This window comes from Clostridium estertheticum, assembly GCF_018861295.1.
GTDB lineage: Bacteria > Bacillota > Clostridia > Clostridiales > Clostridiaceae > Clostridium_AD > Clostridium_AD estertheticum_D.
The window spans coordinates 1-57671 of the sequence record NZ_JAHLDM010000021.1; the positions used below are offsets into that span (position 1 = coordinate 1).

The window sequence follows — 57671 nt, forward strand, 5'->3', positions numbered from 1 at the left end:
ATTGTTTCTTACGGTTCTTAGTTCAATGAGAACTGGACCGCTTTTGCGGTTTACAATCGCCCACTTCTATAAGTGGTGCGTATGTTGAATAGAGCACATAAAGGTACAATATTATAGTTTAAAACAGCTAAAGATTAAATTATAATAAAGAGTTATTAAAAAAAGATAACGATTTCACTATTGCATTATGAAAAAAATTAGATTATAATAAAGTCAGAAGGTTCGTTATTGTTAACGTGAACAAAAAATAAAAATTTAATTAAGGAAAAGGTGAAGTATATGAAAAAATTTATGGATGAAAACTTTTTATTGTCTAATGACACAGCGATAAGTTTGTATAATGATTATGCAAAAGATATGCCTATTATTGATTACCATTGTCATCTAAGTCCAAAAGAAATATATGATAACAAAAGATTTAAAAATATAACAGAAGCTTGGCTATACGGAGATCATTATAAATGGAGAGCTATGAGAAGTAATGGTATAGATGAAAAATACATTACTGGAAATGGTAGCGATCTTGAAAAATTTACGGCATGGGCTCAAACATTACCAATGGCTATAGGTAATCCCCTTTACCACTGGACACACTTAGAACTTCAAAGATATTTTGGAATACATGAGGTCCTAAACGAAAAGACAGCTCCAGCTATTTGGGAAAAGGTAAATATATTACTTAATGGAGAAGGATTTGGCGCAAGAGATTTGATCGAAAAGTCAAATGTTAAAGCTTTATGTACAACCGATGACCCAATAGATTCACTAGAGTATCATATAAAACTTAAAGAGGATACTGAATTTACTGTAAAGGTTTTACCAGCATTTAGGCCTGATAAGGGACTTCAAATAAATAAAGATGCCTTCCTTCCATGGGTTAAAAAACTTGAAGAAGTATCTAAAATAAATATTAAAAACTATGGTGAGTTCTTAAAAGCTCTAGAATCAAGAGTGAGATTTTTTAATGAAGTTGGATGTAGAATATCAGATCATGCAATGGATAGCATAACATATATGGAAGCTTCAAAAGAAGAAGTATCTAATATATTTGCGAAAATATTAAAGGGTGAGACTGCAAGTCCTGATGAAGAAAGTAAATACAGAACATTTACTCTACAATTTTTAGGTAAATTATATTCGCAGCTTAAATGGACAATGCAGCTTCATCTTGCAGCGCAAAGAAATAATAATACAAAAATGCTTAAACAGCTAGGACCAGATACTGGATTTGATTCTATAAATGATGAGCAAGTTGCTTATCCTTTATCAAGATTATTAGATTCATTAGAAAGCAGTAACTCGCTTCCTAAAACAATACTATACACTTTAAATCCGAAAGATAATTATGTTTTAAGTACAATGCTTGGAAATTTTCAAGGAACTGAAGTTCCCGGAAAAATACAATTTGGTGCGGCTTGGTGGTTCTTAGATAATAAAGAGGGCATGATAGAACAAATGAAAGTGCTTGCTAATACTGGATTATTAAGCCGTTTTGTAGGAATGTTAACTGATTCAAGAAGTTTCTTATCTTATACAAGACATGAATACTTTAGAAGAATATTATGTAATTTAATTGGTGGATGGGTTGAAAATGGAGAATTTCCAGATGATATAGAAGTTTTAGGAAATATTGTTCAAGGAATATGTTATAACAATGCAAAACAATATTTTGGAATAGATTGTTAATTCAAATATAACATTGTTCTTTGTTAGCTATTATTTAAACAAAAAAGACTACAGGGGTATTTGACATAAGGTTAGTGCAACTTATATACTTTGAATATGGGAAGCGTTATAAACAATTAAGTAAATAATAAATGTTGAGTTAAATCGTTTCCTATATTCTTTTTAATAAGTATATATAGGTGCATAGGGGTGTTAATAATGGAAGTTACAATAAAAGACATAGCTAAAATTGCCAATGTTTCACATACTACGGTTTCAAGAGCGTTAAATAACAGTCCTTTTATAAGTGACCTGACTAAGGCTAAAATAATGACAATAGCAAAAGAACTTAATTATGTACCAAATTATAGTGCTAAAAGTTTGGTTTTAAATAGATCCTATAACATAGGACTTATTTTTACAACTATTAGTGAAGCAACCTCATCAAGGTTCTTTTATGAAACTATAAGTGGTGTTAATAGTGCTATAAAAGAAAGTTATAATATAGTCGTTAGAGGAATTGATGATTATAAAGATTTTACTTCTGTTAACCGCAAAAGATTTGACGGTATAATACTTATGAGTCAAAGTAATAGCGATAATTCTTTTATATACTATTTAATGGAGAAAAAAATACCTTTGGTAGTGCTTAATAGGTATATAGATGAAAGCTCAATAGTGAATATATTATCATCAGACAAAAAGGGTGTATATGAAGCTGTAAATTATCTAATACAAAATGGGCATAAAGATATAGCTATAATTGAAGGTAAAAAGGGATTTAATTCTACTACAGAAAGAAAAAATGGATTTTTAGATGCATTAATTGAAAATAAAATACAAATAAATAGCAAATATATAGTTGAAGGAAATTATACTATTGGAAGTGGATATACGGCCATGAAAAAGTTACTCTGTTTAAGTAAAATTCCAACAGCGGTATTTTGCTCAAATGATGAAATGGCAATTGGGGCAATGAAGGCAACGGTCGAAGCAGGACTTAATGTACCAAATGATATTTCAATTATGGGGTTTGATGGAATGCAGCTAGGTGATTATTTAACACCAGCGTTAACTACTGTTAGAAGACCTATTATTGAAATAAGTAAGATAGGCGCAGAAAAACTTTTATCTATTATAGAAAATAATACTGACGATGGTGAAAAAATATACATTAGTACAGAGTTAATTAAAAGGGAGTCTGTTGCTAAAGTAACATAACAGTCCTTTAAGATACAATTGAATTTAATATATGTTGTTAGCTATCATAAACAAATATTACTTTAAAATGACTTATTAGATATGAGGAGGTAACAAATTGAAACTTGATCAAAATGGATTAAAGAATACAAAATTTTGGGAAGAGCATGCTTTTGAATTACCTAAGTACGACATAGGTAAGATGATAAAACATACTAAAGAAAAGCCTGAATGGTTACATTTTGGAGCAGGAAATATATTTCGTGCTTTCCCGGCTGTGATTTGTCAAGAATTATTGAATAAAGGTATATTAAATACCGGCATAATAGTTGCTGAAGGATATGATTATGAAATAATTGAGAAAAGTTATAAAAAATTCGAGAATCTAAGTATTTTAGTAACTTTAAAAGCTGATGGAACACTAGAAAAAAAAGTAATTGGAAGTATTGCAGAATCGTTATGTGTAGATAGAAACAATTTAAATGACTTTAATAGATTAAAAGAAATATTTAGAGCTAAAACTTTAAAAATGGTTTCATTTACAATTACAGAAAAAGGATATAGCTTAAAAAATGGTAATGGAGAATTTTTAAAAGATGTTGATAACGATTTTAAAAATGAACCTACAAAAGCTACGAGTTATATTGGAAAGCTTACAGCATTATGTTACGAAAGATTTAAAAATGGAAGGTTGCCATTGACATTAGCAAGCATGGATAATTGTTCGCATAATGGTACAAAACTTGAAAATGCTATAACTACATTTGCAAAATATTGGACAGAAAATGAGATGGTAGAAACTGAATTTTTAACTTATGTAACACAGAATTTATCTTATCCTTGGAGCATGATAGATAAAATAACCCCAAGACCTGCAGAGTCAGTTATAAAAATGTTAAGTGAGATTGGGATTGAGGATACAGAAGTAATTATGACTTCGAAAAATACATATATTGCGCCATTTGTTAATGCAGAGCAACCACAGTATTTAGTTATCGAAGATAATTTTAAAAATGGTCGTCTTCCACTTGATAAAGCCGGTGTTATCTATGCAGATAAAGAAACTGTTGATAAAGTAGAAAAAATGAAAGTTTGTACTTGTTTAAATCCTCTTCATACGGCGCTTGCTATTTATGGATGTTTATTATCTTATAATAAAATATCAGATGAGATGAAAGATAATGAACTTGTAACATTAATAGAGAATATAGGATACGTAGAAGGGTTGCCAGTTGTTGTGGACCCAGGTATTATGTCTCCTAAAGACTTTATAGATGAGGTGATGAAGGTACGGCTTCCAAATCCATTTATGCCAGATACGCCACAAAGAATTGTTTGTGATACTTCACAAAAATTAGGTATACGGTTTGGTGAGACAATTAAGGCTTATATTAATAATACTGATTTAGATGTTAAAAATCTAACATTTATACCACTTGCTATAGCAGGATGGTGTCGTTATCTAATGGCTATAGATGACGCAGGCAATAGTTTTGAATTAAGTCCTGATCCTATGCTAAAATCATTAACAAATATAATGAAAAATATTAAAATGAGTGAAACTAAAAATGTTCATGAGTACCTAACTCTGATTTTATCTAATGAATCAATTTTTGGTGTTAATTTATATGAAATAGGACTAGGAGCAAAAATTGAAGATTACTTTAAAGAATTGAGTAGTGGTAAAGGTGCTGTTCGCCTTACATTAAAAAAATATTGTAACTCCAAAACATAGAATATTAAGTATGAGTTATAGTTGGTTTAAAAATGGGAAGCTCGAAACTAAGCTGAAATAAATCCAAATAAGATAGATTTATTTAAAGAATATTGGAATTTTTAAGAAAAATTGCTCTAGGTGTGTTATAATATGGTGAGATAGTATATTCAAAATATAAAATAAGAGGTGTAAATTATGGAAAGAATAAAAATAGTACAAAAATTAACAGAATATGGAATAGTAGCAGTTATTAGAGCAAACTCTAAAGAAGAAGGCGTAAAAATTGTAGATGCTGTTACAAAAGGCGGAATTAATGCAATTGAAGTTACAATGACAGTGCCAGGTGCAATAGACGTAATAAAAGAATTAACTGAAATATATAAAGATAATGCAGAGGTACTTATTGGAGCAGGAACAGTATTAGATCCTGAAACTGCAAGAGCATGTATTTTAGCTGGAGCAAAATATATAGTAAGCCCAAGCTTAAATCCAGAAACTATAAAATTGTGTAATAGATATAGAATTGCTGTTATGCCAGGAATTATGACAGTAAAAGAAGCTATCGAAGCACTAGAACTTGGAGTTGAAATAGTAAAAGTATTCCCAGGAAATGTTTTTGGACCACAAATAATAAGTTCTTTAAAGGGACCATTACCACAAGCTAACTTTATGCCAACAGGTGGAGTATCACTTGATAATGTTAAGGATTGGATAAAAGCAGGAGCTGTAGCAGTAGGAACTGGTGGAGATTTAACTCGTGGAGCTAAAACAGGAGATTACAAATTAGTAACTGAAACTGCTGTTAAATTTGTTGAAGCAGTTAAAAAAGCAAGAGCGTAGAAATAATTAGGTTACATATTAATAAACAAAATATAGATAGAAAATATAGATAGAAAATAAATAAGATATTAACTACATGGCATACCTAGGGTATGCTATGAATTTATAGGAGGCAATAATATGGGAAAATTTATAACATTCGGTGAAATAATGCTTAGACTTGCACCAGCTGGTTTTGAAAGATTTGCACAAGCAAAAGAATTTGGAGCAGTTTATGGTGGTGGAGAAGCAAACGTTGCTGTTTCACTTGCAAACTATGGTAAGGACACATACTTTGTAACAAAACTACCAAAACATGAAATAGGTCAAGCAGCAGTAAATGAACTTAGAAAATACGGCGTAAGTTCTAGTATGATTGTACGAGGTGGAGATAGAGTAGGTATTTATTATTGTGAAAAAGGAGCATCTCAAAGACCTTCTAAAGTAATTTACGATAGAGCTTATTCAGCTATTGCAGAAGCAAAAAGAGAAGATTTTAATTGGAAAGAAATATTTAATGATGCAGAATGGTTCCATTTTACAGGAATAACACCTGCACTATCTGATGAATGTGCAGCTATAACACTAGATGCAGTAAAAGCAGCAAAAGAAGCTGGAGTTATGGTAAGTTGTGATTTGAATTTTAGAAAAAAACTTTGGAGCAGTGAAAAAGCTGGTAAAGTAATGGGAGAAATAGTTAAGTATTGTGATGTAGTTATAGCAAATGAAGAAGATGCAGAAAAAGTATTTGGAATTAGTGCAGCAGGAACAGATATTACTGGTGGAACAATAAACGGTGAAGGTTATAAAGAAGTTGCAAGAAAACTTACAGATAGATTTAACTTAAAGTATGTTGCAATTACTCTTCGTGAAAGTTTTTCTGCTTCAGATAACGGTTGGTCTGCAATGTTATATAACGGAAAAGATTTTTATAGTTCAAAGAAATATAGAATGCATATAGTGGACAGAGTTGGCGGTGGAGATTCATTTGGTGCTGGTCTTATATATGGTTTAACATCAGGTTTAACAAATCAAGATGCTCTTGAATATGCAGTTGCGGCTTCTTGCCTTAAGCATACTGTAGAAGGAGATTTCAATCTTGTATCAAAAGATGAAGTAGAGACACTTATGAACGGTGATGCTTCTGGAAGGGTGCAAAGATAAATATGGATGTAGTTACTTTTGGAGAGTCTATGGTCTTATTTGGTCCAGATTCTTCGGGGCCATTAAGATATGTTCAGAATTTCAATAAATCTATAGCAGGTGCTGAGTCAAATGTTGCAATAGCGCTTGCAAAACTTGGACATCAGGTTGGTTGGTTTTCAAAACTTGGAGACGACGAATTCGGAAGGTACATTCAAACTACAATAAGAGGAGAAGGCGTAGATGTATCTAGAGTAATTTTTGAGCCTGGTAAAAGTACAGGCATATTATTTAAAGAAAGATTTATGCATTCTAATCCTAATGTATATTATTATAGAAAAGGGTCGGCAGCAAGTACATTGATGCCTGAGGAATTAGATGCAGCGTATATTAAAAACACAAAAATACTTCACATTACGGGTATAACACCTGCACTTTCCGAGAGTTGCAAAAAAACTTTATTTAAGGCTATAGAAATCGCAAAAAGTAATAATGTTTTGGTGTCTTTTGACCCTAATATTAGACTTAAATTATGGAACAAGGAAGAGGCAGTCCCAGTTTTACTCGAAATTGCAAAACAGTCAGATATAATCTTCCCGGGTATTGATGAAGGGGAAATGCTCCTTGGGCTTACAAAACCTGAAGATATTGCACAAGGTTTTATGAATATGGGATGTAATATTGTAGCTGTAAAACTTGGAAAAGAAGGCTGCTATGTAACCGATTCAGTAAATCAACTATATGTAAATTCATATATATGTGAAAATCCACAGGATACTGTTGGTGCTGGAGATGGGTTTGCAGCAGGTTTTCTTTCAGGGATGTTAAATAAATTAGATTTAAGAGGATGCGCAGAATATGCAAATGGAGTTGGAGCCATGGCTGTCCTCGTAAAGGGAGACATGGAAGGTTATCCAAATAATGAACAGCTAATGGCATTTATTGGAAAAACTAAAACAATCGAAAGATAGGGAGGAATAAAAATGAACTTAAATAAAGAGACATATAAGGAATATAAACAGTATCCTGAAAGAGTGCTTCAATTTGGAGAAGGAAATTTTTTAAGAGCTTTTGTTGATTGGCAAATTGATAAAATGAATAAAGAAGCAGGATTTAATGGTAGTGTAGTAGTAGTTCAACCTATTGAAAATGGTTTAGTAGATAAATTAAACGATCAAGATGGTCTATATACTTTATACTTACAAGGAATGAACGACGGTAAAGCAATTGCAGAGCATTCAGTGATTAATAGCATAAGCCGTGGTGTAAATCCTTATACACAGAATGCAGAATATATGAAGATTGCTGAAAATAAAGATTTAAGATTTGTATTCTCAAATACAACAGAAGCAGGAATTGCATATGATGAAAACGATAAGCTTGAAGGTATTCCTCAAAAAAGTTTTCCAGGAAAATTAACAGCACTTTTATATAATAGATTTAAATTTTTTAACGGACAAAAGGATAAGGGATTAATAATGATTCCTTGTGAACTAATTGACAGAAATGGTGATAAACTTAAAGAAATAATTCTTAAGTATGCTAAACTTTGGAATTTAGAAGGAGAGTTTGCTCTTTGGATAAATGAAGCTAACACTTTTTGTTCAACACTTGTTGATAGAATAGTTCCGGGTTACCCAAGAGATACTATAAAAGAGATAACAGAGGAACTTGGATACGTGGATAATTTAGTTGTTGTTGGAGAGCATTTTCACCTTTTCATTATAGAAGGACCAAAATGGATTGAAAATGAATTTCCAGCAAGTAAAGCAGGCCTTAATGTTATGTTCGTTGAAGCAATGGCTCCATATAGAACAAGAAAAGTAAGAATACTCAATGGATCACATACATCACTTGTACCAGTATCATATCTTTATGGTTTAAATACAGTAGCAGAATCTGTTGACCATGAAGTAATTGGTAAATTTATTCGCGATACAATTTATGAAGAAATAATTCCTACATTAGATCTTCCTAAAGAAGAGTTATCATATTATGCAAAAGTTGTTCTTGAAAGATTTATGAATCCTTTTGTTAAACATTATTTAATGAGCATCTCTTTAAATTCAATGTCTAAATATGAAACAAGAGATTTACCTTCATTATTACAATTTGTAAAAGTAAAGAATGAATTACCAAAAAGATTAGTATTTTCTTTAGCTGCACTTATGGAATTTTATAAAGGCAAAAGAGGAGAAGAAATAATCAAACTATCTGATGATGTTGATGTTTTAGAACTTTATAAAACTCAGTGGGATAAATGTGATGGAAGTGAAGTAGCGTTAAGAAAGCTTGTAACTACAATACTTGAATACAAGAAAGTTTGGAAAATGGATTTAAATGAAGTTAAAGGCTTAACAGAAGCAGTAACACATGATTTATTAAACATTGAAAAAATTGGAATTAAAGAAGCTATTAAAGAAGTTCTTTAATAACATTTAGAAAATAAAATCCCCTACTTTAATTAGTGGGGGATAAATACTATCTTCATTTAAAGTCATTAATATTACAGCTGTGAAGATGATATCTTATGAAAGTGAGGAAATGCTTATGAAAAATGTAATACAGATAAATGAAAATGATAATATAGTAGTTGTGCTAAAAGATTTATCAAAGGGTGAAGTTATATCCATAGGTAATAAAGAAGTAACATTAAAAGAAGATGTTAAAAGAGGACATAAGATAGCTACTCAAGATATTAGTTTGGGTGGAAATATTATAAAATATGGTTTTCCTATAGGGCATTCAATTGTTGATGTGGTTAAGGGAGAATGGGTTCATACGCATAATATAAAAACAAACCTAGATGGAATAAAGGAATATACATTTAACCAAAAGCTTATAGAAAATAGTTATAAAAATAGAAATTTAACTTTTAATGGCTATAAAAGAGAAAATGGGAATGTAGGCATTAGAAATGAGCTTTGGATAGTTCCAACTGTTGGTTGTGTAAATGGTATAGCTGATAGAATTATCGATAGGTTTAAAGAAATGGTAGGTAATTTATCTATAGATAACGTTTTAGTATTAAAACATAATTATGGTTGCTCACAACTTGGTGAGGATCATATAAGTACAAGAACAATACTTGGTGATGCAGTTAAACATCCCAATAATGGTGGAGTTTTAGTATTAGGACTTGGATGCGAAAATAATACTATGGTAGATTTTAAAAAATCCTTGGGCGAGTTTAATGAAAAAAGAGTAAAGTTTTTAATTTCTCAAGAAGTTTCTGATGAAATACAAGAAGGAGCTAATCTGCTTGTAGAACTTTATGAAAATATGAAGACAGATAAGCGCGAAGTATGTAGTTTATCAGAACTTAAAATAGGTTTAAAATGTGGAGGTTCTGATGGATTTTCAGGTATAACTGGTAACCCTCTTGTAGGGAAATTTTCGGATTTTCTAGTAGCTCAAGGTGGAACTACAGTTCTTACAGAAGTGCCTGAAATGTTTGGAGCGGAAACTCTTCTAATGGCTAGAGCAAAAAATGAAGAGGTATTTAATAAAACTGTTCATTTAATTAATGATTTTAAAGAATATTTTATGAAGTATGATCAACCGGTATATGAAAATCCTTCACCAGGAAATAAAGCGGGGGGAATAACTACCCTTGAAGATAAGTCTTTAGGTTGTACACAAAAAGCAGGTACTGCTACTGTGGTAGATGTGCTTAAATATGGAGAGACATTAAAAGAAAAAGGACTTAACTTATTAAGTGCTCCAGGTAATGATTTAGTGGCTGCTTCTGCCCTAGCATCAGCTGGTTGTCAAATGGTTCTTTTCACAACAGGTAGAGGAACTCCATTTGGAAGTTTTGTACCTACAATGAAGATTTCAACAAATACTCAAATATTTGAATTAAAACCTCACTGGATTGATTTTAATGCTGGAAGTTTAACTCAAGATATGACTTTAGATGCTTTGAATGAAGAATTTATAGTATATATAATTAAAGTAGCTAGTGGAGAACTTGTAAATAATGAAAAGAATAATTTTAGAGAATTGGCTATTTTTAAGAGTGGAGTTACATTATAAGTCTCCATAATCACCGTTATTGTCGCCTGATATTATGACGACAATAACGGGATTGGTTTTTTGTTATTAATGTTAATGGATATAAGTAATTCTAAAAAATAAATTTGGAGGAGTAATAAATGATAATTAATAAATTAAGTAATGCAGAGCAATATTATGGTATATCACAAAGAATTGAAAAGGGACTAAAATATCTTAAAAATACAGATTTAGAAAAGCTTGAGATAGGTAAATATGAAATTGATGGGAAAAATATTATTGCAGTAGTTTCTGAATATGAAACAAAAGACATTGAAAAGGGCAAATGGGAAGCACACAAAAAACATATTGATATACAATTTGTAGTTTCAGGAAAAGAAAAAATAGGATATGCTTATATTAATGAAATGGAAGTAAGTAGCGAATATAATGAAGAAAAAGATGTTGTTTTCCTTAAAGGTGAAGGAGACATGTTATTGGTTAATGAAGGTACATTTGCTATTTTTTCACCAGAAGATGTCCATATGCCAACTATTAATGCTGGAAATAGAAATCATGTTAAAAAAGTAGTTGTAAAGATTTTAGTGTAGATTTTAGTTGAATATTGCAAATATCAAGATAAGGTACTATGATATTTGCAATATTTATTAAATGGAATCTAGAATATTAAGTTTGATTGTTAAAAAAACTACAATTTAAAAATAATTATGTTAACGATAACAATTTATATTGATTTTTAGAAAAAATAAGGTTATAATTAAAAATAAGTAATTGTTAACGTTAACACAAAGCGCGCTTAATCTTGGGAATGGAGGTAAAATATAGAACTTATTGTAAATTAGTCAAGCTTATACATAACTTCAACTAATATTGTAATAAATATAAAAATGGTTTGTGTATGGACTTATGCAAAAAAGATGTTAACGTGTGCAAGAGTAAATTAAAAATAATATTTATTGTTTTATTTTGTGAATATGAATCATAACTAAAGAAATAATAATTGAAATGAACTTTTCAAAGAATATAATTTTAATTAACAGAAGGAGCATGAAATGAAAAAATTAACTTTAAGAGAAAGAGTAACCTATGGTTTTGGTGATATGGGAAATGGATTTATGTTTGACATGGGTCAGCTTTACTTACTAAAATTCTTTACAGATGTTGCGGGTATTCCGGCAGCTGTTGGCGGAATTATATTTTTGATAACAAAAGTATTTGATGCAATAGTTGATCCAATAGTTGGAGCATTTATAGAATCAAGAAAGATAAAACCTGGATCGAGTAAGTATAAGCCGGTTATGATGATTTCTAGTATAGTACTTGCTATTTTATCTGTATTCGTGTTTTTAACACCGAATTTTTCAATTGTGGGTAAAATAATATATGCATATATTTCGTATATGGCATGGGGTGTAGCATATTCATTTACAAATATTCCTTATGGTACATTAGCTGCTACTATGACTCAAGATCCTCAAGAGAGAACATCTCTTGCAGCGTTTAGACAATTAGGCAGTACTATAGCATTGTTAATATCAACTATAGTAGTTATACCAATGGTTGAAAAATTACCAAATGAAAGATGGGGCTACCCAGTTGCTATTGGCATTATGGCATTAATTGGAATAGCTTCGTTCTATGTAACTTTTAAGAATTGTCATGAGCAAGTTGTAACAACAAGCAAAGTTGCTGCCACACCAGAAAAAATAACATTTAAAGATATAATAAAAACGGTGTTTACCAACAGACCATTGTTAGTTATAATTTTCATGACAATATTTTCGATTTCAGCTTTCAATCTTAGATCAGCAATGTTAATATATTTTTGTCAATATAACCTTGGTAATATGATGTTATTGCCATATGTAGGTTTTGTAAGTATAGCTTGTTCATTACTCGGAGTTGTAGCTATGCCTATATTATCAAAGAGATTTGGAAAGAAAAATACAGTTATAATCGGATTTGCAATTAGTATTATTGCAGATGTAATAAACTTTATAATTCCATTACATTTAGTTACATTTGTAATACTTCAAAGTATAGGGTACTTTGGTTTAAGTATCCCTAATGGAATGACTTGGGCATTAGTTTCTGATGCTATTGATTATGGCGAATGGAAAACGGGAGAAAAAAGAGGAGCTATAACTTATTCAGTATTTAACTTCTCAAGAAAAATAGCTCAATCAATAGCTGGGTTTGCTTCTGGAATAGGTCTAGCGTTAATAGGATATGTTCCAAAAGTGGCACAAACAGCAGGTTCTTTACTTGGAATAAAAGGATTGTTGCTTTTATATCCTGCTATTTCATTATTAGTAGCAATAGTCATTATTGCTGGATTGTACAATTTATCAGATAAAAAATATCTTGAAATAGCAAGTGACCTTAGAAAAAGAAACTCATAGAAATAAATGGATGAAAACTATTACAAAATATGAATTTAATGTTACAATTATATTAAGATACTTAAAAAAGGGGAGATTTAATATGAACTTTGATAATGATTGTTTTTATTGTGTTAAGGATGCGCGACTTACAAATTTAATGATTGAGGTATGTAAGCTTGAGGCTTCAACATTATATTTATTTAAAGAACAGACTTATAAGGGGAGATGTGTTGTAGCATATAATGGTCATAAAAGTGAAATCTTCAATTTAACTGACGAGGAACGCTCAAAATTCATGGGTGATGTGTCAAGAGTAGCCGGAGCTTTAAACAAAGCATTTTCACCTGATAAAATTAACTATGGCGCTTATGCTGATACCATGACGCACCTTCATTTCCATATAGTTCCTAAATATAAAGGTGGACCTTCTTTTGGCGGAACATTTGAAATGTCTCCGAGTGACAAAGTGTTTCTTAAAGATGAAGAGTATAATTTATTAATAAACAAAATCAAAGAAAATTTATAAATTACAGTATACAAATAGAAAACTTTTAGTTAGGAAGGACAGGCCTTTTCGGGTCTGTTTTTTTTGAGCTTAAATGTTGTAATACATATTAAGGAATGGTATAGTGTAGATAAGCCGTTAACGTTAACGGGAAATGATGATTTAATGGTTAGGAGGAAAATATGGTAGGCATAAAGGATATAGCAATAGAATGTAATGTTTCTGCAACTACCGTATCCAGGGCATTAAATAATAGCAAAGAGATATCTAAAAAAACAAGGGAGCTTATACTAAAGACGTGTGAAGAAAAGGGATACATACCTAATTCAGCGGCTAGAAGTCTTATTCTAAATAAGACTAATATGATTGGACTTTTAATACCAGATATAACTAACCAATATTATGCATATGTGAGTAAAGGGGTTAGTTCGTATTTAGAAAAAATAGGTTATGGACTTGTGCTCTGTAATAGTGATAGGAATAAAGATAATGAAAATAGGTATATTGATTTTTTAGCACAGAAAAGAGTTGATGGAATAATACTTATTCCTGTAAAGCCCAAAGCAAGTGATTATAAAAAAATTATAGCAAATGTTCCTCTAGTAATGGCGGATAATTATGTAAAGGATTTAGAAGTAAGTTATGTAGGTAATGATAATTATGTTGGTGCTAGAAAAATAGTTTCTCATATGTTAAGGCAAGGGTATAGAAAGATTGGAGTAATACTTGGTGATGAATCATCTACTGCAAGTAACGAGAGACTAAAAGGCTATAAAGATATATTAACTGAGAACAATATAGAAATTAGTAATGATATTTTATTAAACAGTAGTGCAAATTTTGAAGATGGGTTTAAATTAGCTGAAGTCCTTATAAATAAAAAGGTGGATGCTATTTTTACTATAAATGATTCTGTAGCAATGGGAGTTATGAAGTATGCTCACATGAATAATATTTTAATACCAAAAGACATTGGTATCGCAGGGTATGACGATATTGAGCAAGCGTCAATGTTAACGGTTCCGCTAACAACAGTTCATCAGAAAAAGTTTGAACTTGGGAAAATCGCAGCAAAAATTTTAATCGAAGAAATTAATAATCATAATACTCTAAAACAAACAATTATATTACAACCTGAGCTTGTTATAAGAAAATCGTGTAATGAATAAATTAGAAATGATCAAATTGGTAGTCTAAGTAATAAAAATATAAAATTAATATTAGGAGGAATTGTAATGGAAATTAGATATGCAAGTCATGATGAAGATGCAAAAAGTTATGATACTACGCAATTAAGGAAACATTTTTTAATCGAGGATTTGTTTGTGCCGGGTGAAATAAAGATGGTTTATAGCCATATTGATAGAATAATAGTAGCTGGTATAGTGCCAACAAATAAGGCTCTTGTTTTAGAAGGAAGTAAAGCTTTAGGTTGTGATTATTTTCTTCAAAGACGTGAACTTGGAGTAATTAATATCGGTGGAGCTGGAACAGTTACTTTAGATGGTGAAAAACATGAACTAGGAGCTAGAGATGGACTTTATGTTGGTCTAGGAATTAAAGAAATTAGTTTTACAAGTGTCGATGCTAAAAATCCAGCTAAATTTTATATGAATAGTGCCACAGCACATAAAAACTATCCTACAGTAGAAATTAGTTTAGAAAAGGCTAATAAAGTCCAAGCTGGCAGTGATGAAGAATGTAATAAAAGAGTAATAAACCAATATGTTCATCCAGCAGTTTGCAAAAGCTGTCAATTAGTTATGGGAATGACAATACTTAATCCAGGTAGTGTATGGAATACAATGCCTTGTCATACTCATGATAGACGTATGGAAGTATATTTATATTTCGATATGGATGCAGATAATGTTGTGTTCCATCTCATGGGAACTCCACAAGAGACTAGACATATTGTTATGAAAAATGAACAAGCAGTTATATCTCCAAGCTGGTCTATACACTCAGGTGTTGGAACAAAAAATTATACTTTCATTTGGGGTATGGTTGGAGAAAATCAGGAATTTACAGATATGGATGCAGTTTTAACTAAAGATATAAAATAATTTAACAATAAATATCAAAAGTGATACATTGAATTTAAATTCATATGTATCGCTTTTTTTATTATAAGAATTATTAGACTGTATAAGAATTAGATAGTATAATAAAAGTATTATTATGTAACATTTTATACCTTATACATAAAAATTATTAGTTGTTTTAAAGGAGCTTAAAATGAAATTAAATGGGGTAACTAGTGAAAGGTCAATAGGAGGAAAAGTTTTTAATAATTTTATACTTATTATATTACTAATGAGCATTGGTTTCATTTTTTCTTTGTATGAAAAAAAAATAACTTCTAAGAATTACGATGATTATACAAATATAAATATTAAATTAAGCACACTTTCACTAGAATTTAGTAATAGTTGGGGTTATTTTGATATGTTTATAAAAACAAAGGATGATAGCAATATTCGAAAATATACTGACTCGAATAATAAAATAAAAAATTTATTGATTGAAATTCAACCCTACATTGAAAAAGATGAAAGCAGCAGCATTTATTTAAGAAATCTAAATAATATGTATGATATTTATAAGACTGAGTCTTATCATTTAATGAGTAAGGTTATAAATTTAGAAAGGTTGGATCCAAGAAGTTATGATAAATTAACTGAAATAAAGACTTTGTTTACTTATATAACTAAACATTCTGAGTCATTACTAGTGTCATATATGCATTATAGTAATAATGAGTATTCTACTTCCGTGCAAAAGTACAATAATACAGAGCGGGGAATTTATACTGCACTAATATTTATTATATTAGTTAGTTTTGCTTTCACTATGATGGTAAGCCGAGATTTGAACAATACGATAGGTAAACTTAGGTCTTATGCGGAACTTTTAACGGAGGCAAAATGGGGGATACCAGATCTTAAAGATCAAAAATATGAAGAGCTAAATAGTCTCGCTAGGGCTTTTGATAAGATGAAATACAGTATTCGCGAATTTATTAAGGAGTTAAATGAAAAAGCTGAAATTGAAAATAATTACCATGCTGAGAAACTTAAAAATACGCAGAAGGACAAATTAATTAAAGAAACACAATTGTCAGCATTGCAATCACAGATGGATCCACATTTTTTATTCAACACTTTAAATACTATTGGTAGAGTAGCAATGTTTGAGGGTGCAGATCAAACAAAGAAACTAATAGAAGCTACTTCAAAAATATTGAGATACAATTTGGACTGTAAGGATAAGATGGTAGAATTAAAGGAAGAAATTCATATGGTTAAAGCCTATGTTATTATACAAGAAACTAGGTTTCAAGATCAAATGAGTTTTATATTTAATATCGACGAGACTTTGGATACTGTTAAAGTACCACCAATGCTTGTACAACCTATTGTTGAGAATGCAATAATCCATGGATTAAGAGAAAAAGATAAGGGTGGAATAATACATATTACGGTAGTAAAGGATAAAAATAATTTTATTTCTATAAGTATTAAGGATAATGGTGTTGGGATGGATAATGAAAAAATTGATATAATACTAAGTGAAGTAAAAAATAAATCAACTGGACTGGGAGTTTTTAATGTAAAAAAAAGGTTAGAACTCTATTTTAATAGGAGTGATTTATTTAAGATAAAAAGTGAAAGAGGAGAAGGCACACAGGTAATGATTTCTATTCCTATTGATGGGGGTGAAGATATTGATAAAAATTTTAATTGCTGAGGATGAGGCTTTAGAAAGAAAGGCTCTTCGATTTCTGCTAGAAAAATACTTTTCACAAAGTATTGAGGTTGTTGGTGAGGTGAATAACGGGAGAGATGCGGTAGATATTTCACTTTTACTAAAACCTCAAATTATATTAATGGATATTCATATGCCAATAATGGAGGGGCTCGAAGCCTGTAGCATTATTAAAGAAAATTATTCGCAAACTGAATTCATAATACTTACCGCTTTTAATTATTTTGATTATGCGAAGAAGGCAATACATATTGGAGTAAGCGATTACTTATTAAAGCCTTTTTCAAATGATGAATTTGTAAATTCGATAAACAAGGTAATTAATAAAATTAACACTAAAAATTTAATAGAAAATAAAAACAATCAATTAAAGGAAACTTATAAGAAAATTTCTCCTTATGTTGAAAAGCAAATGGTTGAAAACATAGCTTATGGGGTTACATTAACTGAGGATCAATTTAATGAATATAGAAATATTTTTGAAATTGATAGTTCAAAGTTTTGTTGTTTAGTATTTAATTTAAATGAAAAAAGATTGTTTGAGGAGAATAGCATTGTTTTAATAAAAAATAGATTAAACATATTATTTCCCAGTATTGTAGGGGGGGTATGTTTAAATGATATTATATTATTTGTTTTTGATGAATCTGTTGGGAGTAAAATCTTAAGTAGAGAATTTAAAAATTTGTTAAATGATATGCACTTGGAGTTTAAAACAAACTATGACATAACGGTATCTATAGGCACTTCTGCTGTTAATGATGGCCTTAATCAATTATATCTCGCTTATAAAGAAGCCAAGAGATGTTCTGAAAACACAGGTTTAGATACAAGGCTCGGTAGTAAATTGCAAACCAATATTAGCACAGTAGACAATGTAAATGAAGTTAATAATATTCTAAGTGGAAAAGTAATAAAGGAAGATTTAAATGGAGCAATAATTGAATTGGATACCATTTTAAGCGATTTATTGAGCATAGATGGTAGCTCTAATCTTGTGGTTTTAAAAAAAAAGATTTTATATATTATGGATAGTGTCATTGAGGATATAAATAAATTCACGGGAAAAGACTTCAAAGATTTTAGTAAGGATAAAATCCTTAAAGAACTTATTAACTTGAAAAAAATTTCAGAATTAAAGAATTGCGTAAGTCTAGTACTAAAAGATCTTATAACTTACATATCGAGCTACAAAAGAAGTAAAAATATTGACGTGGTGGAAAAAGTTAAAGAATATATAGAAAACAATTATATGAATGATGTCAGTTTAGATAATTTAGCTCACTATATATCTATGAGTAGTTTTTATTTGAGTAGAATCTTTTCTAAAGTGGAAGGCACAAATATTAAGGAATATATAATTAAAATTAGAATGGAAAAGGCAAAGAGTATGCTAATAGAAGGAAAGAAATCAGTAAAACAAATTTCCATTGAGGTTGGATACTTAGATCAAAATTATTTTAGTAAAGCATTTAAGAAGTATACTAATATATCACCTAAGGAGTACTGCAATTTATAAGATTAAATTTAAAAATCTCAAATATTAAATTGCATAACTTAAATAAATAAGTTAAGATAATCACAAGTAATTACAATAATTTAAATAGGGAATGGTAAACGATTAATAATTATTATATTCCAAAAATAATAATAAGGAGGAATTGAATATGATAGTAAGAAATGATGATGTTAAACTTGAGGATTTAGGTAAGGGTGTGTCTCGCAAGATACTAGCACAAGTAAGCAATATAATGATGGTTGAGGTGAATTTTACAAAAGGTTCAATTGGAGAAATTCATTCACACGTACATGAGCAAATTAGTTATATTTTAAAAGGAAGCTTTGAGTTAAACATCGATGGTAAAAAGGAAATAGTAAAAACTGGTGATACTTATTATATCAAGCCAAATGCTTTACATGGTGTTTTAGCATTAGAGGATGCAACTATATTAGATGTTTTTACACCTCGTAGAGAAGATTTTCTAAAATAAGTCGAATATAATATATTCCCTCATCATCATGTATTTTTAACATGATGATGAGGGAATTTTTAATATGACAATCGATTACATACAATCGCAAGTTATTCTTCTAGTAAAGGTTTTCATAAAATAGTATTATAGAAATATAAACAAGAAAGATTCTTAGGGGGGCAAAAATAATGAATAAAAAGAAATTTATCGCAATATTTTCATGTCTTGTACTAACTGTAGGTGTACTAGCTGGTTGTGGAAGTAAAACATCAACGGCTACAAAGGATGCTGGCAAAACAGCAACTAAATCAGTTACTTTAAGATTATCAGATAATCAACCAGCAGGATATCCAACAATAATAGGAGATCAAGCATTTGCTAAAGAAGTAGAAGCTAAAACAAATGGCAGAATAAAAATAAAAGTATTTTTAGGTTCACAACTTGGGGATGAAAAAAGTACTATAGAACAACTTCAATTCGGTGGTATTGATGCAATACGTATAGGAGCTGCACCACTAGCTGAGTTTAATAAACAAATAGGCGCTTTAATTCTTCCTTATCTTTATAAGGATAAAGATCAAATGTTTAGAGTTTTAGAAGGACCAGTAGGAGAAAAAATGTTTGCTAGTTTATCAGCAGATAGCAAAATTGTAGGACTTAGTTGGGTAGATTCTGGAGCAAGAAATTTCTATAACACAAAGAAAGATATAAAAACACCAGCTGACTTAAAAGGTTTAAAGATTAGAGTACAAGAAAGTAAACCTATGATGGATATGGTTAAGGCATTAGGTGCATCTTCTACTCCAATGGCTTATGGTGATGTATATAGTGCATTACAAACTGGCGTAGTTGATGGAGCAGAAAACAATTGGCCAAGTTATTTATCATCTAATCATTATCAAGTAGCAAAACATATCACTATTGATGAACATACAAGAGTTCCAGAAATGATAGCATTTAGTAAAATATCATGGGACAAAATATCAGCAGATGATCAAAAAATAGTAAAAGCAGCAGCTATAGTTGGTGCAAATGTAGAACGAGTTGAATGGCTTAAACAGTCTGATGCAGCTCAAGCTGCAATAGTTAAAAAGGGTGGAGTTACAATTACTAAACTAACTTCTGATGAACAATCATTATTCCAAAAAGCAGTTAAACCTATGTATGCTGCACATCCAGAATGGAAAGAAACAATTGATGCAATACTTGCAACAAAATAATTAAGGTTTAATAATAGGAATCTGTTTTATGGAATATTTTATATAGATAAAGCAGGTTCCTTCACTTTATAAAAATAAAGGAGTGAAATAGAATTGAATATATTTAAGAAGGTATTAAATAAAATAGACAAGGCTATAGAATATATATGTATGGCAACATTAGTAATTTTAGTTTGTATAGTTTTCTATCAAGTATTTACCAGATATATACTTGGATTTACCCCTCGTTGGTCCGAGGAAACAGCTGTAATATTAATGATATGGTTAGGATTTATTACGACTGCAATTGGAGTTAAAGAAGGTACACATTTGAGCATTAGTGCTTTAGTTAACTTATTTCCTAAAATAGCACAAAAGGTAATATTTTATTTTGATGAATTAGCTGTAATGCTTTTCGGAATAATTCTATTTATTTATGGTAAGGACTTAACTATGAGTACGATGGGTTCTACACTTCCAGCAACACAACTTCCTTCAGGTGTTTTATATGCAGTGTTACCTGTTGCAGGAATTATGATTGTCTTTTATACAATAATAAGGATTTTAAATTTAATAACAGATAAACAAAATTAGATTTGGAGGTAGATTATGGATACTAATACAATAGCGATTATTATTTTACTTGGAGTATTCTTTGGATTACTTCTAGTAAAGGTACCAATCACTTTCTCATTAGGATTGTCAGCGGTTACAACGGCTATATTTTTGCAAATCCCATTAATGTCGATTGTGCAGCAAATAGCAAAAGGAATTAGCTCTTTCTCATTAATTACTATTCCTTTCTTTATACTTGCAGGAGAGATTATGGGGCAAGGAGGTATATCAACTCGGCTTGTTAATTTTTCAAGAGTAATAGTAGGAAGGATAAGAGGTGGACTAGCAATGGTTGATGTTCTTGCTTGTTTATTCTTTGGAGGACTTTCTGGTTCATCAGTAGCAGATACAACATCGATTGGATCTATTATGATTCCTATGATGGAAAAAGAAGGTTATGATAAAGATTTTGCTGTTTGTGTAACGGTAGCATCAGCAACTCAAGGAGTACTTGTACCTCCAAGCCATAATCTAATTCTTTTTTCATTAGCAGCTGGAGGAGTATCAATAAGCAGTTTATTCTTAGCTGGTATTGTACCAGGAATTTTCCTTGGATTATCAGTAATGATATTTAGTTATTTTATGGCTGTAAAAAGAAAATACCCAGTAAGTGCAAAAATACCTTTTAAGAAAAAACTTTATATGTTAAAGGATGGTATTCTTGGATTGTTCACAGCAGTAATTATTATGGGTGGTATTATGACAGGAATTTGTACTGCTACAGAATCAGCAGCTCTCGCAACAGTTTATGCCTTTATCATTACATTCTTTGTATATAAAGATGTACCATTATCTAAAATGGGAGATATACTTAGAAAATCATTAAAAACCATATCAATGGTTATGGGACTTATAGCAGCATCAGCAGCTTTTGGTTGGATGATTGCAATGGTTCAATTGCCAGAGCTTGTAACAAATGCATTAATAGCTGTATCAGACAATAGGGTAGTAATATTTTTACTTATAAATCTTATATTACTTGGACTAGGTATGATAATGGATATGGCTCCATTAATTCTTATTGCTACACCAATATTATTACCAGTAGTAGTGAAGTTTGGTATGGATCCAATCCAGTTTGGAATTATTTTAATGTTAAATCTTGGTATAGGTTTACTTACACCACCAGTTGGTTCAACATTATTCGTAGGTTGTTCTATTGGAAATATATCAATAGAAAAAGTTACAAAAGCATTATTTCCATTCTATGGTGTAATGATTGCTGTACTATTAGTATTAACTTTTGTTCCAGGATTGTCATTAATGCTTCCTCATATGTTTAGTTAAGTTGGTTTTATAGATAAAATATAAATTAAAACTAAATCCCTATAGTTACTTAAGTTTAAGTAACTATAGGGATTATATGTTTTGGAGTATGACCATAATAATTTATAAATATGTGAATGAATTAGTAACTTTATAAGCGTACATAGAATTTAAGAGTGATAAGGATTATACTATAATAAAATAGTATTGATTAATGAAAAATAATAAACTATACGGAGGTTATTCAATGTCATATTTGCTTAAGTCTTTAGAAAATTGTAAGTTAACATTAAACAATAGATTGGTTATGCCACCAATGGCTACGTCGAAATCAGATCAGAATGGAAAGGTAAGTAAAGATATATTAGATTATTATGATGAAAAATCTAGAGGTGGATATATCTCTCTTATTATTATTGAACATAGTTTTATAACACTTGCAGGAAAGGCTAGCGAAAGACAACTTTCTATTGCAGAGGATAGCACAATTGAAAGTCTAAAAGAATTATCTAACATTATTCATAAAAATGGATCTAAAACAGTAATGCAAATTAATCATGCTGGAAGTTCAACAAATAAAGAAATTACAGGGTTTAATCCAGTAGGTCCATCAGCTATTATAAATCCAAATTCAAGTATTGTACCAGATGAACTTTCAATAAAGGAGATTAAAAATATAATCTTAGAATTTAAAGATGCTGCAAGGCGTGTTAAGGAATCTGGATTTGATGGTGTAGAGATTCATTCTGCACATGGATATCTTCTAAACCAATTCTTCTCTCCTTTAACTAACAAGAGAAATGACGAATATGGTGGAGATTTACTAGGTCGAATTAAAATTCATTTAGATATTATTAAAGCAGTACGTGATGTTGTTGGGGATGATTTCCCAATTCTTCTAAGACTCGGTGCTAGCGATAATATGGAGGGCGGTATTACAATCGAAGACAGCAAAATTGCTGCGGTAGCTTTTGAGAAGGCAGGTGTAGATATTCTTGATATTTCCGGAGGCTTTTGTAGATTTATTATTCCAGGTAATACTAGTCAAGGGTATTTTTCACCGTTATCGCAATCTATAAAGGAAGTTGTATCTATTCCAGTTCTACTTACGGGTGGAATTACAAAGGTAGAAGCTGCAGAAAGTCTTTTGCATTCTGGAAAAGCTGATCTTATTGGTGTAGCTAGGGCTATATATAAAGATTCTAATTGGGCCCAAAAGGCTATAAAAAGCTTTGAATAGAAATTTTAAAACAAACAAATTAGTCTCTCGTATATAAATAACGGTTATTTAAGCTAAATTATGGTATAATGTAAGGTGAATAGAAATCGTGCATGTATGGATAAAATAAACGAGAAACTTTTATTTGTATGTTTCCTGGATGCTTAAGAAGGAAGGAAAATAAAGATGATAATGCTTCAGAAAATATATAAACTTTGTGAATGTTTTGAAAAACAAGATAGAAAAACAGGTATTATGAAATTAATAAATAAGGGCTATAGTGAGAGTACCTCAATTAAATATTATAATATATGGAGAAGGCATTATATGGATTCGAATAGTAAAGATCTTATGGTTTCAGGTATTTACATAGAAACTCGCAGAGAAAGAAAACTTCTAGAAGAGTGCACGTTTTTGGAACGTCAAAGATATCTTGAAGCACTAAGTAAAGAGCAACTTATTAAGATAACACAAGCAGTTCTTAAATAATATAAAAGAATATCTATGAAACATTAAAACTATAACAGATAATTCTTAAAATAGACAAAGATATGGTCACTATAGTAACTTAAAGCATCGACCCAGGAGATGATAACATCGACCCAGGAGATGATTAAGTTACTATGGTGATTAATTTATACCTTAAAATATAACGAAAAAATTCTAAAATATGGTAATAGTTTAATAGAAAAGGGAGGATTATATACATGGATGTAGAGAAATTAACAGTAAAGGTTCAACAATCATTAAATGGGGCTCAATCATTAGCGGTAAAAAACAACCATCAACAGGTAGATACGATTCATTTATTTGCAGCACTCATAGCTCAAGAGGATGGACTCATTCCTAATATATTTAGTAAAATGGGAGTGGATATAACTAGTTTAAATAATGAGATTAAAAATGAACTTGGTAAGATGCCAAAAGTTACTGGGAGCGGTGCTGATAGTGGCTCTGTATACGCTACACGAAGACTTGATGAGGTCTTTGTACGCGCTGAAGATGAAGCTAAAAAATTTAAAGATACATTTATAAGTGTTGAGCATGTGATGCTTGGACTTATGGATGTAAAAACTAAAGAGATAGTTGATATATTAAAAAAATTCAATATAACTAAAGATGCTTTTTTAAGTGTGCTCTCTAGCGTTCGTGGAAATCAAAGAGTAGATAATGTTGATCCAGAAGGTACTTATGAGGCATTAGTGAAATATGGATCAAATCTTGTGGAGCAAGCTAAAAAGCATAAATTGGATCCAGTAATTGGACGTGACGAGGAAATTAGGAGGGTTATAAGAATTCTTTCTAGAAGAACTAAAAATAATCCAGTGCTTATAGGAGAACCCGGAGTTGGTAAAACTGCTATAGTTGAGGGACTTGCTCAAAGAATTGTAAAGGGAGATGTACCAGAAGGTCTTAAGAATAAGATAATATTTTCTTTAGACATGGGAGCTCTTATTGCTGGTGCTAAATTTAAAGGTGAGTTTGAAGAAAGACTTAAAGCAGTTCTTAAAGAAGTAGAAACTAGTGAAGGAAAAATAATTTTATTTATAGATGAAATTCATAACATTGTTGGAGCAGGTAAATCAGAGGGTTCTATGGATGCTGGGAACATGATAAAACCATTACTTGCAAGAGGAAGTCTTCATTGTATTGGAGCAACTACTTTTGATGAATACAGAAAGTATCTAGAAAAAGATAAGGCTCTAGAGAGAAGATTTCAACCAGTAACAATAGAGGAACCTACGGTTGAAGATTCTGTATCGATACTTAGAGGTCTTAAAGAAAAATTTGAAATATACCACGGCATAAGGATTCATGATTCTGCGATTGTTGCAGCAGCAAAATTATCAGATAGATATATAACAGCAAGATTTCTACCAGATAAGGCAATTGATCTTATAGATGAAGCTTGTGCAATGATAAGAACTGATATCGATAGTATGCCAACTGAAATGGATATGATTAAACGTAAGGTATTTCAATTAGAAATTGAGAAAAAGGCATTATCTAAAGAAAAGGATGATGCATCAAAGAAAAGACTTATAACACTTGAGAAAGAGTTAAGTAATTTAAAAGATAAAGACAATGAAATGACAGCAAAATATGAAAAAGAAAAATCTAAGATAGTTGAAATTAGAAATTTAAAAGCAGAGTTAGATGTTTCCAGAGGCGATATAGAAAAATCTGAAAGAGAGTATGATTTAAATAAGGTAGCAGAACTTAAATATGGAGTAATTCCAAAGTTAGAAGCCCAGATAAAAGAGAAAGAAGCAGACATTCATCAAAATAATGAAACTGCTATGCTTAAAGAAGAGGTAACAGAAAAGGAAATATCACAGATAGTATCAAAGTGGACGGGTATACCTGTAACAAATCTCGAGGAAGGTGAAAGAGAAAAACTCTTAAGACTCGAAGATGATTTAACAAAAAGAGTAATTGGCCAAAAGGAAGCTGTAACTGCTGTTTCAAATGCAGTAATAAGGGCAAGAGCTGGTATGAAAGATCCTAAAAGACCTATTGGTTCATTCATATTTCTTGGACCTACTGGTGTCGGAAAAACTCAGCTTGCTAAAACACTAGCCGAAATTCTATTTGAGTCGAGTGAGAATATAATAAGAATAGATATGTCAGAGTATATGGAGAAATATTCTGTGTCAAGACTTATAGGAGCTCCACCAGGTTATGTAGGTTACGAGGAGGGTGGTCAGCTTACTGAGGCTGTTAGGCGTAAACCTTATAGCGTAGTATTGTTTGATGAAATAGAAAAAGCTCACGAAGATGTGTTTAATATATTTTTACAGATATTAGACGATGGTAGGCTTACAGATAATCAGGGTAAGATAATTAATTTTAAAAACTGTATAATAATCATGACTTCAAATATTGGAAGCAACTATCTCTTAGAAAATAATGAGAGTGGCGGAATTGAGAAAGGTATTCGTGATAGGGTCATGAACGAGCTCAAGTCTAAATTTAAACCAGAATTTCTAAATAGGTTGGATGATATCATATTATTTAAACCTCTAGAAACAAAGGAAATAGAAGGAATAGTTGATATATTCCTTGCAGATATTCAAAATAGGCTTAAGGATAAGAATATAACTATGAAAGTAACTACAGCTGCTAAAAAGCTTATGGCAGATGAAGGGTATGATCCAGTCTATGGAGCACGTCCACTAAAGAGATATATTGAAAATGTTTTGGAAACTTCTATTTCGAAAAAGATTATTAAGGGAGACATAAATGATGGTTCTGTCATTGGGGTAGATGCTAAAGATGATCAAATTGTTATAGAAAAAATAAGTAATTCAATAAAATAATATCTTAATTACTGTGTAAGTATAAATCAGATAGTATTTTAATTAATATAAGTTAGAAAAAGGGTGTCTTAAATGGCATCCTTTTTGTATAAGTAAAATAAATTGTATATAGGAGGAAGATGATCATATGAATGAGTTGAACATAGATATGAAAGGGATATTTGCGGCATCAGTGACTCCATTTGATAAGGAAAATAAAATAAATGATAAGGTTTTACTTAAACTTATGGAAAGAAATATGAAGGAGGGTGTTACAGGTTTTTTTATTGGTGGGAGTTCTGCAGAGTGTTTCCTTTTATCAAGAGATGAAAGGATGCGATTATTTGAAATTGCAGCCGAGAATAAAAATAAAACAAAGCTAATTGCACATGTAGGAGCAGTAAGTACAGATGAGGCAATAAAGTATGGTTTAAGGGCAAAAGAACTAGGATATAATGCAATTGCAGCGACTGCTCCTTATTATTACAAATTTTCTCCAAAGGAAATTGCACAGTATTATTATGACATTTATGAGAGGGTAGGAATGCCTATTATAGTTTATAACTTCCCAGGAAATACTGGTGTGGAGTTTGATCTTAAAAATAAGGATTTTAAGGAATTATTTAAAAGTCCTGCAATCGCAGGAGTAAAACATACGTCTCTTAATTTGTATCAACTTGAGAGAATAAAAAATCTGAAAAATTCTCTTTATATGTATAATGGGTTTGATGAAATTTTGCTGGCGGGTATTGCTATGGGTGCGGATGGAGCAATAGGAAGTACATTTAATTTTATGTATACACATTATAAAAAAATAAAAGAAGCCTTTGAATCATTAAATTATGAGGAGGCAAGAGCCCTTCAAGTTAAAGCAAATAATATAATGGAAGCACTGTGTAGTGTGGGATTAATACCAGCAATAAAGTATATTCTTACTCTACGTGGAATTGATGCTGGAGTTTCAAGAAAACCATTTTCTGAGCTTGACAGCGCACAAAAGAAATACATCGAAGAAATACTTGAATTGAACCTTGTTTGCTAATTAAAAGTAAAGTGGTGCATTATATATGATAAAGGTAATTGCAATAAACTAATAGGATTGGACAGTGAATATTGGAAATATAAAGGTTGGAATTTTCATGCATATTATTTTAAATGTAGAATAAATATTTTTAAGGGTTTAACAGCAACGGTTTTTTTAAAATTTCTAAATAAGGTTTCTAAACAAATTTTAAATAGCTCTCAATTGTAAACTAAAACAATAAAATTAGTTTACAATTGAGAGCTATTGCTTTATTATATAGTATATACCAATTGTATTGAGGAGGAATATACATGAAAAACACTAGAAATATAATTTTAGTAGCTATGTTTGCAGCATTAACAGCAATTGGAGCTTTCATTAAGGTGCCAATACCGTATGTACCTTTTACACTTCAATATCTGTTTTGTGCTTTGGCTGGACTAATTTTAGGCTCAAAATTAGGTGCATTGTCACAAATAGTTTATGTGGCTGTTGGACTTTCTGGTGTGCCTGTATTTACTGAAGGTGGCGGTATAGGTTACATATTTAAACCTACATTTGGATACCTTATCGGGTTCATAGTGGCAGCTTATGTTATAGGTAAAATAAGAGAGAAAGTATTGGAATTAAATTTTGTTAAGACAATATTTACTCTACTTTCAGGTCTGTTTTTTGTATATTTATTTGGAGTAATATATTTATACATTAGTTATAATTTATATCTCGGAAAGAATATTTCTTTTTATTTTGCATTTTTTTATGGCTTTGTGATTTGCATAGCTGGAGATTTGGTACTAACAGTATTTGCAGCATATATTTCAATAAAACTATTACCTGTATTAAGAAAAAGTGGATACATCGAATAAAATAATTACAAGAGAGGGGTATTGTATGAGAGTATTTATTAAGAATATGGAGAAAAAGGTAAACGAGTTAAATTTGGAGGTTAGAAAAAATGTCTAAGGGAGTATTTATAGTTGGAACAGATACTGATGTGGGAAAAACTATTGTAACTGCTGGAATTATGCATGTTCTGCGAAGTAATGGATATAATGCTACTTATTTTAAGGCAGCACTTAGTGGGGCTATTGAAGAAGGGGATGAACTTATTCCAGGTGATACTAAGCTTGCTTGTGATGTGAGTAATTTGGAAGAAGTTTATGAAAATATAACGCCTTATGTTTATAAGAATGCAGTATCCCCTCATCTTGCAGCTAAAATCGAGAATAAGCCTATCCAAATAGACTTAATAAGACAAAAATACAATTATTTAAAGGATAAATATGATTATGTTATCGCAGAAGGTAGTGGAGGAATAGTATGTCCATTGATAGATGATGAAAGAGGAATATATACTCTTGAAAATCTTATAAAGGATTTAAATATGAGTGTTGTTATTGTGGCAAGAGCTGGTGTGGGAACAATTAACCATACAGTACTTACCGTAGAATATATAAAATCATTAGGGATTAATATCAAAGGAATTATAATAAATAATTATATAGATAATATTCTCTGTAATGATAATATTCAAATGATAGAAAAGCTTACTAAAGTGCCTGTTATAGGTAAGCTTAAATATATTGTAAATCTAAATGAGAACATGATGCGAGCTATAAGAATTAATGCAGAAAAGGCTTTTAGTATTAAGACTTTAGAAGGATGCATGGATCAATTATAAAGTGAAGGGTGAGGTAAATAAATGAATAGTTATGTAGAAAAGGATTTGAAATATATATGGCATCCATGTTCACAAATGAAGGATTATGAGGAACTTAATCCAATAGTTATTGAAAAAGGTGAAGGGGTTTGGCTTTATGATATTGATGGAAAAAGATATTTAGATTGTATATCATCTTGGTGGACAAACACTCTAGGACATAGCAATAAGAGAATTAACGAGGCTATAAAAAAGCAGATAGATAATATTGAACATGTTATATTTGCAAATTTCTCAAACAAGCCTGCTATAGAACTTGCGGAAAAGCTTGTTGAGATAACACCAGACAAGCTTAAAAAAGTGTTCTTTTCTGATAATGGATCCTCAGCGGTAGAAATAGCTTTAAAGATGAGTTTTCACTATAACATGCAAAAAGGAAATACTAAAAAGAAAAGGTTTGTAGCACTAAGCGATGCATATCATGGAGAGACATTAGGTGCGTTGTCTGTTTGTGATATTGATGAGTTTAATGAAGTATACAAGCCTCTACTTTTAGATACATTTAGAGTACAAGGACCAGATTGTTATAGGTGTAAATACGGTTTTAATAGGGAGAGTTGTAATGCAGAGTGTTTTGAGGAGATGGAAAAGTGCTTAACTCAAAATCATATTGATATAAGTGCAGTAATAGTTGAACCTATGGTTCAAGGTGCTGCAGGTATGAAGATTTATTCACCAATTTATTTAAAGAAGCTCCGATACTTTTGTGATATATATGATATACACCTTATTGCAGACGAAATTGCAATGGGCTTTGGTAGAACTGGAAAAATGTTTGCTTGTAACCATGCTGATATAAGTCCAGACTTTATGTGTCTCTCAAAAGGGATTTCGGCTGGATATATGCCTATGTCAGTAGTTATGACTACAGATGATATTTATGATTGCTTTTATGGAGATTATAAAGAGCGAAAAACATTTATACATAGTCATACTTATTCAGGAAATGCTATGGGGTGTGCAATAGCGCTCGAGAACTTAAAGATATTTGAGGAAGACAATATTATAAAAAATAACGTAGAAAAAGGTGAGCTTATAAAAAAACTTACGCTAGAAAAGGCAGAAACTTTAAAACATGTAGGTGAGGTAAGAAGTATAGGGATGATAACAGCTATTGAAATAGTGAAAAATAGGGAGACAAAAGAAAGTTATCCCTTTGAAATGAGAGTAGGATATGAGATTTACAAGATTGCTCTTAAAAAGGGACTAGTACTAAGGCCAATAGGAAATGTACTTTATTTTATTCCACCGTATATTATAAATAATAATGAGATAGAATTTATGGTGAATACTTGTTTTGAAAGTATAGCCGAATATTATCAGAGAGAGTGTGAGAAGGAACAGGAGATGTGGTGAGTGAATATATAGATATTTAGATTTCTTTAAAATATTACAAAGAAATCTGTGGAATTTATGAATATTAAAAAGTTAATGTTGAAATTAAACCTATAAAGGTAGATAATTAGATATAATATGATTTTTATATCATTTAAATATTAGCAAGTACTAAAGGAGAAAGTATATATGATTAAATACAAATGGTGTGTATGCGATATGGATGGAACATTATTAAATTCAGATAATGTTATTTCAAAGGATAATGAAGTAGCACTAAAAAAACTCCAAAATATGGGGGTAGAAGTAATTATTGCATCTGGAAGACTAGATCTTATGGTAAAGACTTATATAAAGCAGTTAAATTTAAAAGGACCTGTTATATCTTGTAATGGTGGACTAGTTAGGAATATTGAAACAGGCGAAGTTCTCTATTCGAAGGTAATGGATAAAATTGCTGTAAAAGACGTTACAACTTACTGTAATAATAATGAAATAGAGTTTATTATATACACTGCTGATTTAGTATATTCTACTAAAAATAATTCAGTAGGTAAAAGGTATGCGGATCGTAATAGGGTTTTATTGCAAGATGAACAAATACCTATAAAATATATAGATGATAAGGTAATGGCAAAAATTAATGATATAGATGCTTTTAAAGTTTTGTTAGTTTGTGAAAAACATGAGGACATTATATTACTACAAAAGCATTTTTCAAAATATGATAATCTTACAGTAGTAAGTTCTGCAACAGGGCTTTTAGATATTATGGCATCAGATATTTCTAAGGGAAATGCTTTGGAAATATTGTCAAAAAAATTAAATGTAAGCTTAGATGAAATTATTGTTTTTGGAGATAATTACAATGATATTGAAATGTTTAAATGTGCGGGTATGTCTATAGCTATGGAAAATGCAGTAGAGGATGTAAAACTTCAGGCAAAATACATAACTAAGTCTAATAATGAGTCTGGAATAGCTTATGCTATAAACAATTACATATTAAAAGAATAAATTAAGATAATAATAGTAACAAAAATAAACGCATTGTACTTAAAGGGTACAATAGCGTTTTTATTTATGTAGTTTATTATTATATGGTATATTATATTATAATAGAAGTTGAATAACATATGGCATATATTAGTATAATATATACTATGATTCGAGCAGAGTAATTTTTTTAATAGGAGGAGTTTTATATGAAAAAACAACAATTTGGAGTTATTGGTATAGCTGTCATGGGCAAAAACCTGGCATTAAATGTTGAGAGCAGAGGAATATCTGTTTGTGTATATTCAAGGAATAGAACTACCATAGATGAATTTCTAATAGAGGCAAAAGGGAAAAATATAAAGGGTGCATATTCTATTGAGGAATTCGTAAATTCTTTAGAAACTCCAAGAAAAATATTAATTATGATTAAAGCAGGATTACCTGTTGATGAAACTATAGATAAATTAATACCTTATATATCAAAGGGTGATATATTAATTGATGGCGGTAATTCGTATTTTATGGATACAATACGTAGGAGCAAAAAACTTGAAGAGTTAGGGTTTAAATTTATAGGAACCGGAGTTTCAGGTGGAGAGGAAGGAGCTTTAAAAGGACCAGCAATTATGCCTGGGGGAGAACTTGATGCTTATAAAATAGTTGAACCTATCTTCACGGCTATATCTGCAAAGGTAGATGGAGAAGCTTGCTGCACTTATATTGGAACAAATGGGGCAGGACATTATGTGAAAATGGTTCACAATGGTATAGAATATGGGGATATGCAACTTATTTGTGAGGCTTATGCACTCCTAAAAGGGGTAGCAGGGCTAACAAACGATGAAATTCATGACGTTTTTGAGCAGTGGAACAAAGGGGAACTTAATAGCTATCTAATAGAAATAACTAGTGAAATATTTGTACAAAAGGATAATGAGACTGGGGAGTATATTGTTGATATTATTCTTGATAAAGCAGGGCAGAAGGGAACAGGAAAATGGACTAGCCAAAGTGCTTTGGATCTTGCAGTTCCTATACCTTCAATAACAGAGGCAGTTTTTGCACGCTGCATGTCATCATTAAAAGATGAAAGAATTTATGCAAGTAGTCTTTTAAAAGGACCGGATATTAAATTTAAAGGGGATAAAAAAGATTTTATAGAAGCTGTAAGAAGGGCCCTTTATACAAGTAAAATATGTTCATATGCGCAAGGATTTGCACTTATGAGGGTTGCATCAAAAGAGTATAATTGGGATCTTAAATATGGGGAAATAGCTAAAATATTTAGAGGGGGTTGTATAATTCGTGCGCAATTCCTTAACAAGATAAATGAAGCATATGAAAATGATGAAAATCTTAACAACTTAATGTTAGATTCATATTTTAAGAATATCATTAATAGTTATCAAAGGGACTTAAGATATGTAATATCAACAGCAGTAAATTTGGGAGTACCAGTACCATCATTTTCAAGTGCCTTAACATACTATGACAGTTATAGAAGTGCAAATCTTCCAGCAAACTTGCTTCAGGCGCAGAGAGATTATTTTGGAGCTCATACATTTGAAAGAGTAGATAAGGAAGGAACGTTTCATCATGAATGGGTAAGCGAAACAAAGAAATAGTAAAATTTATAAAATGAATGAACATATTAAGAGATAAGGTGTTCTAGAAAAAGATAAAGGTCAGTTTGAATATTAAACTGCTTTTTATCTTTTTTTATTTTATACATCTATTGACAATAAAGTTAATTGGTTATATAGTTAATTACATAAGTAACTAACCAATTGGGTTGTGGAGGTGTTAATTTGGATTTTAATAATGATGTACCTATATATATGCAGATTGCTCAAAATATTGAAGATAAAGTTCTTAAAGGGATTTTCCAGGAAGAAACTGCAATTCCATCTACAACAGAAATATCTGTTAAGTATAAGATAAATCCCGCTACAGTAGCTAAAGGATTTAATTTACTTGTAGATGAGGGAATTATATATAAAAAGCGGGGTGTAGGTATGTTTGTTGTAACTGGTAGCAAAGTAAAATTAATGGGCATAAGAAAAGAAAAATTTTATGAAAATTATATAGTTTCTTTAATAGAAGAAGCAAAGAAATTAAATATTTCAAGTAGTGATATCATTAAAATGATTGAAGGGGGGATTTAATGTGGGTACAATAAAGCTTTTAAATGTAAGTAAAAGATATGGGGATACTTTTGCATTAGATAATATATCATTAACTATAGAAGAAAACAAAATATATGGACTGCTCGGAAGAAATGGAGCTGGAAAGACAACTCTTTTAAATATTATAAATAATAGGATTTTTTCAGATAAAGGTGTCATTTCTATAGATGGTAAAACTTTATCAAATGATAAAAATGCCTTAGGTAATATATATTTTATGACAGAACAAAATTTGTATCCACAAGCTATGAAAGTAAAGGAGCTATTTAAGTGGAGCAAAGAATTTTATCCGAAGTTTGATATGGTATATGCATTAGAACTTTCTAAAAAGTTCGAATTAAATATAAATAAAAGGGTTAAGGAATTATCAACGGGGTACGCCTCTATTTGCAAAATTATAAATACAATGGCATCAGGCGCAGAAATCTTAATGTTCGATGAGCCAGTTCTGGGATTAGATGCTAATCACAGAGAACTGTTTTATAAAGAACTTATGGAAGGTTATATAGAGAAGCCTAAAACTATTATATTATCTACTCATATTATAGAAGAAGTATCACAATTAATAGAAAGGGTAATTGTTCTTAAGGATGGAAAAATAATTAATGATGAAAATGTTGAAGAATTACTAACTAAATGCTACAACGTATCTGGATTAAATAAGAATATAGATGAGTATATTCGCGGTAAAAATTGTTTAAGTGTAGATGAAATGGCATCTTTTAAATCAGCAGTTATAATGGGGAATAATGTTGGGATAGAAAAGGAAGAAATAAAAAAATTAGGTCTAGAAGTTTCAAAGGTTGAACTCCAAAAACTATTTATAGATTTGACGAATAAGGGGGAGATGAAATAATGACAAGTTACAAACTTGCTAAATATAATATTAAAAGCAGCCTAAAATCGATAATAATTTATTACTGTATTTTTATAGGTGCATTAACAGGCAAAAAAATGATGAGTCAATATTCAGGAGTAAGTAGTTCTACATCTGGATTAGAAATTTTATCTGTAGTTCTTTTATTTGTGTTAGGGTTAAACTTTTTTAGAGAAAATTTTTATTTTACTCAAGCGAATAATATTCTTAGGAGAGATTATTTTAAAGCAACAGCAATGGCTATTTTAGCAATAGGAATTACTATGTCCATATTAGATGTCGCAATAAATAGGATGTATAATACATTCATGGAAAATTACATGATGTATGATATAATTTATAGCAAAGTTTCTAGGTCATCTACATCCGAAGTATGGATACAAAGCAATAGTATACAAACACTATTTAGGACAGTTACATTTTTATTTGCTTTTTACATTGCAGCATTTGGAGTAGGACTATTAACGACTATGATATATTATAAGTGTAATAAAACAATGAAAGTTTTAGTGTCATTAATTCCTATAGCTGTATATGGAATAGTTTCACGCAATGATTTTGAGTTGGGAGAAAAGATAAAAGATTTTATTGGTGATTTACTGGGGATAGAAATAAGAAACTCTTATATGGCTGTAATAACATTTATATGTTTATTCATAATAACAATGTGTTTTGTTTATATGATTGTGAGAAGAGCTGTGGTCAAAAAAGCTTAGACCAATAAATTATAAAAGCTGTGAAATTAAGTTTCGCAGCTTATACTATATAAGGCTTATATAAATTGTTTTCTATTATTGTATAAAGATTTATAACCTAAGTTTAATGATAGAAAAACGGTTGTACAGACAGAACAACAAATTGCAATCATAATGGCTATTTGGTACATAATTGCTGTAGTAGGTAATGTACCAGAGAGCATTTGTCCAGTCATCATTCCAGGTAAAAAGATTATACCCATTCCAAGCATTGAGTTTATTGTAGGAATTAATGCTGTTTCGAAAGCATTATTAGCAAATGGCTTCAATATATTTTTTGGTTCCACACCTAAATTTAGTAAAGTATTAATTTTATTCTTTTCTTTGCTTATATCATCCATGAAGGTTTTTATCGCAATATTTACTCCAGTCATAGCGTTACCAATAATCATACCCGCGAGTGGTATAGTGTATTGGGGGTTAAATATGGATTTACCAACAACTACTGTGACAAAGAAGAGTAAAACAAAAAGTCCAGAAAAAGCTAAAGAAACCCCAATTGCAATTTTAAAATTATTGTTTAAGTCTTTTCTGCTTTTAATTACTCGATGTATAGAAAATGTTATCATAATTATTAAAAAAATTACAGTAAATAAGGGTTTTGGATTACTAAAGACATATTGAAGTATGTAACCAACAATTATAAGCTGAATCGTCATTCTTAAACTTGCAACTAAAAGAAGTTTTGTTTGAGTAACTTTTGATTTTTTCATAATTAAAAGTACTATAATTAATAGAAGATAAATAAGTAGAAAGTGGGAAATACTTAATTTTACAATGCTTTGCATACTTAAACCTCCTTAATTATTTCAATTTTATTTTGACAAAATTCTTCAACAATAGTTTTATTGTGGCTTACAATTACAATTTCAATATTTTTAGTCTTGCAGAAATTTATTATATTTTTCATTACCCTATGCCCAGTTATTTCATCTAAAGCTGACGTTGGCTCATCTAGCAATATGATTTTTGGACATAATGATAAAAAAATTGATATATAAACTCGTTGACGTTCTCCACCTGAAAGGGTATAGGCTGGTTGGTTAAGAGAAACATTTACGCAACAGAGCTGAGTTATGTAATCTATGTAATCACTGCTTGGCATAGTTTTTTGTCTTAATGAATAAAAAGTTTTGAAATTGTCTATTATGCTCTCGTTAAAAAGAAAAGGCTCTTGGGAAACTAGGCTTACTTCACGGCGTAAATTAATGGGTTCATATGTGTCAATTGAAAGCCCTTTATATAATAATTCACCAGAATCTCCATTAATAGACTGGTTTAATAACTTTAAAAATGTACTTTTCCCAGAGCCGCTTTCCCCAACAATAAAATTAATTTTGCCTTTCTTTATTTTTATATTATTGTAAGTTAGATTGGTATTGTATATAAGGTTACTTGCCTCAAATAATAGTTCATTCATTATAATTCCTTCTTTATTGGTATTTATTTTTTTCATTTAAGTCTATTATAACATTTAATGAATAGCTTATAAATTAATACATAATAGTATCGGTTTTTTAAATCTTATAGTAACAATTGATGAAATTAAATATATAGTGAAATTAGACCATTAAAATGCAATAGAAGGTTAATTTTATAAGATTATTTAAATAATTTTTATTATAGGGTATACTGTTAAGGAAAGAAAGATCTTTTAAGGGAGAACAGGTATGAATAAAAAAGCTTATTCAGATATTAAATATCCAATACTTGAAATAAACCTAAAAAAAGTATATGAAAATGTGAAAAGCATGGTAGAGTTATGTAACAATCGAGGTATAAGTATTGCTGGAGTAGTTAAGGGGTTTAATGCAATACCTGAGGTATCTATGCAATTTGTAAATGCAGGGTGCACATATATAGCAAGTTCAAGAATGGATCAAATAATTAAACTAAAGGAATATGGGTTAAATAAGCCTTTTATGATGCTTAGAATTCCAATGTTTAGTGAAATAAAAAAACTGGTTGAATTTGCACAGGTTAGTTTAAATTCTGAAATGGAGACACTTAATATGATCCAAAAGGAATGTGAATTGCAAGGGAAAAAGCATAAGGTAATTCTAATGATTGACCTTGGAGATTTAAGAGAAGGGGTATATGACCAAGATGAAATTATTAACTTAGCAATGCACGTAGAAAATCATCTTAAAAATGTTGAATTGTATGGGATAGGAACAAATTTAGGTTGTTATGGAGCTATAGTTCCAACAATTGAAAATTTAGGAAGGCTTTGCAGTATTGCTGAAATAATTGAAAGTAAAATAAAAAGAAGACTTGATATAATTTCTGGAGGTGCTACAAGTTCATTACCGTTAATAATAGATGGTAAAATGCCTAAGAGAATAAATAATTTAAGAGTAGGCGAGGGGATACTATTAGCAGAGGATTTAGAGAAATTTTGGGGATATGATATGAAACATATGCATAAGGATATCTTTGTATTAAAGGCACAGATTGTTGAAATAAAAAATAAACCTACACACCCTATTGGGATAGTATTTATTGATGCTTTTGGGACTAAACCAACTTATGAGGATAATGGTATAAGAAAAAGAGCCCTACTTGCAGTGGGAAAACAGGATTTTGGATTACATGATAAGCTAATTCCACAAAAACAAGGTGTTAAAATTATAGGAAGCAGTTCTGATCACTTAATTGTAGATATTGAAGAGTGTGATATAGAACCTAAATTAGGAGATATACTTGGCTTTTTAATGTATTACCCACCAATGATGTATTTAACTGAAAATCCTAGCATCCCAAAGGTTTTTATATAAGAATCTTTGGTAAAGCAAATGATATATATTGACATGAAAAAATATATATGGTAATCTTAAAAAAATCTCTTTGCACTGCATACAAAGCTACAGTACAAACTGAGCAGGCGATGAACTTTAAAAAAAGTTCGTGGGGCTGGGCCTAAAAGGCAACAGGATGGTTATATACCTGTGGGACAGTTTATTGTTCTACGGTTTTTTTATACCCATTTCTAGAACATATCTGAAGATTGCAATGCAAAAGAGGTACAAGCGATTCAGGGTTTCAAGGGAAGCTGCATATATAATTCTTCTTGATGATAATTTTTCAACTAATGTGGATACAATAAAAGATGGTAGACAAATTTATGATAATATAAGAGAAGGGGTATCAAAATATGAGTTCTTCATCAAGTTCATCTAACGGCAATCATTATAGAAGAGGAAATAATGGAAGTATATCTTATTGACTTTGGTTTGGCAAGATGGGCAGATAACAATAAATATCCCTATGATTTAGACTTTTCTTATTTAGGTGAGTTTTTACTATTTTTACTTTACTCTTCCTTTGAAACAAAAGAAAAGCATAAAAAATTACCTTGGTATAAGGAATTAAATCTAACAAATAAACAAAAGCTGTTTTTGAAAAAATTATTAGGACTTGAGAAAGTCTATGAGAATATTGAGGATATTAAAATGGATTTTACAAATGTGTTTGGAGTTTAAATTATTATTAAACAAATGTTAATATTTATGGGACTCGTAAGGGGGGAATTATATTATGCAAACAAGAGCTTTATTTGGATTTTTAGGTTGGGTAACAGTTATATGTTTTGGTATAGCAATTTCAAATTATTTCGTGAAGTTTATTAATAAAAAATATATTAGTAAATTTGGAAAAGAAAAAAAGTCAATAGTAGAGTTATATAGAAAGTTAATGAAAATAATTATTAAATATCATAAGCTAGCAGGTACAATAGCAATAGTTACTGTATTGACTCATTTTATCATTGCTTTTTCAGCAGGTCGCATTAGTATAACTGGAATAGTTGCGGCATCATTTATGGTCATCATATTCTTTTTAGGTGTTTATGGTGTTTTTATAAATAAAAATCGTAAAGGTATGTGGCTTAAAGTTCACCGCACTATGGCATTTGTATTATTATTAGCTATAGTAATTCATGTTATATAAATATTACTTAAATAACATAACTTTAAAAAATAATTACTGAGGAGAATATAAATTTGAAAGACAAGTTAGATAAAAAGTATCTTGAATGTGTATTGTATGTTGTGCTAGGGGCAACCCTAATATTTATAAGTTATAATGTAGTCTTTAATTTCAAAGTATTATTTACAAATACCATTGGTATAATAAATGCTATAGCTTCAATTATATCGCCACTTATTGTTGGTTGTATAATTGCTTACCTACTATATCCGTTATCAAAGATTATAAATACTTTTTTAGTTAAGTCACTAAAACTCAAATATAAGTCACATTTGATAAGCATTTTGTTAACATATTTAGTAGTGATTTTATTAGTTGTTATACTTATTTATAGTATATATGCGATGATTGGCGGGCAAATTAGCAGTAATCAAACCTTATCGGTTATGTTTGCAACTATAACAGATTATATAAAACGATATAATGAATTCTTTGATTATATTAACAAGAAAATTACGCAGAGTGGTCTTTCACTTGATATAAAAGGTTATTTATCTCAAGCTATAACGCAAGTATATTCATATTTATCGGTCTCTATAAATAGCATTATTATGTTATTTGCAGGTATAGGTAATATGCTTGTGAATAGTTTTATTGGCTTATTTATTTCTTTTTATTTATTAAAGGACCATGATTTTTTTAAAAAGCTTTATATAAATTCTGTGGGGCTTATAATGAGAGAAAGAAGGTTTAACAGCCTTAATAAAACTCTATTTGAAATTAATGATATTATATCTAGCTTTATAAGGGGGCAATTGCTTGATGGGTTAATAGTTGGCTTAATTAGCAGTATTGGACTATCAGTTATAGGTCTTGATTTTGCTTTTCTTATAGGGTTAACGGCAGGTATCGCTAATATCATACCTTATGTTGGTCCACTAATTGGTTGTATTCCAGCCATTATTATTGGTCTTCTTAGTCCAAATCCAATTATGGCTTTATGGGCAGTTCTTCTACTGCTTGCAGTTCAGCAACTTGATAGTGCTGTTATATCACCAAAAGTTGTAGGAGACAGTATGGGACTTCATCCAATATTCGTAATTATGGCAATAACCATAGGGGGTTCAATAGCAGGTATAATGGGAATGCTTTTATCTGTACCTATTGCTGGTATAATAAAATTATTTATAATGAAGATTATAACAAGGCATTCAGAGGTTAAAAACATGGAAGGTAAGTAGATACAAGATACATATGTGTATTTTAGAAACAAAGAAGGAATATTTAGAATCTTGTAGAATCTTATATTATAATGCACTAATTAATAGAGTTGCACTATAATAAGTTAAAGAGATTAATGTAAAGGAGAAAAAATGGAGAAAGATAAGAAAATTGCAGTTTTGATTGATGCTGATAATGTATCTGATAAATATATAAAGTATATCATTGATGAAATCTCGAATCATGGGACACCTACGTATAAAAGAATTTATGGAGATTGGACTAAACCTCAACTAGCTTCATGGAAAAATGTATTGCTTAATTATTCTATAAGCCCAATACAACAATATAGCTATACTACAGGTAAAAATTCAACAGATGCAGCACTTATAATAGATGCTATGGACATACTCTATTCAAATAATGTTGATGGATTTTGTATAGTATCTAGTGATAGTGATTTTACTAAACTAGCAGCTAGACTTCGGGAAGCTGGTATGTATGTTATTGGTATGGGAGAAAAGAAGACTCCTACGCCGTTCATATCTGCTTGCGAGAAGTTTAAGTATCTTGAAGTATTAGCATCGATGGCACCAAAACATACTGAGGTACCTAGTACTAAGGGAACACAAGCTCAAGAAGATTTAAAGGGTGGTATGATAAGTTCTATTAAATTAGTAGAGGCTATTAAAACCATTATAACTGAGATTTCAGATGAAGATGGTTGGGCATTTTTAGGAGAATTAGGTAGTACTCTTAATAAAAGGTATCCAGACTTTGATACTAGAAATTATGGTTATACAAAACTTACACCATTTGTTGCATCTCTAAATATTTTTGAGATTAGGTCAACAAAAACTAGTAATCCAAGTATAAGTCTTAAATATATCAGAAACAAAGAGTAATATTGAGTAACCATAAAAAGGTTTTCATTGAAAAGTATAAATATTTTTTATATAATTGAATTGTTAAAAGGGAGTAGTTATAACAATAAAGTCAACATACTGGTGTATATAACACCTGGCTTTATGACCTTAAAGGTAACGAGACTTTTAGCATAATTCTTTTGAATTATGTTAAGGGTCTCTTTTTTTATTATACAAATAGGGGGTAATTTATAATGAATAAAAAAATGCCAGTATTATTTATTGGGCACGGAAGTCCTATGAATGCAGTATTAAATAATGAATATACAGAGGCTATTAATAAATCAACGCAAAATATACCAAAACCAGAAGCGATTTTAGTGATCTCGGCCCATTGGGAGACTGAGGGTACATTTATTACATCATCAGATGAACCTGAGCAGATTTACGATTTTTATGGGTTTCCAGATGAACTATATAATCTTAAATATAATCCTACTGGATCTAGAAAATATGCACAGATTGTAGCTGAGGAACTTAAGGATTCGCATGTAATGCTAACAGAAAAATGGGGACTAGACCATGGTGCTTGGGCTGTACTATCGCATTTGTATCCTAAGGCTGATATACCAGTATTTCAAATGAGTCTGAATAAATTAGGTGATGAACAGTATCATTATGATCTTGGTAGAAAACTTTCGAAACTTCGTGAAAAAGGAATTTTAATAATAGGAAGTGGAGATATAGTCCATAATTTAGGAATAATGGACTATGATATGAATGCAACTCCATTTGAATGGGCGTCTGAATTTGATAATTACATTTGTGATGCTATTGTAAATAGAAAGCATGATAATATTATAAATTATCAAAAAATAGGGGGAAGTGCCAAGTTATCGGTACCTACAAAGGAACACTATTTACCATTACTCTATATAGCTGGAATACAGGATGAAGAAGATGAAGTTAATTTTATATATAAGGGTATACAACATAGTTCTATGTCTATGACAAGTATACAAATAGGATGAAAACAAGGGGGAAATAAGTAAAAAAACACGTTGAAATAGACAATAATATCATTTTGTTAAATAGTATATAAATCTAGGAGTGAAAACATGGAAGAAAAATATAATAATTTAAAAATTGCAGAAAGAGGCGCTCGTATAAGTATTCTTGCTTATATAGTACTCTCTGCATTAAAGCTAGGAATTGGATATTTATCTAGTTCAAAGGGTCTAACAGCAGATGGACTAAATAACACAACAGATATAGTTTCTTCACTAGCTGTATTAATTGGATTAAAAATATCGAGAAAGCCTGCGGATGATGATCATCTTTATGGTCATTTTAGAGCGGAGACTATGGCATCACTTATTGCCTCCTTAATTATGATAGTGGTAGGTCTGAATGTTTTATATAATGCAGCCAATTCTATTATCTTCTTTAAAGCGCAGGTTCCAGACTTAAAGGCAGCTTTAGTTGGTATTGTTTGTGCTGTAGCGATATATTTTGTCTACCGATATAATAAAAAGGTTGCTATTCAGATAAATAGTTCAGGGCTTATGGCTGCTGCTAAAGATAATCTTTCAGATGCCTGGGTTGGTATAGGTACATCTGTAGGTATTATTGCTTCTCAATTTGGATTGCCTTGGGTAGATCCACTAGCTGCGGTTCTAGTTGGCATATTAATTGTAAAGACTGGTTGGGATATTTTAAGGGAGGCAACGCTTAACTTAACAGATGGTTTCGATAAGGAACAATTAGATAATATAATTGAATGCATAAATGAGGTTTCAAGAGTTAGAAAGGTTAAGGATGTCCGGGCTCGCATTAATGGAAACAATATTTTTCTTGATATAATAGTAGTAGTTAGCGCGGATTTAAGCGTCGTTGAAGGCCACAATATCACGGAAGAGATTGAAGGAAAATTGGAAAGTGAGCTTAATATTACTGAAGCAGTGGTCCATGTAGAACCTGAAATTAAATCAAATCAAAATGGTGTAGAATAAAATCTGCACCATTTTTTTTAATTCAGAGGATAATTAATGTTCCCTTTTTCTAAATCCATTAGGAGAGACACCCAGATATTTTTTGAAAGTGGTGCAAAAATGACTTTGACTATTAAATCCAGATTTAAAAGAAATCATTTCTAGTGGATAAGAAGTGTTGTCTAAGAAATCTTTTGCTCTATTAGTTCTACATATATTTATGTACTCGCAAAATTTGAATCCAGTACTCTCTTTAAAAAGATAACACAGATAGTTGCTGCTGATATGAACATGGTTTGCAACTTTTTCTAGAGTTATCTTTTTTTCAATATTTGAGTGAATATAGCTCAAAGCATGTTTTATGATTTTATTCTCAGATATTGTTTTACCCTTATGCAAAATTTCAATGTAGCTTTTAATTATTTGTTCTCCTAAGGAAATTAAGTCATCTTTCGTATGATGAGTATCCATAAGCTTAAGATTTTGATAACATAAATCCTCCAAGGTTATTGAGGGGTTATTGCAAAAATAGGTATATATAAAGATATTAATTGAATAGAGTAATTTTTTTAATTCATTTGTGTTATTAGATGAAGATAAAAAAACATTTATCTTGTTTGTGTATATATTAATTGAAGTTTCTAAGTTATTATTTCCGATGTTTAAAGCAAGATCTGTGTGATTGAGTAAATTTTTCATAATATCTCCTTAATATTTTAAAAAAACATAGTAATAATGTTAAATAAATCTAATATAAAACTATTATAATATAAATAAGAACGATAATCAATATCAATACGAAATAATGTAAAATGAATTTTAGAAAAATGCGACTTAGGAGATATGAAATGCTTGGAAAATTATTATCTGAATTTAGAAATAAAGAAGTATATCATGACATAATTGAAAGCTTAGTCGCAGCTCTTGAAGCCAAAGATGCTTATACGAGTGGTCATTCACAAAGAGTTTCAAATATGGCATATAAACTTTCAAAAGGTCTAGGAATAAAGGGTGTTGAACTTCAAAATATAGATATATCAGCTCATCTGCATGATATAGGGAAGATAGGAGTTCCAGATAAAATTTTAAATAAGAATGGAAAACTATTGCCTCACGAGTGGGAATATATAAAGATGCATCCTAAAATAGGTTTTGATATTTTAAACAAATCAAAGGGATTAAAGTCTATAAGCAAAATCGTTCTCTATCATCATGAGAGATGGGACGGTAAAGGATACCCAAAAGGACTGTCTGGAATTGATATACCGCTCGGGTCAAGAGTAATTGCAGTATGTGATTCTATTGATGCTATGACATCTGTAAGACCTTATAGACAGGCTATGGGGTTTGAAGAGTGTATCAAAGAAATTACTATTAACTCAGGATTAATGTTTGATCCTGTGATAGTCCAATATATTGAAGAAAATATAAATGCAGTAAGAAAATTTTTAGAGCCTAAAAACACTATATTTAGACGGTGTTTATATAGATGAAACAATAGTTATATGAATGTACATAAAATTATATATGAGGAGGAAAAGAATATGAAAAATGTAGTAGTTATTTATTGGAGTGGAACAGGAAATACAGAGGCTATGGCTGAGGGTATTGTGGATGGTGCAAAAAAAGTTGAAGATGTTAATGTTAGATTAATTAATGTGTTTGATGCAAAAGCGGAGGATGTAATAAATGCAGATGCTGTGGCTTTGGGATGCCCATCTATGGGGGCAGAGCAACTTGAGGAAGGAGAAATGGAACCATTTATTGAATCAATTGCTAGTATCGTAACAGGTAAAAGTACAATACTATTTGGTTCTTACGGATGGGGTAGTGGAGAATGGATGGATAATTGGCAAGAAAGAATGGAAGGGTATGGTGCAAAGCTTATAGCAGATGGACTTATAATTAATAATGATGCTGATAAGGAAGGCATTGAAAAGTGCAGGGAAATTGGTGAACTTTTAGCAAAAGGGTAAGAAAAATTTTAAAAAAATTAATGGAGGGTGTTTATGGGATTAGAAGAGTTAAGAGGATTACTTGCTATTGTAAATGAGTATGATGATTTGGAGTATTTGTTTTCAGTAATAATACGAAATGCAGCACCAACTATAAAAAAACATAAGACATCCTCTTTAATTAATTTTAGTAATAGTAATAGAAACTTAAACAACATATGGGAAAAATATAAAAATGAAGTGAAAGAAAAACTAGATATTGATTATTTTGAATTAAAAAAGGATACAACAAATACATTTGTATTATTTTATAATAAAGAAAAAATGAAGTTAAGTATAAAAGATAATAAAAACATGTTATTTTTAAAAAGATTTGGATACACTGAAAATATGAATATAAAACAGTGTTTAATATTATTAGGGAAAAGATTCCGGGAAATATGTCCTCATGAGATTGGAATATTTTTGGGATATCCGCTAGAGGATGTAGTATCTTTTGTTGACTGTCCAAATGCGAAGTGCAAGATGGTTGGGTATTGGAAGGTATATCATGATATTGAAAAAGCTGAAATTATCTTTAATAAATATAATGAGATAAAAGCTACTATTATAAAATTAATGATAAAAGGTATGAAACCAACTGAGTTACTAAAACAAGCACAATAAATTGGTGAATTTCGTATCCAGTAAATATATATAATGTTATAATCAAATAAACAAAAAAGCTGTGAAGTGTTACTTCGCAGTTTTTTTGTTAAGGTAAAGGGTGACTTCGCTTTAAATTATTAATAAATATCAGTTTTTCATATAATAATTTGAAATTAAAATCAAATAAACCAAAAAAAACAGAATATTTCGCCAAAAGGCATAAAAATTATGTGACATTTTGGAAAAAACGAGTATAATGAATTCAATACTAATTTACGATGTTAATATAGTTATAAAATAAGTTCAAGTATGTTATAAGCTGATGAACTTTTTTATAAAAGGTAATATAGGGTTGCCTTCTATAAGTTGTAATTCATAACTTTTTAAATTAAGACAGTAGGGGGTAAAAATTATGCAAGTTAAAGTTTCAAAATTTGGTGGTAGTTCATTATGTGATAGTGGACAATTTCAAAAAGTAAAAGATATTGTTTTATCAGATGATATGAGGTGTTATATTGTACCTTCAGCTCCAGGTAAGAGAAGTAAAAGTGATTATAAAATTACAGATCTTTTGTATTTGTGTCATCAACATGTTGAAAAATCGCTGCCATTTGATGAATTATTCAAATTAATTGAAGAAAGATATATTAGTTTGTGTAGTGAATTAAAGCTTTCCATTAATATGTTAGAATATTTAAGGATCCTTAAGAAAAAAATAATTGATGGTGCTTCAGAAGACTATGTTGCAAGCAGGGGGGAATATTTAAATGCATTAATGCTTGCTGAGTATTTGGGGTATGAGTTTGTTGATGCTGCTGAGCTTATTGTTTTTACAAAAGATGGACGATTAGATGAAAAAGCAACATACGCTGCTATAGATATTAGATTATCAAAAGTTAAGAAAGCGGTAATTCCGGGATTTTATGGCGCGTCTAGTGATGGAAAGATAAGAACCTTTTCAAGAGGTGGTTCTGACATTACTGGGGCAATAATTGCTAAAGGGGTAGGGGCAGTAGTTTATGAAAATTGGACTGATGTGTCAGGTTTCTTAATGGCAGATCCAAGCATTGTTAATAACCCTAAACCTATTAAAGAGGTAACATATAAAGAACTTAGGGAATTATCATATATGGGGGCACATGTTTTTCATGAAGAAGCAGTTTTCCCTGTTAAGAATGAGGGGATTCCAATAAATATAAAAAATACTAATAAGCCAGAAGAAAAGGGAACCTTTATTTTAAATGATAAAATAGAAGTAAAATCCGGTAATATTACAGGTATAGCAGGAAAAAAAGATTTTACAGTAATTGCTATAGAAAAGACGCTTATGGATAAAGATATAGGATATTGTAGAAGGGTTCTTACAGTTCTTGAAAGTAATTGTGTAGCATTTGAGCATATGCCATCAGGGATAGATTCCATTTCACTAGTAATTGATGATTCTGAACTAGAAAATAAAATTGATAAAATATTAGAAGAAATTGAAAAACAGTGTAATCCAGATTCAATAATAGTACATCCTAATATGGCATTGATAGCAGTTGTTGGAGAAGGAATGATAAAAACTAGGGGTATATCTGCCAGAGTATTTAGTTCATTAGAAAAGGATAATATAAATATTAGAATGATAAATCAAGGGTCCAGTGAGATGAGCATAATTGTTGGTGTAGAAAACGAAGATTTCGAAAGTGCAATAAAGGCAGTGTATAAGGCATTCGAAAATTAAAGCATTGAATAAGGAAGTTATATTTAAGGAGGAAATTAATATGGAAAAGGTAAAGATAGCAATTTTAGGTTTTGGAAATGTTGGAACAGGCGTGTGGAAGATATTACAAGAAAATCGGAAAGAAATAATGAAACGGTCAAATTATGATATAGAGGTAGCTAAAATATTAGTCAGTGACATAAGTAAGAAGAGAGAAATTGAATTGCCTAAGGGTGTATTAACAAATAATATTGATGATATTATTAATGATGATAGTATAAAAATTGTAGTTGAACTTATTGGTGGACGTGGCCAGGCTAAGGAATATATGATAAGAGCTATGAAAGCTAAAAAACATATTGTAACTGCAAATAAATTAGTTGTTGCAAATTGGGGCGAAGAGTTATTTAAAATAGCAGAAGAAGAAAATGTTCTGTTTTATTATGAAGCAAGTGTGGCTGGTGGAATACCAATAATACGAGAAATTAATGAGAGTCTTACAGCTAACAGAATTGAGCAGATAATTGGAATTATAAATGGAACAACTAATTATATATTAAGTAAAATGACAAACGATGGAATTAGTTTTGATGAGGCATTAAAAGAGGCTCAAGATAAGGGGTACGCAGAGGCTGATCCAACATCTGATGTTGATGGCTTTGACGCTGTATATAAGCTTGCTATAATGGCTTCGCTAGCATTTGGAACTAAGGTTGATCATGATTGTATTTATAGGGAAGGTATAAGGAATATAAGCGCTGTAGATATAGAATATGCGCAAAAGTTCGGTTATACAATAAAACTTTTAGCAATAGCTAAGGAAGAAAATAATAAGTTAGAGCTTAGAGTACATCCAACGTTAATACCATCAAACCACCCAATGGCAAATGTAAATGATGCGTTTAATGCGATCTTAATAAAAGGAAATGCAGTTGGAGAACTAATGTTATACGGAAAAGGAGCAGGAGATTTGCCAACTGGTAGTGCAGTTGTAGGTGATATAATATCTATACTTCGAAATAATGTAAAGCCTTCTGATTTAAAGGCTATTAGTGGTGAGGAAGATTTTAAAGAAGTTAAAAACTCGGATGAAAACGAATCAGAATTTTATATAAGGCTTAATGTTAAAGATAGGGCCGGAGTTTTAGGAGATACGGCGAAAATATTTGGGAAAAATAATGTTAGCATCACATCCCTTACTCAAGATGTAGTTCATAAAGAGTATGTATTACTAGCATTTATTACACATAAAAGTTCAGAAAGAAATATAAGAGAGTCACTTAAGAAAATAAAAAAACTAGAATATGTTAATGAAATAGAAAGCATAATAAGAATAGAATCATTTAATTAATATTATAAGATGGACAAAACAACTAACAATTTGTTAGTTGTTTTTGTAAAAAGGAGTATAAATAAATGAAAGATCAAATTATTAAGCAAGTTAATAGTATAAAAGAAAAACTATGGGAAATAAATGATTTCATTTATTATAATCCAGAACTAGGGAATGAAGAATTTAAGGCTACTAACAAATTAACAGCTTTATTATCAGAATATTCTTTTAAAATCGAAACTGGAATAGCAAAAAGGAAAACTGCATTTAAAGCAGTATATGACAGTAATAAAAAAGGTCCGACTATTGCTTTTTTATGTGAATATGATGCACTGCCAGAAATAGGGCATGGTTGTGGCCACGATATGATTGGCACAATTAGTATTGGTGCGGCGATAGGTTTAAGTAAGGTATTAGAGGCAGTAGGTGGGAAAATAGAGGTTTATGGAACTCCTGCTGAGGAAACAAATGGTGCGAAAAGTGATATGGCAAATCAAGGAATATTTGACAGCGTTGATGTTGCTATGATAATGCATCCATATGGTAAAACATGTAAAAGTGGACCGTCACTCGCAATGGAAGCACTACAGTTTGAATTTACTGGGAAGTCTAGCCATGCATCAAGTTCGCCTGAACAAGGAATTAATGCTTTGGATGCCGTTATATTAATGTTTAATGGCGTAAATGCTATAAGGCAACATGTAACGTCTGATGTACGGATCCATGGAATTATAAGTGAAGGGGGCGTCGCTGCAAACATAGTACCATGTAGAGCAGTTGCAAAATTTTATGTAAGGGCTCTTAAGAAAAGTTACTTGAGGGAAGTAATTAAAAAGGTGAAAAATATTGCGAGTGGAGCAGCGCTTATGACTGGGGCAACTCTTGAAGTTAGTTTATATGAATCGCCATTTGATGATATGAACACAAATGAAAATCTGTCTGAGACATTTAATGATAATTTGAGAAGTCTTGGTATAACAGATATTAACCCCCCAGAGAATATTGGATCTTTAGATATGGGGAATGTAAGCTATATTGTTCCGTCAATTCATCCGCTACTTGGAATAGGTAATCCAAACTTAAGTTTACATACAAAGGAAATGGCTAAAGCAACAATAACAAATCAGGCACATAATGCTTTAATTATAGGGGCTACAGCGCTAGCCCTAACAGGATATGATGTTATTACGAATAGGGATTTGCTTTCTAAGATAAAAGAAGAGTTTATTCAGAGTACAACCGATCTATAAATTTTTAACGACGAGTTTTTCCTTGAATTATGATATAATCTTAATTATTAGATATAAATAAAAATCGAATAAATTATGCAGGTGATAATATATGAAATATAAATTAATGTGTATTGATATGGATGGGACACTTTTAAACAGTAAACGAGTAGTAAGTGACATTAATAAAAACGCTATTAAAAAAGCACATGATTTAGGTGTGCAAATTGTTATTGCTACTGGAAGAGTTTACAGTAATGCAGCTTTTTATTCAAATTTAATAGGCGTAAAGTCACCAGTAATAGCATCAAATGGGGCTATTATAAAAGAAAAGTTAACAGACAAAATTATTTATAAAAATGAATTAGGTATTGAAAATTTGGCTAAAATTATAGAGGTTTGTCATAAACATAAATTAAAGTTAAATTTAAACACGCATAACAGTATAATTAGCGCAAGTAGACTTATATATGTTATTACAAAATATATATTTCTTAAATCTATGATGAATTCTGAAAATGGAAAGTTAAACATAAGATACGTATCAAAACATAATTTACTTAAAACAATAAAAGAAAATAGTAAGGATATAATTAAATGTGAAATATTAGATACAAGCCCACGTAGGTTAGAAATAGCAAAAGAAGATTTTAAGAAAATAGTTGATTTAGAGATTGTAAGTTCAAGTAAAAATAATATTGAGATTACTTCAAAAAGTGTATCAAAAGGACAAGCAGTTAAGGAACTTGCAAAGTATTATAATTTAGAAGTAGAAGAAATAATAACTATAGGTGATAGCCAAAATGATTTATCAATGATAGAATACGCAGGTCTTGGTATAGCAATGGGAAATGGAACAGAACTTGTAAAGAGCAAAGCGGATTATATTACGGATACCAATGACAATGATGGAGTAGCTAAAGCTATAAACAAATTTATACTTAATAATTCAAATTGACACTTTTTAGCATTGAAATTAAAAAATTGATGCTAAGAAGCTTTTTTTTACACTTAAAACTTGAATATATATTTCAATACAGTTTATAATAAAGAAAGTGTATTAAATGTATTAAGTGTATTAAGTATATTAATTTTTGGGAGTGATAATTTGAAGAGAAGTGAAAAAATCTATGAGTATATTGCTGGAAAAACAGAAAAATTTAATCGTGAAAACTTAGAGGAAAAAATCGGTTTTAGCGCAACTGAAATATCTCAGAGTTTAGATATTTTAAGAAATAACGTAAGTATGGAATTAAATGAATTGCTTAGGCGAGATAGAATAATAAAAATAAAATCTAGACCTGTGTTATACGTTGATAATGCTTGTTTAGAAAGACTATTGAATAAAAAGTTGCCAGTTGGGCCATTAGAAGTAAAAAATTTAAATGAATTATTCCTTAAAAAAAATAAAATTAGCCAGGAAGAATGTCCTTTTGATAAACTTATTGGAGCAAAAACTAGTCTTAAAAATCAAATTGAACAGGCAAAAGCTGCAATACTTTATCCTCCAAATGGTTTGCACACACTAATTGTTGGTCAAACAGGAGTTGGTAAAACCTTGTTTGCAAATATGATGTACAAACAAGCAAAGTATTCGAAAAAATTGGATGAAAAATCACCGTTTATAGTATTTAATTGTGCTGATTATTATAACAATCCTCAACTTTTAATATCACATCTGTTTGGACATATTAAAGGAGCATACACCGGCGCTGATAGCGAAAAGGCTGGGATTGTTGAAAAAGCAGATACAGGTATATTATTTCTAGATGAAATACACAGATTACCACCAGAAGGGCAGGAAATGTTGTTTTATTTTATGGATACAGGTATGTTTAATAGATTAGGTGAGACAGAGAGAAATAGAAAATCTTGTGTTTTAATAATTGGAGCGACTACGGAGGATCCCAATTCATCACTACTAAAAACATTTGTAAGAAGAATACCGATAATTATAACTATTCCCAACTTTGATAAAAGGACAGCCAGTGATAAAGTTGATTTTATCAAATTTTTATTAGCCAATGAGGCACATAGAGTAAACAAAGTAATAAAAATTGAGGATGAAGCAGTGAAAGCAATTATTGGAAGCACATCTTATGGAAATATTGGTCAGATGAAATCAAATATTCAACTTATTTGCGCTAAGGGTTTTTTAAATAGTATCAATAATAAGGATTTTATAGAAATAGATTTTAAATCGCTGCCTTCCGATATTAAAAGTGGATTATTTTATCTAAGCGGCAAACGTAAAGAAATGGAAGAAATATCTGGATATTTAGATTCCAAGCTAATAGTTACTCCAGAAGGTCACAGTGTATTAATTGAAAAAGATCCTTATGATCCACCTTTTAATTTATACAAGATAATAGAAGATAAGGCAGCAATACTTAAAAAAGGTGGTGCGGATGAAGAATATATAAACAATTTTATTACAACTGATATTAATGTGCACATTAAATCCTTTTATAACAAGGTTAAAAGTGATGAGGATGGTAGAAGTAAAATATTAAAAATAGTAGATGAAGACATTCTTGAATTTTCGGAAGAAATAATGGATATGATTGAAAAAAAACTTGATAAAACACTAACTGATAGATTTTTATATGCATTAAGTCTACATTTAAGTTCATTTTTAAACAGATTAAGTAATCATCAAAATCTTAAGTATAAAAATATAGAGGGCATAATAGATGATAAACGTACAGAATTTAATATTGCAGTAGACGTAAAGGGAATGGTTGAAAAAAAATATAATGTGGTTGTTCCAAAGATTGAAGTAATATATCTTACATTGTTAATCAGTTCTATTACGGAAGAACAAACAAATCAGCATGTGGCAATAATTGTAGCGGCACATGGAAGCAGCACAGCAAGTAGTATGGTTAATGTAGCAAGGCAGCTTCTAGGGGAGGCTGTAATCGAAGCAATAGATATGCCACTCGAAGTTAGTCCTACTAAAACGTTAGATGAAGTTATTGAAAAGGTTAGGGAAATAGATATGGGTAAGGGGGTCCTATTACTTGTGGATATGGGTTCACTTGTTAACTTTGAGTCTATAATAATGGAAAAAACAGATATAAAGGTTAAGACACTAGATATGGTTACTACCTCATTAGTATTAGAAGCCATAAGGAAAGCAACTATTTTAGATATGAACTTAGATGCCTTATATAATTCTCTAAAGCAATTTAGAGGATATTCAAAGATTGAGGAAGAAAAAGGTATTAATAAAGACGATGCAAATAAGAAAAGGGCAATAATAACAATATGCGCAACTGGCGAGGGGACTGCAGTAAAGCTAAAAGAACTTGTGGAGAACATTGTTAGAAGTACAGATGAAAAAGAAATTGAAATTTTACCAATAAGCATAAAAGACATAGAAAAGGAAATAATAAAAATAAAAAATAACTATACTATTATAGCTTCTGTCGGTATAATAAACCCTAAAATTGAAGCTCCCTTTATATCCCTTGAAGAGCTAATTAGCGGTAATGGTGAAAACATTTTAATGAGTATAATACAGAGAAAAAGCTTTAAAATTGAAAAAGGCCATGAAAATACAGTAGTTAAGGATCTATGTGAAGACAGTTTAAATCAATTTTTAACTTATTTAAACCCTTCTAAAATAATAAGCTTATTGTATCAATTCGTAAATCTTTTAGAAGAAAAAACGAAAATAAGGTTTAATAATTCAACTAAAATAAGAATAATGGTGCATGTAGGTTGTGCCCTAGAGAGAATGGTAATAAAGGATGGGTTAAAGTACAAGAGGGAAAAGGCTAACATAGATTCACACTTGGTTGAGATTATTACAGGGGCAAATAAAGTATTTAAAGATGCAATAAACATAAGCTTAAATGAAGATGAAATATTATTTTTAGCAGAAATGATTGAATAGAAAACAATATACTGATACACTTCTCTTTTGATACACTTTTTTATAAGTGAAAAACTAAAGTTAGTATTGAAATTAAAAAAGAAGTGTATTGATATAAAAAAAATAAAAAAAATTAGAAATAAAAAATGGCTATTTTAAAAGAGTTAACACAAATATAATAAACAATACACTATTTTGGCACGACAGTTGCTATATGAATAGTAAGACAACTTAGGTGAAAGTGCTGATAAGGAGGATGATTTATAATGAATATAGTGCTTGCAAGAATTGATGACAGATTAATACATGGTCAAGTAGCAACAATTTGGTCGAAAGCCACAAAATGTCAAAGAATAATTGTATGTAATGATGATGTAACAAAGGACTCAATCAGAAAGACACTTTTGGAACAAGTTGCACCTCCAGGAATTAAATCAAGTGTTGTAGGAATTGATGAAGCAATAAGAGCTTATAATATTCCCAAATACAAAAATGATAGAGTGCTATTTTTATTCACTAATCCAACTGATGTTGTAAGAATGGTTGAAGGCGGAGTAGCCATAAAGAGTGTAAATATTGGTGGTATGTCATTTCAAGCAGGAAAGAAACAAATAACTAGTGTAGTATCAGTAGATGATACAGATATTAAAGCTTTCAAAAAATTAAATGAAAAAGGCATTGAACTAGAAATAAGAAAAATTTCTTCGGATTCAAAAGTAGATTTAATGTCAAAACTATAAGATTTAATGGGTTTTAATTGTAATCGTTACGATTGATTGTGATGAGCTACAATAATTTTGGTTACAGGTTTTTCGAAACTTTTATATAAATTTTACTGTAACAAATAAAAAATAGGAGGTATAAAAGATGGTAGGAATAGTTCTTGCTAGTCATGGAGAATTTGCTAAAGGCATCTTGCAATCTGGTGCGATGATTTTCGGAGAACAAGAAAACGTACAAGCGGTTACATTGATGCCTAGTGAAGGCCCTGATGATGTTAAAGCAAAAATGAAAGATGCAATCGCATCTTTTGACAACCAAGATGAGGTTTTATTCTTAGTTGATCTATGGGGCGGTACACCATTCAACCAAGCGAATAGTCTATTTGAAGAACACAAAGACAAATGGGCAATCGTAGCTGGTATGAATCTACCGATGGTGATTGAAGCTTATTCTTCACGTTCTTCAATGGAATCTGCACAGGAAATTGCAACTTTTATTTTAAACTCAGCTAAAGAAGGAATTAAAGTTAAGCCTGAAGAATTAGAACCCAAAGATAATGGTAAATCTTCGCAAGCAAACGCAGGGATTTCTAATGCAGGTGCACCTGGATCATTCGAATATGTTTTAGCTCGTATTGACTCTCGTTTACTTCATGGACAAATAGCGACTGCTTGGTCAAAAGATGTTCTACCTACACGAATTATTGTAGTATCAGATGCAGTAGCCAAAGATGAACTTCGTAGTAAATTGATAACGCAAGCTGCTCCTCCAGGTGTTAAAGCTCATGTTGTTCCAGTTAGTCAAATGATTAAACTTGCAAAAAATGATAAACAATTTGGCGGACAACGTGCATTGCTTCTTTTTGAAAATCCACAAGATGTACTTCGTGCGGTAGAAGGTGGAGTACCACTTAAGACAATCAATATTGGCTCTATGGCTCATGCTATAGGTAAAGTTCAACCAAACAAAGTACTTGCTTTCAATCAAGACGATATTGATACCTTCAAGAAGCTTAAACAAGCTGGACTTACTTTTGATGTTCGTAAAGTTCCAAATGATTCAAAGGGAAATATGGATGAAATTCTTAAAAAAGCACAAGCAGAATTAAATAAACTGAAATAATTTAACTATTTAACTATTTTAAATGAAAAAGGGGGATTAATAATCATGGATATAAATATAATCCAAATGATATTAGTCGTTATCGTGGCATTTCTAGCTGGTATGGAAGGTGTCTTGGATGCATTTGATTTCCATCAACCAGTAATTGCATGTACGTTAATCGGCTTAGTTACAGGTAACTTGTTACCATGCCTAATATTAGGTGGTAGTCTTCAAATGATTGCTTTAGGTTGGGCAAACATAGGTGCTGCTGTAGCACCAGATGCAGCACTTGCATCTGTTGCATCCGCAATTATTTTAGTTCTTGGTGGACAAGGTACAGCAGGAGTTCCAGCAGCTATCGCTATTGCTGTTCCACTAGCAGTTGCAGGTCTATTATTAACAATTCTTTGTCGTACAATTGCTACAGCGTTTGCACATTTTATGGATGCTGCTGCTAAAGAAGGAAATATCGGAAAAGTTGAAATGTGGCATATAATTGCTATTTGCATGCAGGGTTTACGTAATGCAATCCCAGCAGCCTTGATTTTAGCAGTTGGTGCTGGTCCGATTAAGACAGCACTTGAACTTATGCCTACATGGCTCACAGGTGGACTCGCAATCGGTGGTGGAATGGTCGTAGCTGTTGGTTATGCAATGGTAATCAACATGATGGCTACAAAAGAAGTATGGCCATTCTTTGCAATTGGTTTTGTACTTGCAACTATTTCACAAATTACACTTATCGGACTAGGGGCAATCGGTGTATGTGTGGCTCTTATTTACTTAAAGCTTACTAAACAAGGTGGCTCAGGTAATGGTGGAAGCTCAAATACTGGTGATCCATTAGGCGATATTATTGACACTTACTAAGAAAGGGGGGAATACTAAAATGGTAAATAAATTAAAATTAACAAAAAAAGATCGTATTTCTGTTTGGTGGCATTCAACTTTCATTCAAGGTTCTTGGAACTACGAAAGAATGCAAAACGGTGGCTGGGCATATGCATTAATACCCGCAATCAAAAAATTATATAAGACTAAAGAAGATCGTGCAGCTGCACTAAAACGTCACTTGGAGTTCTTTAACACTCATCCATATGTGGCTTCACCAATCATTGGTGTAACATTAGCATTAGAAGAAGACCGTGCAAATGGTTTACCAATTGATGACATAACTATTCAAGGTGTTAAAATTGGTATGATGGGACCTTTAGCTGGTATTGGTGATCCAGTGTTCTGGTTTACTGTTAGACCGATTTTAGGGGCATTAGCTGGTTCTCTTGCTATGGCTGGTAACATACTTGGACCAATTATCTTTTTCGTAGTTTGGAATGCCATCCGTATGTCATTTACATGGTATACACAAGAGTTTGGTTACAAAGCAGGTTCTAAAATTACTGATGA

54 protein-coding genes and 1 riboswitch (1 of these 55 running past the window's edge) are annotated in these 57671 nt (G+C 30.7%); of the genes, 51 read left to right on the top strand and 3 right to left on the bottom strand.

Annotation, left to right across the window (positions count from 1 at the left end):
- Positions 1 to 279 precede the first annotated feature (279 nt).
- The 31 genes from uxaC (at position 280) to KPL54_RS18135 (ending at position 35646) form a co-directional block, all read left to right on the top strand.
- Positions 280 to 1686, top strand: coding sequence for a glucuronate isomerase (uxaC, locus tag KPL54_RS17985; RefSeq protein WP_216107870.1), 1407 nt, complete (start codon positions 280 to 282; stop codon positions 1684 to 1686).
- Between the two features lie 198 nt (positions 1687 to 1884).
- The gene (locus KPL54_RS17990; RefSeq protein ID WP_216107871.1) at positions 1885 to 2886 is read left to right on the top strand and encodes a LacI family DNA-binding transcriptional regulator; all 1002 of its coding nucleotides are present in this window, start codon (positions 1885 to 1887) and stop codon (positions 2884 to 2886) included.
- 97 nt (positions 2887 to 2983) lie between these two features.
- Positions 2984 to 4600: a mannitol dehydrogenase family protein gene (locus KPL54_RS17995; protein WP_216107872.1), complete on the top strand. Its 1617-nt coding sequence runs from the start codon at positions 2984 to 2986 to the stop codon at positions 4598 to 4600.
- A gap of 177 nt (positions 4601 to 4777) precedes the next feature.
- A complete protein-coding gene (locus KPL54_RS18000) occupies positions 4778 to 5422 on the top strand; it encodes a bifunctional 4-hydroxy-2-oxoglutarate aldolase/2-dehydro-3-deoxy-phosphogluconate aldolase (protein WP_216107873.1) in 645 nt (214 codons plus the stop codon).
- A 120-nt stretch (positions 5423 to 5542) separates the two neighbouring features.
- Positions 5543 to 6565 carry a sugar kinase gene (locus KPL54_RS18005; protein WP_216107874.1) on the top strand — a complete coding sequence of 341 codons (1023 nt, stop codon included), beginning with the start codon at positions 5543 to 5545 and terminating at the stop codon, positions 6563 to 6565.
- Between the two features lie 2 nt (positions 6566 to 6567).
- Positions 6568 to 7515, top strand: coding sequence for a sugar kinase (locus tag KPL54_RS18010; RefSeq protein WP_216107875.1), 948 nt, complete (start codon positions 6568 to 6570; stop codon positions 7513 to 7515).
- A 12-nt stretch (positions 7516 to 7527) separates the two neighbouring features.
- Complete coding sequence (locus KPL54_RS18015) at positions 7528 to 8976, top strand: tagaturonate reductase (RefSeq protein WP_216107876.1); 1449 nt, start codon at positions 7528 to 7530, stop codon at positions 8974 to 8976.
- 118 nt (positions 8977 to 9094) lie between these two features.
- Positions 9095 to 10582 carry a UxaA family hydrolase gene (locus tag KPL54_RS18020; protein ID WP_216107877.1) on the top strand — a complete coding sequence of 496 codons (1488 nt, stop codon included), beginning with the start codon at positions 9095 to 9097 and terminating at the stop codon, positions 10580 to 10582.
- A gap of 119 nt (positions 10583 to 10701) precedes the next feature.
- Positions 10702 to 11151 carry a YhcH/YjgK/YiaL family protein gene (locus KPL54_RS18025; protein WP_216107878.1) on the top strand — a complete coding sequence of 150 codons (450 nt, stop codon included), beginning with the start codon at positions 10702 to 10704 and terminating at the stop codon, positions 11149 to 11151.
- Between the two features lie 462 nt (positions 11152 to 11613).
- Positions 11614 to 12963 carry a glycoside-pentoside-hexuronide (GPH):cation symporter gene (locus KPL54_RS18030; protein ID WP_216107879.1) on the top strand — a complete coding sequence of 450 codons (1350 nt, stop codon included), beginning with the start codon at positions 11614 to 11616 and terminating at the stop codon, positions 12961 to 12963.
- An 82-nt stretch (positions 12964 to 13045) separates the two neighbouring features.
- Entirely contained in the window at positions 13046 to 13471 is a 426-nt protein-coding gene (locus tag KPL54_RS18035; RefSeq protein ID WP_216107880.1) for an HIT family protein, read from the top strand.
- A 161-nt stretch (positions 13472 to 13632) separates the two neighbouring features.
- Positions 13633 to 14619, top strand: a complete 987-nt coding sequence (locus tag KPL54_RS18040; RefSeq protein WP_216107881.1) for a LacI family DNA-binding transcriptional regulator — start codon at positions 13633 to 13635, stop codon at positions 14617 to 14619.
- Between the two features lie 66 nt (positions 14620 to 14685).
- Entirely contained in the window at positions 14686 to 15516 is an 831-nt protein-coding gene (kduI, locus tag KPL54_RS18045; protein ID WP_152751299.1) for a 5-dehydro-4-deoxy-D-glucuronate isomerase, read from the top strand.
- Positions 15517 to 15688: 172 nt separating this feature from the next.
- Positions 15689 to 17200 (top strand): sensor histidine kinase, encoded by a 1512-nt coding sequence (locus KPL54_RS18050; protein ID WP_216107882.1) that lies wholly within the window; start codon positions 15689 to 15691, stop codon positions 17198 to 17200.
- Entirely contained in the window at positions 17178 to 18737 is a 1560-nt protein-coding gene (locus KPL54_RS18055) for a response regulator (protein WP_216107883.1), read from the top strand. The genes KPL54_RS18050 and KPL54_RS18055 overlap by 23 nt, the downstream gene beginning before the upstream one ends.
- A gap of 148 nt (positions 18738 to 18885) precedes the next feature.
- Positions 18886 to 19209 (top strand): cupin domain-containing protein, encoded by a 324-nt coding sequence (locus KPL54_RS18060; RefSeq protein WP_216107884.1) that lies wholly within the window; start codon positions 18886 to 18888, stop codon positions 19207 to 19209.
- A 170-nt stretch (positions 19210 to 19379) separates the two neighbouring features.
- Positions 19380 to 20411 carry a TRAP transporter substrate-binding protein gene (locus KPL54_RS18065; RefSeq protein WP_216107885.1) on the top strand — a complete coding sequence of 344 codons (1032 nt, stop codon included), beginning with the start codon at positions 19380 to 19382 and terminating at the stop codon, positions 20409 to 20411.
- Positions 20412 to 20504: 93 nt separating this feature from the next.
- Positions 20505 to 20984, top strand: coding sequence for a TRAP transporter small permease (locus KPL54_RS18070; protein WP_216107886.1), 480 nt, complete (start codon positions 20505 to 20507; stop codon positions 20982 to 20984).
- 15 nt (positions 20985 to 20999) lie between these two features.
- On the top strand, positions 21000 to 22292 hold the full coding sequence (locus KPL54_RS18075; protein WP_216107887.1) for a TRAP transporter large permease: 1293 nt from the start codon (positions 21000 to 21002) through the stop codon (positions 22290 to 22292).
- Positions 22293 to 22518: 226 nt separating this feature from the next.
- Positions 22519 to 23511 (top strand): NADH:flavin oxidoreductase, encoded by a 993-nt coding sequence (locus KPL54_RS18080; RefSeq protein ID WP_216107888.1) that lies wholly within the window; start codon positions 22519 to 22521, stop codon positions 23509 to 23511.
- Positions 23512 to 23676: 165 nt separating this feature from the next.
- A complete protein-coding gene (locus KPL54_RS18085; RefSeq protein WP_071612078.1) occupies positions 23677 to 23979 on the top strand; it encodes a hypothetical protein in 303 nt (100 codons plus the stop codon).
- Positions 23980 to 24197: 218 nt separating this feature from the next.
- Positions 24198 to 26810 carry an ATP-dependent chaperone ClpB gene (gene clpB / locus KPL54_RS18090; RefSeq protein WP_216107889.1) on the top strand — a complete coding sequence of 871 codons (2613 nt, stop codon included), beginning with the start codon at positions 24198 to 24200 and terminating at the stop codon, positions 26808 to 26810.
- A gap of 127 nt (positions 26811 to 26937) precedes the next feature.
- A complete protein-coding gene (locus KPL54_RS18095; RefSeq protein WP_216107890.1) occupies positions 26938 to 27831 on the top strand; it encodes an N-acetylneuraminate lyase in 894 nt (297 codons plus the stop codon).
- 293 nt (positions 27832 to 28124) lie between these two features.
- A complete protein-coding gene (locus KPL54_RS18100; RefSeq protein WP_216107891.1) occupies positions 28125 to 28679 on the top strand; it encodes a biotin transporter BioY in 555 nt (184 codons plus the stop codon).
- A gap of 89 nt (positions 28680 to 28768) precedes the next feature.
- Positions 28769 to 29494, top strand: coding sequence for a dethiobiotin synthase (gene bioD / locus KPL54_RS18105; RefSeq protein WP_216107892.1), 726 nt, complete (start codon positions 28769 to 28771; stop codon positions 29492 to 29494).
- Positions 29495 to 29515: 21 nt separating this feature from the next.
- Complete coding sequence (gene bioA / locus KPL54_RS18110) at positions 29516 to 30889, top strand: adenosylmethionine--8-amino-7-oxononanoate transaminase (protein ID WP_216107893.1); 1374 nt, start codon at positions 29516 to 29518, stop codon at positions 30887 to 30889.
- Positions 30890 to 31057: 168 nt separating this feature from the next.
- Entirely contained in the window at positions 31058 to 31885 is an 828-nt protein-coding gene (locus KPL54_RS18115; protein WP_216107894.1) for a Cof-type HAD-IIB family hydrolase, read from the top strand.
- A 188-nt stretch (positions 31886 to 32073) separates the two neighbouring features.
- Positions 32074 to 33492, top strand: a complete 1419-nt coding sequence (gene gndA / locus KPL54_RS18120; protein ID WP_216107895.1) for an NADP-dependent phosphogluconate dehydrogenase — start codon at positions 32074 to 32076, stop codon at positions 33490 to 33492.
- 213 nt (positions 33493 to 33705) lie between these two features.
- Positions 33706 to 34032, top strand: coding sequence for a GntR family transcriptional regulator (locus tag KPL54_RS18125; RefSeq protein WP_216107949.1), 327 nt, complete (start codon positions 33706 to 33708; stop codon positions 34030 to 34032).
- Between the two features lies 1 nt (position 34033).
- The gene (locus tag KPL54_RS18130) at positions 34034 to 34909 is read left to right on the top strand and encodes an ATP-binding cassette domain-containing protein (RefSeq protein ID WP_216107896.1); all 876 of its coding nucleotides are present in this window, start codon (positions 34034 to 34036) and stop codon (positions 34907 to 34909) included.
- Positions 34909 to 35646 carry a hypothetical protein gene (locus KPL54_RS18135; protein ID WP_216107897.1) on the top strand — a complete coding sequence of 246 codons (738 nt, stop codon included), beginning with the start codon at positions 34909 to 34911 and terminating at the stop codon, positions 35644 to 35646. Before KPL54_RS18130 ends, KPL54_RS18135 begins: the two co-directional genes overlap by 1 nt.
- Before the next feature lie 56 nt (positions 35647 to 35702).
- On the opposite strand, the gene KPL54_RS18140 is transcribed toward KPL54_RS18135, so the two are convergent.
- Positions 35703 to 36473, bottom strand: a complete 771-nt coding sequence (locus KPL54_RS18140) for an ABC transporter permease (RefSeq protein WP_216107898.1) — start codon at positions 36471 to 36473, stop codon at positions 35703 to 35705.
- 2 nt (positions 36474 to 36475) lie between these two features.
- On the bottom strand, positions 36476 to 37105 hold the full coding sequence (locus tag KPL54_RS18145) for an ABC transporter ATP-binding protein (RefSeq protein ID WP_216107899.1): 630 nt from the start codon (positions 37103 to 37105) through the stop codon (positions 36476 to 36478).
- 250 nt (positions 37106 to 37355) lie between these two features.
- Between KPL54_RS18145 and KPL54_RS18150 the strand changes: the two genes are divergently transcribed.
- From KPL54_RS18150 to KPL54_RS18185, 8 genes are all read left to right on the top strand, one after another.
- On the top strand, positions 37356 to 38462 hold the full coding sequence (locus tag KPL54_RS18150; RefSeq protein WP_216107900.1) for an alanine racemase: 1107 nt from the start codon (positions 37356 to 37358) through the stop codon (positions 38460 to 38462).
- Between the two features lie 89 nt (positions 38463 to 38551).
- Positions 38552 to 38644, top strand: a riboswitch (NiCo riboswitch).
- A 2-nt stretch (positions 38645 to 38646) separates the two neighbouring features.
- Positions 38647 to 38865: a hypothetical protein gene (locus KPL54_RS18155; RefSeq protein ID WP_216107956.1), complete on the top strand. Its 219-nt coding sequence runs from the start codon at positions 38647 to 38649 to the stop codon at positions 38863 to 38865.
- A 26-nt stretch (positions 38866 to 38891) separates the two neighbouring features.
- A complete protein-coding gene (locus KPL54_RS18160) occupies positions 38892 to 39167 on the top strand; it encodes a hypothetical protein (protein ID WP_216107901.1) in 276 nt (91 codons plus the stop codon).
- A 55-nt stretch (positions 39168 to 39222) separates the two neighbouring features.
- A complete protein-coding gene (locus KPL54_RS18165) occupies positions 39223 to 39633 on the top strand; it encodes a hypothetical protein (protein ID WP_253203568.1) in 411 nt (136 codons plus the stop codon).
- A 53-nt stretch (positions 39634 to 39686) separates the two neighbouring features.
- A complete protein-coding gene (locus tag KPL54_RS18170) occupies positions 39687 to 40853 on the top strand; it encodes an AI-2E family transporter (RefSeq protein WP_216107902.1) in 1167 nt (388 codons plus the stop codon).
- Between the two features lie 132 nt (positions 40854 to 40985).
- Positions 40986 to 41738, top strand: coding sequence for an NYN domain-containing protein (locus KPL54_RS18175; RefSeq protein WP_216107903.1), 753 nt, complete (start codon positions 40986 to 40988; stop codon positions 41736 to 41738).
- A 215-nt stretch (positions 41739 to 41953) separates the two neighbouring features.
- Entirely contained in the window at positions 41954 to 42730 is a 777-nt protein-coding gene (ygiD, locus tag KPL54_RS18180) for a 4,5-DOPA-extradiol-dioxygenase (protein ID WP_216107904.1), read from the top strand.
- 87 nt (positions 42731 to 42817) lie between these two features.
- On the top strand, positions 42818 to 43711 hold the full coding sequence (locus KPL54_RS18185) for a cation diffusion facilitator family transporter (RefSeq protein ID WP_216107905.1): 894 nt from the start codon (positions 42818 to 42820) through the stop codon (positions 43709 to 43711).
- 33 nt (positions 43712 to 43744) lie between these two features.
- Here the strand turns inward: KPL54_RS18185 and KPL54_RS18190 are convergent, their stop codons facing one another.
- Complete coding sequence (locus tag KPL54_RS18190) at positions 43745 to 44389, bottom strand: helix-turn-helix transcriptional regulator (RefSeq protein WP_216107906.1); 645 nt, start codon at positions 44387 to 44389, stop codon at positions 43745 to 43747.
- A 149-nt stretch (positions 44390 to 44538) separates the two neighbouring features.
- Between KPL54_RS18190 and KPL54_RS18195 the strand changes: the two genes are divergently transcribed.
- From KPL54_RS18195 to KPL54_RS18250, 12 genes are all read left to right on the top strand, one after another.
- Positions 44539 to 45183, top strand: coding sequence for an HD-GYP domain-containing protein (locus KPL54_RS18195; RefSeq protein ID WP_216107907.1), 645 nt, complete (start codon positions 44539 to 44541; stop codon positions 45181 to 45183).
- A 51-nt stretch (positions 45184 to 45234) separates the two neighbouring features.
- Positions 45235 to 45666 carry a flavodoxin gene (locus tag KPL54_RS18200; protein WP_216107908.1) on the top strand — a complete coding sequence of 144 codons (432 nt, stop codon included), beginning with the start codon at positions 45235 to 45237 and terminating at the stop codon, positions 45664 to 45666.
- Positions 45667 to 45699: 33 nt separating this feature from the next.
- Positions 45700 to 46311: a DUF3793 family protein gene (locus KPL54_RS18205; protein WP_216107909.1), complete on the top strand. Its 612-nt coding sequence runs from the start codon at positions 45700 to 45702 to the stop codon at positions 46309 to 46311.
- Between the two features lie 394 nt (positions 46312 to 46705).
- Positions 46706 to 48019: an aspartate kinase gene (locus KPL54_RS18210; RefSeq protein ID WP_253203569.1), complete on the top strand. Its 1314-nt coding sequence runs from the start codon at positions 46706 to 46708 to the stop codon at positions 48017 to 48019.
- Positions 48020 to 48059: 40 nt separating this feature from the next.
- Positions 48060 to 49349 (top strand): homoserine dehydrogenase, encoded by a 1290-nt coding sequence (locus KPL54_RS18215; protein ID WP_216107910.1) that lies wholly within the window; start codon positions 48060 to 48062, stop codon positions 49347 to 49349.
- A 65-nt stretch (positions 49350 to 49414) separates the two neighbouring features.
- Positions 49415 to 50581 (top strand): M20 family metallopeptidase, encoded by a 1167-nt coding sequence (locus KPL54_RS18220; RefSeq protein ID WP_216107911.1) that lies wholly within the window; start codon positions 49415 to 49417, stop codon positions 50579 to 50581.
- Positions 50582 to 50672: 91 nt separating this feature from the next.
- A complete protein-coding gene (locus KPL54_RS18225; protein ID WP_216107912.1) occupies positions 50673 to 51518 on the top strand; it encodes a Cof-type HAD-IIB family hydrolase in 846 nt (281 codons plus the stop codon).
- A 150-nt stretch (positions 51519 to 51668) separates the two neighbouring features.
- On the top strand, positions 51669 to 54461 hold the full coding sequence (locus KPL54_RS18230; RefSeq protein ID WP_216107913.1) for a sigma 54-interacting transcriptional regulator: 2793 nt from the start codon (positions 51669 to 51671) through the stop codon (positions 54459 to 54461).
- 245 nt (positions 54462 to 54706) lie between these two features.
- The gene (locus KPL54_RS18235) at positions 54707 to 55180 is read left to right on the top strand and encodes a mannose/fructose/sorbose PTS transporter subunit IIB (protein ID WP_216107914.1); all 474 of its coding nucleotides are present in this window, start codon (positions 54707 to 54709) and stop codon (positions 55178 to 55180) included.
- Between the two features lie 127 nt (positions 55181 to 55307).
- Positions 55308 to 56285 carry a mannose/fructose/sorbose PTS transporter subunit IIA gene (locus KPL54_RS18240; RefSeq protein ID WP_216107915.1) on the top strand — a complete coding sequence of 326 codons (978 nt, stop codon included), beginning with the start codon at positions 55308 to 55310 and terminating at the stop codon, positions 56283 to 56285.
- Between the two features lie 45 nt (positions 56286 to 56330).
- Positions 56331 to 57137, top strand: a complete 807-nt coding sequence (locus KPL54_RS18245) for a PTS mannose/fructose/sorbose transporter subunit IIC (RefSeq protein ID WP_216107916.1) — start codon at positions 56331 to 56333, stop codon at positions 57135 to 57137.
- Between the two features lie 19 nt (positions 57138 to 57156).
- On the top strand, positions 57157 to 57671 hold the 5' portion of the coding sequence (locus tag KPL54_RS18250; RefSeq protein ID WP_216107952.1) for a PTS system mannose/fructose/sorbose family transporter subunit IID. It continues 397 nt past the right edge of the window; 515 of the gene's 912 nt are visible here — the first part of the coding sequence; it begins with the start codon at positions 57157 to 57159; its stop codon lies off the right edge, out of view.

Coding starts and splice junctions, on each gene's coding strand:
- KPL54_RS18075 (WP_216107887.1), top strand. CDS start 21,000: ATGGATACTAATACAATAGCGATTATTATTTTACTTGGAGTATTCTTT.
- KPL54_RS18065 (WP_216107885.1), top strand. CDS start 19,380: ATGAATAAAAAGAAATTTATCGCAATATTTTCATGTCTTGTACTAACT.
- KPL54_RS18060 (WP_216107884.1), top strand. CDS start 18,886: ATGATAGTAAGAAATGATGATGTTAAACTTGAGGATTTAGGTAAGGGT.
- KPL54_RS18080 (WP_216107888.1), top strand. CDS start 22,519: ATGTCATATTTGCTTAAGTCTTTAGAAAATTGTAAGTTAACATTAAAC.
- KPL54_RS18020 (WP_216107877.1), top strand. CDS start 9,095: ATGAAAAATGTAATACAGATAAATGAAAATGATAATATAGTAGTTGTG.
- KPL54_RS18225 (WP_216107912.1), top strand. CDS start 50,673: ATGAAATATAAATTAATGTGTATTGATATGGATGGGACACTTTTAAAC.
- KPL54_RS18175 (WP_216107903.1), top strand. CDS start 40,986: ATGGAGAAAGATAAGAAAATTGCAGTTTTGATTGATGCTGATAATGTA.
- clpB (WP_216107889.1), top strand. CDS start 24,198: ATGGATGTAGAGAAATTAACAGTAAAGGTTCAACAATCATTAAATGGG.
- bioA (WP_216107893.1), top strand. CDS start 29,516: ATGAATAGTTATGTAGAAAAGGATTTGAAATATATATGGCATCCATGT.
- KPL54_RS18030 (WP_216107879.1), top strand. CDS start 11,614: ATGAAAAAATTAACTTTAAGAGAAAGAGTAACCTATGGTTTTGGTGAT.
- KPL54_RS18220 (WP_216107911.1), top strand. CDS start 49,415: ATGAAAGATCAAATTATTAAGCAAGTTAATAGTATAAAAGAAAAACTA.
- KPL54_RS18085 (WP_071612078.1), top strand. CDS start 23,677: ATGATAATGCTTCAGAAAATATATAAACTTTGTGAATGTTTTGAAAAA.
- KPL54_RS18095 (WP_216107890.1), top strand. CDS start 26,938: ATGAATGAGTTGAACATAGATATGAAAGGGATATTTGCGGCATCAGTG.
- KPL54_RS18160 (WP_216107901.1), top strand. CDS start 38,892: ATGGAAGTATATCTTATTGACTTTGGTTTGGCAAGATGGGCAGATAAC.
- KPL54_RS18195 (WP_216107907.1), top strand. CDS start 44,539: ATGCTTGGAAAATTATTATCTGAATTTAGAAATAAAGAAGTATATCAT.
- KPL54_RS18000 (WP_216107873.1), top strand. CDS start 4,778: ATGGAAAGAATAAAAATAGTACAAAAATTAACAGAATATGGAATAGTA.
- ygiD (WP_216107904.1), top strand. CDS start 41,954: ATGAATAAAAAAATGCCAGTATTATTTATTGGGCACGGAAGTCCTATG.
- KPL54_RS18165 (WP_253203568.1), top strand. CDS start 39,223: ATGCAAACAAGAGCTTTATTTGGATTTTTAGGTTGGGTAACAGTTATA.
- KPL54_RS18200 (WP_216107908.1), top strand. CDS start 45,235: ATGAAAAATGTAGTAGTTATTTATTGGAGTGGAACAGGAAATACAGAG.
- KPL54_RS18140 (WP_216107898.1), bottom strand. CDS start 36,473: ATGCAAAGCATTGTAAAATTAAGTATTTCCCACTTTCTACTTATTTAT.
- KPL54_RS18185 (WP_216107905.1), top strand. CDS start 42,818: ATGGAAGAAAAATATAATAATTTAAAAATTGCAGAAAGAGGCGCTCGT.
- KPL54_RS18050 (WP_216107882.1), top strand. CDS start 15,689: ATGAAATTAAATGGGGTAACTAGTGAAAGGTCAATAGGAGGAAAAGTT.
- KPL54_RS18005 (WP_216107874.1), top strand. CDS start 5,543: ATGGGAAAATTTATAACATTCGGTGAAATAATGCTTAGACTTGCACCA.
- KPL54_RS18125 (WP_216107949.1), top strand. CDS start 33,706: ATGCAGATTGCTCAAAATATTGAAGATAAAGTTCTTAAAGGGATTTTC.
- KPL54_RS18100 (WP_216107891.1), top strand. CDS start 28,125: ATGAAAAACACTAGAAATATAATTTTAGTAGCTATGTTTGCAGCATTA.
- KPL54_RS18115 (WP_216107894.1), top strand. CDS start 31,058: ATGATTAAATACAAATGGTGTGTATGCGATATGGATGGAACATTATTA.
- KPL54_RS18210 (WP_253203569.1), top strand. CDS start 46,706: ATGCAAGTTAAAGTTTCAAAATTTGGTGGTAGTTCATTATGTGATAGT.
- KPL54_RS18150 (WP_216107900.1), top strand. CDS start 37,356: ATGAATAAAAAAGCTTATTCAGATATTAAATATCCAATACTTGAAATA.
- KPL54_RS17990 (WP_216107871.1), top strand. CDS start 1,885: ATGGAAGTTACAATAAAAGACATAGCTAAAATTGCCAATGTTTCACAT.
- kduI (WP_152751299.1), top strand. CDS start 14,686: ATGGAAATTAGATATGCAAGTCATGATGAAGATGCAAAAAGTTATGAT.
- KPL54_RS18240 (WP_216107915.1), top strand. CDS start 55,308: ATGGTAGGAATAGTTCTTGCTAGTCATGGAGAATTTGCTAAAGGCATC.
- KPL54_RS18145 (WP_216107899.1), bottom strand. CDS start 37,105: ATGAATGAACTATTATTTGAGGCAAGTAACCTTATATACAATACCAAT.
- KPL54_RS18010 (WP_216107875.1), top strand. CDS start 6,568: ATGGATGTAGTTACTTTTGGAGAGTCTATGGTCTTATTTGGTCCAGAT.
- KPL54_RS18205 (WP_216107909.1), top strand. CDS start 45,700: ATGGGATTAGAAGAGTTAAGAGGATTACTTGCTATTGTAAATGAGTAT.
- KPL54_RS18015 (WP_216107876.1), top strand. CDS start 7,528: ATGAACTTAAATAAAGAGACATATAAGGAATATAAACAGTATCCTGAA.
- gndA (WP_216107895.1), top strand. CDS start 32,074: ATGAAAAAACAACAATTTGGAGTTATTGGTATAGCTGTCATGGGCAAA.
- KPL54_RS18025 (WP_216107878.1), top strand. CDS start 10,702: ATGATAATTAATAAATTAAGTAATGCAGAGCAATATTATGGTATATCA.
- KPL54_RS18190 (WP_216107906.1), bottom strand. CDS start 44,389: ATGAAAAATTTACTCAATCACACAGATCTTGCTTTAAACATCGGAAAT.
- KPL54_RS18040 (WP_216107881.1), top strand. CDS start 13,633: ATGGTAGGCATAAAGGATATAGCAATAGAATGTAATGTTTCTGCAACT.
- KPL54_RS18035 (WP_216107880.1), top strand. CDS start 13,046: ATGAACTTTGATAATGATTGTTTTTATTGTGTTAAGGATGCGCGACTT.
- uxaC (WP_216107870.1), top strand. CDS start 280: ATGAAAAAATTTATGGATGAAAACTTTTTATTGTCTAATGACACAGCG.
- KPL54_RS18235 (WP_216107914.1), top strand. CDS start 54,707: ATGAATATAGTGCTTGCAAGAATTGATGACAGATTAATACATGGTCAA.
- KPL54_RS18245 (WP_216107916.1), top strand. CDS start 56,331: ATGGATATAAATATAATCCAAATGATATTAGTCGTTATCGTGGCATTT.
- bioD (WP_216107892.1), top strand. CDS start 28,769: ATGTCTAAGGGAGTATTTATAGTTGGAACAGATACTGATGTGGGAAAA.
- KPL54_RS18135 (WP_216107897.1), top strand. CDS start 34,909: ATGACAAGTTACAAACTTGCTAAATATAATATTAAAAGCAGCCTAAAA.
- KPL54_RS18215 (WP_216107910.1), top strand. CDS start 48,060: ATGGAAAAGGTAAAGATAGCAATTTTAGGTTTTGGAAATGTTGGAACA.